This is a genomic window from Thermococcus alcaliphilus, assembly GCF_024054535.1.
Taxonomy (GTDB): domain Archaea; phylum Methanobacteriota_B; class Thermococci; order Thermococcales; family Thermococcaceae; genus Thermococcus_A; species Thermococcus_A alcaliphilus.
This window is the reverse complement of sequence record NZ_JAMXLV010000020.1, coordinates 276113-322366: the sequence shown is the minus strand read 5'-3', so window position 1 is coordinate 322366 and position 46254 is coordinate 276113. Positions and strand designations below refer to the sequence as shown.

Genomic DNA, 46254 nt, shown 5'->3' with positions numbered 1-46254 from the left:
CTGGAAAAGAGTTCATAGGTTTGTTTTTCTGTTTGCTTTTTGGTATAATTTTGTCAGAATTCATTCTAGGTTTGGTGGACCTCCGGGTGATGTTACTGAATGGCTTCAGGAGGTGATACCCCAGTTATCCTAACAGTATCGAACATCTTTTGGCAAAGGTTAAAAGATGCTTAAAAGATAAAGGCTGTTAAGGGTGGTGGTATGATACTCATAATAGGGTTTGAGCAGGATGAAGTTTCCAGGGTGAGAGAGATCTTAAGTGAGTTCGACATTTATGAGGTCCCGGAATACTGCAGGGACTGGGTTGTGGAGGAAGTTGTAGCAAAGGCCCCTACTTTCCAAGGAAGCGGCAACTGGCACTGGAAAAAGTTCATCATAATGCACAACCTCTCAAATGAAGAGGTAAAGAAGGTTATTAAGGGGGTTCGCTCTCAAGGAATTAACCCAATCTTTGCAACCACAACGCCCACGTCCCTAACGTGGAAGCTTGAAGACCTTCTTGATGAGCTCATTCGAGAGGATGAATACTTTAGAAAGCTAAGAGAGGAAAAGCAAAAGATGAAATCCTTTTATCTCGACATAGGGAAAAGTTAAATACTTTAACCTTTTTATTTAAGTGGGGAGTAAAATGATAAGGGTCGTGTTTTTTGATCTCGATGATACCCTTGTGGACACCTCTCGCTTAGCTGAGCTTGCCAGAAAAAACGCCATAGAAAACATGATCCAGCACGGAATGCCTGTTGATTTTGACACTGCCTATAACGAACTTTTAGAGCTCATAAACGAATACGGGAGCAATTTTCCTCATCACTTTGATTACCTTCTCAGGAGGCTTGATCTAAAATACAACCCCAAGTGGGTTGCCGCCGGGGTTATAGCCTATCACAACACCAAATTTGCCCACATAAGGGAAGTTAAGCACGCAAGAAAAACCCTCATCAAACTCAGAGAGATGGGCTACCGATTGGGCATCATAACCGATGGCAATCCAATAAAGCAGTGGGAGAAGGTTCTAAGGCTTGATTTAGATGATTTCTTTGAGCATATGGTGGTCTCAGACTTTGAAGGGGTGAAAAAGCCACATCCGAAAATATACCAAAAAGCCCTTAAGATATTTGAAGTGTCTCCGGAAGAGGCATTGATGGTGGGGGACAGGCTTTATTCAGACATCTATGGGGCAAAAAGGGTGGGAATGCACACTGTATGGTTCCGCTATGGCAAATACGCAGACAGAGAGCTTGAATATGAGGAGTACGCTGATTTCAAAATTAACGACCTCTTAGAGCTTCCGGAGATTTTAGAGGTGCTCAAGGATGGTTCAAATAAGGAAGTTCCTGCTGATAGATAATTCATACAAATCCAAAATACTAAGCGGGAAAAAAACCACCACGATTAGATTTGGGGAGTATGAGGCAAAACCCGGAAGCGAGGTTTATCTGGTAATAACACCAAGCGACACCGCCGTTGCAAAGGTAAAAATCACAAAAGTGGAGAAGAAAAAGGTTAAGGAGCTTACAAATCAGGATGCAAAAAAAGACGGGTTTAAGGATGTCAAAGAGCTAGTAGATGCATTGAACAAGATATACGGGGAACTCCATGGAGATGACGAAGTGACGATAATTGAGTTTGAGGTAATAAAGAAGTTCGAAAGCGGAATCCCCTTAAAATGGCTTAAGGGACTGAACTACAGAGATCCAGAGGAGATAGCAAAGCTCTATGTAGAAAACAGCCTAAAAGATTCTCCCGATGTTGATTTAATAGTTAAAAGGGTTTATTCCGAAGGATTAAAAAGCGCGGTGAGAAGATACGGGCCAAAGAGGGTAAGGGATGCCCTTTTGAAAGCCTATCATAAACTTTATGCAGAGGGGAAAATTTAAAGTGGAAGCTCGGTTGTCTCTTTGTGTATCTTCAGCACGACCATTGTATGGGTCGCAACAACGCCTTCTATCTCCCCTATCTTATCAAGAAAGTCGTTGAGCTCTTCGCTGCTCCTCGTTCTTATCTTGAGTATCATGTCGTAATCGCCCGTGGTTTCATAAATTTCCACTATCTCTGGATAGGCGATGAGCTTCTCGGCAACTTCAGCATACTTTCCAGCTTTTGCCTTTATCAATATGAAAGCCAGCAGATGAAAGCCAAGGGACTCTGGATCAAGGATAATCGTGAATTTCTTTATTATTCCTCTCTCCTTCAGCTTCTTAATCCTTTCATAGACTGTTGATTCTGCAAGTCCAACTCGCTTGGATATTTCTCTCAGGGGAGTACGGCTATTTTTTTGAAGCACCCTCAAGATTTCCTTATCAATTTCATCTAAAAGTCCCTTCATATTCTCACCACCCTAAAATTTTTCGAGAAAGTATATAAAGTTGATGATAGTTTCACACCATAGATTTATAAAAACCCTCCATCATACCTCTAATGGGCTAGAGAAGGAGGGGTGAGTAGAAATGCCAACAAACGTAACAGCAGAATATCTAGCGGCGGAAGAGGAATACAGACAAGCTAAAACAATACCTGAAAAAATAAGGGCATTAGAGAAAATGTATGCCACTGTGCCAAAGCACAAGGGAACAGAGAAGCTCAGACTCCAAATAAAGAGAAAGCTAGCAGAGCTCAGGAAAGAACTGGAAAAGCAGCAAAGCCAACGAAAAGGGGGAGGTTATTCATTTAGCGTTAAAAAGGAAGGTGCCGCCCAGATAGTTCTCGCGGGTTTGCCAAACGTCGGAAAATCTTCACTTCTTAAGGTTCTTGCGGGCGTTGATGCGGATGTTGCCGATTACCCTTTCACGACAGTTGAGCCAATTCCGGGCATGATGAAGCACAAAGACGTTCAGATCCAACTCGTGGAAGTGCCGGGTTTGATAGAAGGAGCTGCCCTGGGTAAAGGCATGGGGACGCAGCTTTTGAGCGTCATAAGAAATGCCGATGCAATAGCTATCGTCGTTGATCTTTCTCAAGACCCAATAAAGCAGATGGAGATAATATTGAAAGAATTTGAACGTGCTGGAATAAAAATCAACAAAAGAAAGCCAAAAGTGGAGATAAAGAGAATGCCAATGGGTGGAATTGTAATCAACGGGCAGGATTTGATCCAGGGAGATATAAGCGAAGTCATGAAAATGCTTAGGGAAGAAGGCATTCACAGTGCTGAGATCACTGTAAAGGAACCTGTTACCCTTGAAGAGTTTTCAGATGCTCTTGATGAGAGCCTCGTATGGAGGAAGGCAATAATCATTGCCAACAAAGGCGATGCACCGGGGAGCAAAGAGAACTACGAAAAGCTCGTTAAAGCTTATGGGGATAGGTTTAAAATAGTGCCCGTTTCTGCGAAAAAGATGGCAAATATTGAAACTCTCAAAGAAGAGCTCTATGAACTTGCAGGTATAATAAGGGTTTTCACCAAATCACCTGGTGAAGAGCCGGCTTATCCTCCTATCGCCCTTAAAAAAGGCTCAACCGTTCTTGATGTGGCGGAGAGAATCCATAAAGACTTCGCAAAGAACTTTAAGTATGCAAGGGTGTGGGGAAAGAGCGCAAAGTTCCCAGGACAGAGAGTTGGGCCAGATCATGTTCTTGAAGATGGAGATATAGTTGAGATTCATGCTAGGTAATTACGTAAGATCCTTTAATTTGAACTTTTCCCCGGTAAGACTGTCCATGACGTATTCCTCCCCGTTCTCTTCAAATATCCAGAAAACCTTATATGCCTTTGCTTCCCTGACGACTTCTATCCTCGGAGTCCACCATGAGATTACCATCATGTTGCCCCACATGAATGCACTTTCGATAGCTTTCTCTTTGGCTTCATCATAATGACAGTTTTCTTCCATGATCACGTTATCTTTCACAACCCATTCTTCAAGTTCTATGAAGTCATCTCCTCTCTCCACCCCAAATCGATAAAGATCAACATAGGCAAAGTAATCTAGCTCCCTATCTTTTCTCCCTAGGCGCTTATAGAAGAGCTTTATATGGAATATCGAATAGGGATACAGCACAAACTTAGCGGGAACTTCTGGCCTGAATATCGGTTTCATGACTTTAACCTTTAGCATCTTTTAGACACCCCTTTCAATCTTTAACTTTAACGATTTAAAATGTTATACTTGAATTTGTGTTCATTGAATAATGTCCAAAGTAAACATCGATACATTTAAAACTATTTTACGTCGATATATTTATAAATGTAAAGTACCTAAATGCAATGTTGGGCATTGCCCAACACCCTAATTACTTTTGAGGTGGTGCAATATGGGCCTCAGTGGTGCAGCTTGGGCAACTTTAATTATTCCCACAATTTTGGGAATTATAGTGATGGTGCTCTATGGCTACTGGGACAGAATTACAGGAAAGGAATACTACGTAGATGAAGAGATTCTAGCTTACGACGAGGATCTTCTAAAAGAGCTAGAGGGGGGTAAAGCATGAACCCCGGAGTTCTACTTGGATTTTTAGTATATTTGGTGATTTTGGCTTACATCGGTTGGTGGGCTAACAAGTTCACAAAGACAGAAGACCAGTACTTTGTGGGTGGAAGGAAAGTCCACATTTTGGCTGCTTCATTGAGTGATAAAGCAAGTGATTTCAGTGGATGGTTAATGCTTGGATATCCTGGAGCCGCCTTTAAAGCCGGTTTGGGAGCGTTTTGGGCAGGAATTGGGTGTCTCTTTGGAACACTGGCAGACTATGTGTTAATTGGCCCAAGACTTAGAATCTATGCAGGTAAATTCAGAGCAATAACAGTGCCAGATTACCTTGAGGCAAGATTGAAGGACAATACAAAGTTAATTAGAATAATTGGTGCGGCCATTATCCTAGTATTTATGACGGCCTATGTGGCAGCTCAGTTCGCAGCTGGAGGTAAGGCATTAAGTGAAGCATTTAACATAAGCATAAACAGCGGTATACTCCTTACTGTGGCCATATTAACAGCTTATGTTATTACGGGAGGTTTCTTTGCAGTAGTTTGGACAGATGTTGTTCAGGCACTCTTCATGGTGTCCACACTTATCATTGTACCACTCCTAGCACTAGGAAAGGTAGGAGGGCTTGAAAGGGCGACCTCCTTGATAGCCCAGGCAGACCCTGCTAAGCTACATCCCTTTGGAGGAGCAGTTGGGATAGCGGCAATAATCTTTGCCATAGGATATGCTTCATGGATAGTAGGATACTTGGGCCAGCCCCATATAGTCACGAGGTACATGAGTGTTGAAGATCCCAGAAAGCTTAGAAGACCTGGAATATTTATAAGTGGTATCTGGACAATTCTTGTGCTGTGGGGAGCTTTCTTTGCGGGATTCCTTGGATTCGCACTTTATCAAGGCGGCATGTTGAAAGTCTCTGATCCAGAAAAAGTTATTCCTGCAATGGCACTTGAGCTAATGCCCTCATGGCTTGCAGGGTTTGTTATAGCCGGTATAATCTCAGCTATAATGAGTACAGCAGATTCACAGCTTTTGGTGGCGTCTTCAGCAGTCTCGAGAGACTTATACCACAAAGTACTTGGTAAAGAGCTTGGAAAGAAGCAGATGGTTAACATAGGTAGGGTAGTTGTTCTGGCGATTGCAATTATAGCCATGTACTACGCAATGAGCGGGAGCAAATTTGTCTATGCGATGGTTGCCACTGCGTGGGGAGGTTTAGCAGTAGGATTTGGACCAATACTTACCCTCAGCCTATGGTGGAAGCGCGTTACAAAAGAAGCTGGAATCATAGGAATGGCGTACGGACTGCTCAGCGAAGTCCTTTTAGAGGCAAAAATCTATGGATGGGCATTCCACCCCGATGCTCCAGGAATATTTGGGGTAATAGGCGGTTGGTTCAAAGACGTTCCAGTGTTCTTCGTTAACTTCTTTGTAACTCTGGTGATAATAATCATAGTCAGCCTCTTAACTAAGCCACCAGAAGATGTTGTAAAACTCCACGAAGACCTCTTTAGGAAGGTGCCAATAGAAGAGGGCAAGAGCAAAGTCATGGAAGCAAGAGCAAAGAGCCAAGTTGAAAACGTTGCAGCCTTTGTAAAGGCTAAGGGCATTGCTTGACTTCTCTTTTAATTTTAACCTTTTGTTTAAAACCTTTGGTTTTTTCATTAAAGTTTATAAGATTCTCTGTGTTTTATAGGTATGAAACTAACTGGGAAGGTGATCCTATGCGCCCGCTGGATCTGTATGAGAAAGACGCTTCTAAGAAAGTCACTATATATTTTGAGGGCAAAGCTCTGGAAGCATATGAAGGAGAAAAACTTCCAGTTGCACTGCTTGCAAACGGCATTTACTGGATAACGACCAGTCTTCAGGGAAGGAAAAGGGGTGCATTCACTTTTGGCCCGTTGCCGGTCATTGTAAATGGCATCAAAAACATGGATGGAAGAAAAACCCTCGTTAAGGATGGAATGAGAATAGAGAGGCAGAACTACGGGGAATTTCAAGAAACTGTGGAAATAGACGAAAGTAAGGGAGTTCTCAGGGAGGTTGTTGACGTCGCTATAATAGGCGGAGGAATTGCTGGAATAGGTGCAGCTTTGGAGCTTCAGGATTATCTAACAGTTGCCCTAATCGAAGAGAGGGGATGGCTTGGGGGCTTAATGTCCCTAAAGAGCACCCAGCAGGAAGGATTTGGGGGAGAACCCAAGAAGGTCATCAAGGAACTGACCTCTCAATTCAACGAGAACGTTAAGGTCTTCAAGGGTACAATAGCTCTTGGGGTTTTTGATGAAGGGGAATACTTCTTGGTTCCCGTAGTCAAAAAAGATCAGCTGATAGAAATAATGGCGAAGAGGGTTGTATTAGCTACTGGGGCTGTGGAAAATATTCTTCTCTTTGAGAACAACGAGTTTCCGGGTATCTTTAGGCTCGACTTTGCTCTTGAGGTTATAAACAAGTGGGGAGTTGCTCCTGGTAAGAGAGTTGCCGTCGTTGGAAGAAAGCCCGAGAGAATAATACCAGAGCTTGAGAAATGGAACATTGAGTACATTGTAGTGCCAAATCCAAAGCGCGTTGAAGGGGAAGAGAAAGTTGAGAGGCTTATAGATACCAACGGCAATGTGTATGAAGTTGATGCAGTCATTGTGAGCGATTACCGCTTGCCCGATATAAACCCAATCACTCAAGCAGGAGGAAAGCTCAAATTCAAATGGGGCTACTATGTCCCGGTTCTTGATGAACAAAACCGCATAAGAGATGGGATATATGTTGCGGGAAGTGCAAATGGAATAAAGCCCCACTATGCCAATTATCTGGAGGGTAAACTTGTAGGGGCTTACATCCTAAGGGAATTTGGCTACGAGGCCACTCCAGCAGTTTACAGAGAAAAGCTTGAGGAATATGAGCCCGAGCCAATGCCCATGCAGAGGATAGAGTTCAAGGACATGAACCTAGAGGATGTCCAAATATGCGGCTGTGATGTCAACCTAAAGAAAGTTGACGATGTAGTAAAGAAGGGAATAACTGATTTGCAGATCGTGAAGCGCCTTACCCACTTGGCAATGGGATTCTGCCAAGGAAGATTCTGCTTATTCAATGGTGCACTGCTTGTTAGCCAGAGAACCGGAATAGATATGGCTAAAATAGACCTTCCCGTTGCAAGACCCCCGCTTAAGAATGTTAGAATGAAAGTTACCGCTGTAAGGGAGTGATGAAAATGCCGCATAAAGAGCTTCCAAATAAGAGTGAAATTGTCATTATTGGTGGCGGGATTGTAGGGGTTACTTTGGCTCATGAACTCGCAAAAAGAGGAGAGGAAGTTATAGTTCTTGAGAAGCGCTTTATAGGTTCTGGTTCGACTTTCCGCTGCGGTACTGGAATAAGACAGCAGTTTAACGATGAAGCTAACGTGCAAGTAATGAAGCGTTCGGTTGAACTTTGGGAAAAATACAGCAAGGAATATGGCTTTTCATTTGAGCAAACGGGATACCTTTTCTTGCTATATGATGACGAGGAGGTAGAGGAATTCAAAAAGAACATATCAATTCAGAATCGTTTCGGTGTTCCTACGAGGCTCATAACTCCAGAAGAGGCGAAAGAGATAGTGCCCCTTTTAGATATAAGTGAAGTAGTTGCCGCATCTTGGAACCCCACGGATGGAAAAGCTGATCCGTTCCATTCGACCACTGCATTTGCACTTCATGCCGAGGAGATGGGGGCAAAGTTATACGAGTACACGGAAGTCAAGGAGATCATAGTTGAAAATGGGGAAATTAAGGGCGTGAAAACAAATCGTGGCGTTGTTAATACAGGAATCGTCGTAAATGCCACAAACGCATGGGCTAAGCTAATAAACGCAATGGCTAAAGTACCGGTGCATATCCCTATTGAGCCATACAAACACCAGGCGGTTATAACTCAGCCAATAAAAGAGGGAGCAGTGAAACCCATGGTAATATCCTTTAAATACGGTCACGCGTATTTAACCCAAACGAATCACGGAGGAATCGTCGGTGGCGTCGGATACGAAGTTGGTCCCACATATGACCTTAATCCAAGCTATCAGTTCATGAAGGAAGTGAGCTATTACTTTACTAAGATAATCCCAGCCTTGAGAGAGCTCCTTATATTGAGGACGTGGGCAGGCTACTACGCAAAGACCCCAGATAGCAACCCTGCAATTGGAAGGATAAATGAAATAGATGAATACTACATTGCGGCTGGTTTTAGTGGCCACGGCTTCATGATGGCTCCAGCAGTTGCGGAAATGCTCTCGGATTTAATAACAAAAGGAAAAAGCAAACTCCCAATTGAGTGGTATGACCCCTATCGCTTTGAAAGAGGTGAACTAAGGGGTAAAGCTCTGCAAATGGGTTAATCTGTCTTATGCTTCTTTTGTTTTTTCCCTACAACCAAAGGTGGAAAACGTTTTTATGAAAAAATACTCATAAATATTTCTTCTCAATTTTACATTGGTGAAATATTATGCGACTCACTGAACATCCTATTTTAAATTTTGAAAGAGTACGCGGAAAAGAGATTACAATTTATTTTGAAGGAAAGCCGATAAAAGCCTACGAAGGCGAAACAATTGCAATGGCTCTCCATGCTGCGGGTATAAGGACTTTCCAGCACTCCACGAAGAAGCACAGGCCAAGGGGGCTTTTCTGTGCAATTGGGAAGTGTTCCTCATGCCTAATGAAGGTAAACGGTATCCCAAACGTAAGGACTTGTATAACACTTGTTGAAGAAGGCATGCAAATAGAGAGGCAAGAAGAAAAGCCTGCCTTGCCTAAAACCACAAAGCCCCCCAAGTGGAAAGAACCGCCGAGAATAGAGGCAGACGTGATTGTGATTGGCGGTGGTCCAGCCGGAATGATGGCCGCTATACATGCGAGAGATGCTGGGGCAAAGGTTGTTCTCTTAGATGAAAACCCGATGCTCGGAGGACAATTGGTTAAGCAGACCCACAAGTTCTTTGGTAAGAGAGAACAGTTTGCTGGAGTTAGGGGAATAAAAATTGCCGAAATATTAAGCGAAGAGCTCAAGAGAAGAAACATTGAAATTTTCTTGGAAACCTCCGCAATAATGCTTTTACAAAATGGAGAGGAGAAGCTCGTTGTTGGAGTTAAAAAGAACAAGGAGCTGATAGAATTCAAAGGGAAGACTGTTGTTGTCGCAACGGGAGCAATGGAAAGGATGATTCCCTTTGAGAACAACGATTTGCCAGGAGTTTATGGAGCTGGTGCGATTCAAACCCTAATGAACACTTATGGAGTAAAGCCGGGAGATAGAGTTTTGATAGTAGGAGCTGGCAACGTGGGACTAATTCTAGCATACCAGCTCTACCAAGCGGGAGTGAAAGTTGAGGCGATAGTTGAAGCAATGCCAAAGATAGGAGGCTATTTCGTTCATGCAGCCAAAGTTAGGAGACTAGGCATTCCAATACTCACAAGGCATACAATCCTAAGAGCAGAGGGCAAAGAAAAAGTTGAAAGAGCGGTTGTTGCTCAGCTCGATGAGAATTGGAACGTTATTCCGGGAACTGAGAAAGTCTTTGAAGTTGATGTAATAGCCTTAGCCGTTGGATTGAGGCCGAGTATAGAGCTTCTTCACCAAGTTGGATGTCAGATAAAGTACGTTCCAGAGCTTGGTGGTCACGTTGTGATTAGGGACTCGAGGATGGAGACAACGGTGAAGGGTATTTTTGTTGCTGGTGATTCGGCAGGTATTGAAGAGGCCACAACCGCAATGCTTGAAGGAAAGATAGCCGGAATTGGAGCTGCTTTAGCTGCGGGAGTTGCATCTCCAGAATGGCTTAAGGAGATAGAGAAAGCCCAGAAAGAGCTTGAAGAGTTCAGGAGCGGGCCATTTGGAAGAAAGGTTCTTGAAGGCCTTAAGAAGGTGGTGGTAGAATGAGCGAACTCCCCAAATACCTAAGGGAAGGCTATCTAAGCGTTGAAGAGCTGAAAAAGTACGTTGGTTTGCCAAGCGAAGAGAGATTGAGACAAAGACCTGTAGCCGTTCCCGAGTGCCCTCAAGAAATTCCGTGTACACCGTGTAAAGAGATATGCCCGACCAATGCGGTTCTCATGGAACATCCAAATGCCGTTCCAATCGTTGATTATGAAAAGTGCATCGGCTGTTCTCTGTGCGTGCAGATTTGCCCGGGACTGGCGTTTTTCATGGTGCACTACATTGGAGACAAAGCAAGGGTAACAATGCCTCACGAGATTCTCCCAGTTCCAAAGGTGGGCGAAAAAGTGGTTCTTCTCAACAGAGTCGGAGAGGAAGTAGGAGAAGGCAAAGTGGTCACAGTAATTCCGAGGGAGAAAAGCAAGGGGGATACACCAATTATAACCGTTGAGATGCCCATAGAGCTGGCTTGGGATGTTAGGGCTGTTAAGGTGGTGAGAGAATGAGTGAAAAGGGTGAGAGGATAATATGCAGATGTAATGAAGTAACCGTTGAAGAAATTGAGGCGCTAATTGAGCAGGGGGTTACAGACATAGAGATGATAAAACGTCTTTTGAGAATTGGTATGGGGCCTTGTCAGGGAAGAACGTGTCTTCCAATGGTGATCAGCATAATAGCAAGAAAAACCGGAAAGAGTCCGGATGAGATAAAGCTCCCCGCAACTAGGATTCCAATTAGACCAGTTCCGGCGGGAGTTCTGGTGGGTGATATGAATGAAGAGTAAAGCGGAGGTAGTTGTCATAGGCGGAGGAAGCACAGGGACTTCTATAGCCTACCACCTAGCAAAGCTTGGTGTTGATGTTGTTCTCCTTGAGAAGGGCTACCTCGGAAATGGCTCAACGTTTAGGTGCGCAACTGGAATCAGGCAGCAGTTTACCGATGAGGCAAACATAAAGCTCATGAGATACAGCGTTGAAAAGTGGAAAAAGCTCAGCGAAGAGCTTGAATATGACGTAAACTTCAAGCAGACTGGATATCTCTTCCTCGCAACAACTGAAGAGGAAGTTGAAGCGTTTAAACAAAACATAAAGCTTCACAACAAGTTTGGCGTTCCAACAAGGCTTATAACCCCAGAAGAAGCGAAAGAAATAGTCCCTCTTTTAAATGCAGATGAATTCTTGGCTGGGCAGTGGAATCCAACCGATGGGAAGGCGAATCCCTTCAAAACGGTCTTTGCCTTTGCAAGGAAAGCCAAAGAGCTCGGGGCTGAGATTTATGAATATACCGAGGTAACTGACATTATCGTGGAAAACAACGAGATCAAAGGAGTGAAAACAAACATGGGGACTATAAAAGCTGACATTGTTGTTAACGCTGCAAACGCTTGGGCGCCGATAATAAACGAGATGGCTGGACTGGATAGGGAGTTCATCCCGATAAAGCCCTATAAGCACCAGCTTGTCAAAACGGAACCACTTAAAGAAGGGCAGATTGAACCGCTTGTATGTCCACCAGCATGGAACGACTCCTACGTAATTCAAGATGGGGAAGATGGTGGAGTAATTTGTGGAACTGGACTAGAGCATGGCCCAACATACGATGTAACTCCAACGTATGACTTCTTGAGGGAAGTGCTCAAATGGGCAACGAGAATAATCCCAGCGTTAAAATACGTTCACGTGTTGAGGCAGTGGGCAGGACACTATGCAAAAACTCCGGACAGTAATCCAGCTATAGGAAAGGTTAACTCCATAGATGGATTCTACATTGCAGCTGGTTTCAGCGGACACGGCTTCATGATGGCTCCAGGAGTGGGAGAAGCAATGGCAGAGCTGATTGTTAAAGGAAAAACTCACGTGCCACTTGACTGGGAGTGGTATGACCCACACCGCTTTGAGAGGGGAGAGCTTAGGAGTACAGCCTTCCAGATAGGGTGACCTTTTCTTCTTTTTCTTGCCTATTCGAATGAAAAGCTTTTTAACCCCTAATCTTTGAATGTGAGTGAAAGCAAAAATTTAAATAAGGCTTTACTAATCGGGCATTAGTTGGGCTTTTCACGTTCACAACTTAAGGAGGGGTTAAGAATGGCAAGAAACAAACCGTTGGCAAAGAAGCTCCGCTTGGCAAAGGCAGCTAAGCAAAATAGGAGAGTACCTGTTTGGGTTATTGTGAAAACCAACAGGAAGGTTTTGACTCACCCCAAGAGGAGATACTGGAGGAGAACCAAGCTTAAGGAGTGATGTGAGATGGCGGAAGAGAGAATTTACGTTGTTCCTATTAGAAAGGTCAAGAAAATCGTCCCAAGATGGAAAAGAGCACCAAGAGCCGCTCGCTTTGTTAGAGAGTTCATAGCCAGACACACAAAGGCAGATGAGGTCATAATAGGCACAGATGTTAACGAAAAGATCTGGGAGAGAGGCATCGAGAAGCCACCAAGCAAGCTCCGTGTCAAGGTAACCATCGAAGAGAAGGAAGGCGTTAAGGTGGCTGAAGTCCACCTTGCTTGATTCCTAATTTTTTCCAATGAGGGGAAAACCGAGGTGTGGAAATGCACATTGAAAGACTGGACTTTGAAAACTCGCCATATCTTGGGGTGTTTGGCTTAGCCACTGATAAGTTTGCCCTAGTTAGAGAAGGGCTTCAGGAGAAGAAGCTTAACGTCCTCAGGGAAGTTCTAAAGGTTCCTGTTATTGAAACGAGCATAATGAAGTCAAGAATAGTTGGAATATTCGCCGCTGCAAATTCAAGTGCTGTAGTGGTTCCCTACTACATCTGGGACTCCGAGCTTGAGAAAATTAAAACTTCCCTAGAAGAGAACGGTCTGGATGTTAGGGTCGAACCCGTTTTAAGCAAGCTCACCGCCTTTGGAAACCTTATACTTGTGAACGATAAAGCTGCTTTGATAAGCTCAAAGTTTACAAGGGAAGAAGCGAAGCAGTTTGAGGATATCTTTGGTGTCGAAGTTGAGAGGGGGATAATAGCCAACTACCATGCAGTTGGAAGTGTCGGGGTTGTTACGAATAAAGGCGGTCTTGTTCACCCCGAAGCAACTGATGAAGAACTTGAGTGGCTTGAAGACCTCTTCAAAGTTGATTTTTATGTGGGAACTGCCAATATGGGTGTTCCCTTTGTGGGTTCATGCATGATTGCAAATTCCTTTGGTGTTGTAGTTGGGCACCTCACAACTGGTCCTGAGATAGTTAAGATTGAAGAAGCATTAGGCTTTTTGGGGTGATGGGTAATGGAGGTTAAGGTGTTCAGAGTTAGGGGAGTCTTTGAAAAGAACGGAAGGAAGTTCAAGTTCACCAAGGAGTACAGGGCTTTAAAGCCAGAAGACATTAAGGAACTTGTCCTTTCAGAGATTGGAAGCAAGCACCGTGTTAAGAGATCAAAGATATACATAGAGAGCGTTGAAGAGATAAAGCCAGAAGAGGCCGAAAACCCAATAGTTAGAAGACTCAGCTTAGAGCTTGCTTGACACTTTATTTTTTAACCAACATTCTTAAAAACTTCTCCAGTTACTCTTTTTTGGTGATGGAAATGGAAAACAGAGAACAGCTTGAGAGATTGGCTTATGAGTATCAGCTTTTACAAGCCCAGGCACAGCTTTTGGCCCAAAACCTTGAGCTCTTAACCCTTGGTAAGAATGAGTTCCAGGCCGTAAAAGAGACCCTTGAAGGGCTAAAAAATGTTGAAGAAGAGAAGCCTGAGATTCTCGTTCCAATAGGGGCTGGTTCGTTCTTAAAGGGAAGGATAGAAGACAAAAACAATGCTATAGTTAGCGTTGGTTCCGGATATGCAATCGAGAAGAGCATTGATGATGCAATAGTATATCTTGAAGAGAGGATCAAGGAGTACGAAAGTGCCATTGCAAAGACCCAAGAAGCATTACACCAGCTGGAACACAAGCTTCAAGAATTAGCTCAAAAAGCCCAGCAGCTACAGCAAAAGCAGGCGATGAGCTTCAAAGTCCCCAAGAAGTAGTCTCTTCCTTTGGGATAACCTCAAACTCAATTTCTTCTTTTATATCTGGCCTAAAGGGAACATCCAGCGCTAACCTGAGGATGAACTTTCCATGTCCAGATATTATTCTCCCAAATTTCCCAGCCTTTAAGATTTCCAAAGGGCTTATCTGGTCATAGTGCCCCACTATCATCAAAGGCTCGTTTAGAAATTCTTTTTCAAAAACTCCAATGTTTTCTGTATCGCCGATGAGCTCTTTAACGGTTCTTTTTCCTCTTGAAATTAGCTCCACTTTAGCTCTTTTTGCCTTTGAGAGGTTTGCGCTTACCGAAACCCTAAATCCGTTTTCTGTCTCTTCTATTCTGACCTCGGCAAAGTCTTCTTCATGGGAAACACTGAAGCTTTCAGCTGGGAAGCTGAATTTGTAGGAAGGCTTTGCATACAGTATGAGGGCTCCCTGGAGTGTCTCATTCAAAATCCTAACCCCTGGAAGACGAACTTCGCCTTCCCCATCCTGGGCAATTGCAAGAAGGAAAGGCTTGTTTTCAAGCTTTAAGGAACTTAAAGTGGTTTTCGATTCCTTCACGAAGCTTCTAAAAACGTGGTAGCTTCTGCTTTTTCCACTTGAGCTCCAATAGCCGCTCGCATAGAAGTATCCAACCTCAGCTTGTACGGGAGTGGAAAACCCAATCTCATCTCCAATAACGGAAATAAGCCTTTCTAACTCTTCAACTTTTTTGAGGCTTCTCTTTGTTCGGTAGAATGCAAAAAGAGTAAGCCCAAACCACAGGCCAATGAAAGCACTTACCCCAACTTTTACTCTGAGAGGGGGATTAATGATAAGAATTGCAACAAGTGTTGGGATACTAATTGTCAATCCGATTATTAGCATAAGCCAAAAAATTCTGGTGTTCCCTTTAAGGATGAGCAACCGCACACCATTCACCTGTGCTTATACCACTCGATTGTCCTCAATAGTCCCTCTTCAAGTGAATACTCCGGCTCAAAGCCGAGCTTCTTTATTTCAGTTATATCTGCCTGGCTGTGCCTTATATCCCCGGGTCTTGGTTTGTCAAAGATGATTGAGCTCGGAGAATTTGTGGTGTCGATGATCTTGAGCGCAAGTTCAAGGATTGTTGTTCTCTCTCCCCTCGCAACGTTGAAGACCTTTCCGTTTGCTTTACTGCTCTTAGCTACAAGGATATTTGCCTTTACAACATCTTTAACGTAAATGAAGTCCCTCGTTTGCTTTCCGTCACCGTATATTATTAGGGGTTCCCCTTTAAGAGCTCTGTTTATGAAGATGCTTATTACACCCGCATATTGATTGTAACCTTGCCTTTCTCCAAAAACGTTGAAGTACCTCAAACTTACAGTTGGAACCCCATAAAGCTCGTAAAAGACCCTGCAGTAGTATTCCCCAGCTACCTTTGTCACACCGTAGGGAGATTGAGGCTTGGGAGTTTCGCTCTCTTTGAGGGGAAGGTTCTGGTTGTCTCCATAAACAGCCGCGGAGGAAGCAAAGATCAATTTTCCATGCCCCTCACTCAGGGCTTTTAGGATGTTTAAAGTGCCGAGAACGTTTATCTCCTCCGTGAGAATTGGCTTCTCTACACTCTCAACAACGCTAACCAAAGCAGCTTCATGAAAAACGTAATCCGCTTGAGAAATTAGCTCGGCTATGCTTTGGTAGTCCCTTATATCAGCCTGAATGAACTTTGCATTTGAAGGGACGTTCTCGGCTTTGCCTGAATAGAGGTTGTCTATCACTATCACCTCGTTCTCTTTGCTGAGCTCTTCAGCTATGTGGGAGCCTATGAACCCTGCCCCTCCAGTGACCACAATTAGCTTGTTCTTTATCATTGCCCTCCCTCATTTTGAGTTCTTCTTGGGGAATTTATAATTTTTGGAGAAGCATTTTCCTTGGATTGATGAGCTCCTATAAGGCTGTTCTTTTGTCGAAAGCTTTGAAGATTATGCCTGCACTCTCTGAGAGGGAGAGTTTTCCTAATAGGGAGGAGTACCTTGAAAGTATGGGGATTCTCTTACAAAGGAAGGAGAACCGGGTTTTATTCCCAAGAGTGTCCAGCAAATTTAAAATAGTCTTAGACAAATAAGACACCTTCGTGGTTGCAATGAAAAGGATAGCACTGATCATAATGGGCTTGGTGTTTTTTGCGGGGTGTATAGAAAAAGGACGAGAAGTTCCTAGTGCAGAGACTCCATTCTATACTGAAACCTCAACAAGCACTGCTATCACCCAAACTTCTCCTACCTCTGAGAATTCCGAAATTTCGGTAACTTTTGTGGTGGAAGTTCCAGAATATACTCCAGAGGGTGACACTATTTACATAGCCGGGGATTTCAACGGTTGGAATCCGGGAGATGAAGATTATAGGCTCAAGAAAAGGGTAGATGGTAAGTGGGAGATTACCTTAAGCTTTCAGAGGGGAAGGAAAATTGAGTTCAAGTTCACAAGGGGCTCTTGGGAAACAGTAGAAAAGGGCAAAAATGGAGAAGAAATCCCCAATAGAGTTCTCGTGATTGAAAAAGAAGGTACGTACGAATTTAAAGTCTACCACTGGCGGGACTATGTGGAAGAGACTGGTGTGGGAACCCATACAATAGTGGGGAACGTCATAACCTTCAAAATGAAAATTCCCCAGCTTGGCAACAGAGAAAGGAGGATATGGGTTTACCTCCCACCGGACTACAATCAGAGCAATAGAAGATATCCGGTTCTATATATGCATGATGGACAAAACCTCTTTGACCAAGCAACTTCATTTGCGGGAGAATGGCAAGTAGATGAGACTCTGGAGAGGCTCTTTAAAGAGAAGGGGTTTGCAATAATTGTTGTTGGAATAGACAATGGTGGAGACAAAAGAATTGATGAATACTCTCCTTGGGTGAACTCTGGGTATGGCAGAGGCGGAGAAGGTGATGCCTATGTACGCTTTATTGTCGAAACATTGAAGCCTTACATAGACTCTAAATACAGAACTTTGCCAAACGAAACCGGAATAATGGGGTCTTCCTTAGGAGGACTCATCTCAATATATGCCGGCTTCAAGTATCCAGAGGTTTTTAAGTACGTTGGCGCTATGAGCTCTGCCTTTTGGTTTAACCCCGAGATCTATGAGTTTGTTAAAAACTCCACAGCCGGGCCAGAGAAGATCTACATCGACTGGGGTACATTGGAAGGAAAAGACCCCGAAGCCTACATAGAGACAAACAAAAAGCTCGTCGAAATTCTCAAGGAAAAAGGATACAGGGAAGGAGTTAACTTAATGGTAATTGAAGAAAAAGGTGCCATACACAACGAATACTACTGGGCAAGGAGATTCCCCAATGCTGTATTGTGGCTCTTTGAAGATCCTTAGATTTCAATTCCCACCTTAACGCCCTTCTCTTTTTCTAAGCCTTTAAGGAGAAACATTATTTTCTCCCTATCCAAAGGAACTCCCCTCAAGTGCCTATACGCTTCGAGCAATTCGGTTTTTTCTTTTTTCTCTGCTTTCTCCGCTAAATATAGCAACAGGGAAAGCAGAACCCCTTTCATGCTCTTCTCGATTAGGGGAACAACTTTCCATCCATTGTCGTATACGTAGAGGGCTTGGGGAGTTTCATCACCGTTCAGATGCTCCAGAAGGAAAAAGCTTGGCCTTATCGTGCTCTGCAGGTATGAAATGAGGGAATCTTTTGAGTATCCTTTCGCCCTGAGCATCTCAAAACCCCAGTAAAAAGCCTTTAGGTAGTTGGCATGTTCTTCCAGCGAGGATATCCTTTCTTTTGAGAGGAAGCTGAGTTTCAAGGAGCTTTTCTCAAGAGGCTCGTTAAAGAGGTCTATCTTCATAAGAACCCTATCCCCAAGAGTGGAGTTTTCTTCGAAGGACTTCACCACTTTCCACTGTATGCCGTTTGTCAAGATACCGTATTTAACTCCATGAGAAAAGCAGTATTTGGCGAGCTGTCTTAGGGGTTTTTCACTTCTCAAAACGTTCACGCTTAAATTTTTGGCCTCCAAATATGCTATCACTCTGTCATTGATGACGAGAGCATAGTCAGCCCTTCCCTCTTCCGTTCTCTCTTCGGGTCTTACCTCTTTTGGGTTCTCCCAGTTCCATCCTAAGGCTTTGAATATCTCCCCTATAAGATGCTGCTTTACCGCCTCTTCGTTCCTTTCATAGAGCAACCTGTGTTCTCGAACCTTTTTGAGAACGCTTATTACAGCCCTCTGGATTTCAAGCATCTCTCACACCTGTCAGACTTCAATAACGTATTTCTTGCTCTGCTTTCCAAATCCCCTAAAACTTCCGAGCTTTAGGTTTATAAGGGCTTTCTCAACATCAATGACCTTTGCAGAGGCAAGATGAGTAACTCCGGTCCCCTTGAAGAACTCCGGCAATGCTTGGGCTGTTGCCCCGGTGAGTATGATTTTCTTTGCCCTTTTACTCCTCTCAAGTATCATATCAAGGGTGCAGTTTAACAAGGCGGAGCCACTCACAATTACAGCTTCCATTTCTGGGAGAAGAACGTACTCAAGGGCATCGCTTAGGGTCTCTCTGTCCCAGAGTTTGGGGTTTCTCTCGAACACGAACACCTTTTTGTTCTTATCTTTTAACGCCTTTACGATTGGAGGCATATTTCCTATAACGGCAACTTTTTCCTCTTCTATTAGCTCTATAGCATCTTTTTCTTCATCCACCACCTCTAAGTAGTACTGAGAAACAGCGTTGATCGCCGCAAGTCCAAGGGTTCTTTCTATTATGTTAAGGCTGTCTGCCTTTTCTATAAACTCCTCCAAGCTTGGCTCTGTGAAGGTATTTTTATATTCACCAATCTCCTCTGGGAGAGTCATAGCCAACCCTATAGATTTTCCCTTTTCCCCTTCAATAACAACGTAAGTGTATGGTAAAGCAAAAGAAAAGTCCACCAGCTTGAATTCCTCTTCAATCGCTTCCATTGCCCTCTCTTTTAACAGCTTCAGCATCATTTCTACTCCTCCAATCTTTTTAAACAGTATTGCCTAAAAAAGTTTGGTGGATAAAATGTGCAGGGTGCTGTTTGCAGTTGGAAATGGAGAAGCGATGAAAGACCTTGTAGATGCGCTGGTAAAATCCTCTGAAAATGACCTTTATAAAGTAGCATTAGGTAAGAGTCCCTCCCATAAAGATGGATGGGGATTCTTCTGGATGTCCAAAGACAAAGCCGAACATTACAAAACGATCAAACCCATTTTTGAGGATAAAGAAGGAGTTGAAAAGCTTTTAGACTCCTTAAAAGGTTTTGGAGTTTTATTGGCCCACACGAGAGCTGCAAGCCAAGGAAGTGTCAACCTATTCAATGCTCAACCGTTTTCTTATTCGTCTCCAAAGGGCTTTGCATTTTGGTTTTATCACAACGGCGACCTAAAAAAGGATGAACTTATAAAAATGGCGGGGCTTAGGGAAGAAGAACTTAAAGACGCTTCCGACAGCTATGTATTTGGCCTATATCTTTTGAGCAAATTGTCCTCATTTGAGGAAAGTGAGGTTCTTAGCGCATTTAAAGCTGCCCTTCCCGTAGTTAAGACCACGCTCAACACGGGCACCCTTTTAATAACTCCGGATGAGGTTAGGGGGTTTGTAACTGCCTACATGGTGGAGAAGAGAGAGAAAGACCCGCTGTACAGGAGATATTCACGCCTTTTAAAAGTTGAAGAAAAAGGTCTCTTTGCCATTGTATCTTCAACCTTTGAGCTCTATTCGTCCCTTCCCTTTGAAGAAATTCCAAACGGAAGGGCATTTTACACAACCATAGACTTAAAGGAGGAAAAGTTCGAGGTGAGGGAGCTCACTCTCTAAACTTTTTTATGAAGTTCGCCATCTTTACGGCATCGAGGGTCTCTTTAACGTCGTGGGTTCTTACAATGTTAACACCATTCCATACTGCTATCGCTGTTGCACTTAAACTTCCGGCTAATCTTTCCAGCGGGTCTTTTCTTCCGGTTATGGCTCCTATAAACGACTTCCTCGATACTCCAACCAGGATGGGAAGCCCAAAGACTTTTAGCAGGTTCAGGTTTGCGATAATCTTAGCATCCCACTCATACCATGGAGGATATTTAGGCCTTAGAAATCCAATTGCCGGGTCAATTGCTATTCTCTCTTTTTCAATGCCGTTTTTATATGCAATCTGGAGGCTCTCTTCGAGGGCATCAATGACTTCATGAACTGGATCTGTGAAGTTCTTTACTTCTTTATGGGCACAAACTATCACCGGAACATCGTACTCCTTGGCAACTTCTGCCATCCTTGAGTCTCCTTTAAGACCGGTAACGTCGTTTATGATGTCCGCTCCCACCTTGATAGCTTCCTCGGCAACCTTTGCATTAGTTGTATCTATGCTTATTGGAACTTTAACATGCTCCCTGATGGTGCTTATCGCCCAGACTGCCCTTCTAATCTCTTCTTCTACGGGTATCTGGGTTTCTAAGTACGGTGCTGTGGACTTCGCCCCGATGTCTATAAAAGAGGCCCCTTCCTTCACCATTTGAACTGCAGTTTCTATCAGCTCCTCCTCATTTTGCCTAACGCTTCCCTTATAGAAGCTTTCTGGGGAAACGTTAATAACTCCCATAATTTTTGGCTCATCTAAACTTACCCCTGCAAACTTCATGCTCTCACCGAAAAGTGTTTTAATGCCCACACTATAAAAATTTGGGGTGAGAAAATGTTAATCGAGACACCGAAGAGGCTACACTTGGGTTTGATAGATCCTTCCGGATCATTGGGGAGGAGATTTGGATCACTTGGAGTTGCCCTTGAGGGAGGGTACAGAATAAGGGTAATGCCCCATGATAAGCTTGAAATAAGGGCAAGTGAAGAGGACACTAAAACAATACGCCATGCTGTTGATAGAATGAATCAGAAATTTACAACGGGATTTAACTACCTCATTGAGGTTGAGAAAGCCATCCCAAGGCACGTCGGCTTAGGCTCCACTACTCAGCTAACGCTTGCTGTAGGATTGGGAATAGCAAGGCTTAACTCCCTTAGGATTGAAATCGAGGATCTGGCTCATCTTCTTGGCAGGGGAAAAAACTCTGGTGCTGGAATTTACGCTTTTAAGTACGGTGGGTTTGTGATAGACGGTGGTGTTAAAGGCAAAATTTCACCTTTAATTATCAGGGAGGAGTTTCCAGAGGAGTGGGGATTTCTCTTAATAATCCCGGAAGCAAAGAGGGGCTTTGACGAGGAGGAGGAAAAACCAATAATGCAGAGCGTGAAAGGAGAAAGCAGCATAGCGGAGAAAATCTCCCACAGAGTTCTTTTGGGACTGTTGCCGGCGTTAAAGGAGAGAAACATCGAAGAGTTTGGAAAGTATCTGAGTGAAATTCAAAAACTGGTTGGGAAGCATTTTGAAGAGTATCAAGGTGGAGAGTTCAGGGAGGACGTTAAGCTCATCATGGAGTTCCTGAATGAGAACACATACGGCTATGGACAAAGCTCCTGGGGACCAACGGTCTATGGACTGATAAAAAGGAGTGAATATGGGAATATAAAAGCAAAGGCTCATGATTTTCTCAAGGAGCATGGGATTAGAGCTACTATCGACTTAGGCATCCCAAGAAACAGGGGAGCAACAACCGTTGAAGAGAACACTTACATCTTGAGGCTCATTAACAAAGTTGCCCAGAAGTAGTGCAATTTTGTTTTTGAGGTGGGTCTTTCAAGCCCTACTTTGCTTCATCAAAAGTAACCCCATGGACGCGGTTATTGTTTTTGCCATTGACAGGCTCGGGAGGAATATGGAGGACAGGGAGGCTAGGAAGCAGAAAGAGAGAGCTCCAAAGCTGAGTGATGCGACACTCAAGCGCTACTTCAAAAAGTGCCCAGACTTGCCTATCAAAAGCCTATGGAAGATCATGAAGGCGGATGGGGTTGATATAAGCTACGATTGGCTTAGGAAGAGGATTAAGAGACTGAAAAAGAAAGAAGTTAACAAGCGCTAACTCATGCGAACTTATAATTTCTGTCCTTTTCACAAGAAGCACAATAAAAAGAAAAACTCAATTGAGAAAGTCAGACCAAGTTACAAAATTGCTTTTCCGGTTTTCTTGTTGAAGACGTGCGCCTTCCGCATGTCGAAGACCACGTCAACCTCCTGACCCTCCTTAACTCTCGACTCCGACCTGAAAGAGCCAACAAAAGTCACATCACCAACACGCAAATGCACAATCCTCTCACTACCCAAATTCTCCACAATCTCAACCACAGCCCTAACCAAATTCTCCCCAGGAACCTTCACCTGAGCAAACACTGCATCGTAGAGATCCTCCGGGCGAATGCCGAAGATAACTTCCTTACCGATGAGGTTGGCCTCCCTGAGAACCTCCACCTGCTCTGGGAGGAGCTTGAGTTTGAATTCTTCAAAGTCGGCGAAACCGTCTTCGGTAATGCTCGCGTCCATGAAGTTCATCGGAGGCGAGCCGATGAAGCCTGCCACGAAAGTGTTTGCGGGCTTATCATAAACCTCATCCGGCGAACCGACTTGCTGTAACTCGCCAGCGTTGATGACGGCAATCCTGTCGCCCATGGTCATTGCTTCAACTTGATCGTGGGTTACGTAAATTGTCGTGACGCCTAATTGCCTCTGGAGTTTTTTCAATTCGGCGCGCATTTTCACCCTAAGTTTAGCGTCCAGGTTGCTTAACGGCTCGTCCATGAGAAAGACCTGGGGTTTCCTCACGATGGCCCTCCCGAGGGCTACTCTCTGCCTCTGTCCTCCGCTTAATTCCCTGGGTTTTCTTTTGAGTAGTTCTGTTAAGCCGAGCATTTCCGCGACTTCTCTAACTCTTTGATCGATTTCTTGCTTTGGGACTTTTCTTAGCTTGAGTGGAAAAGCAATGTTGTCGTAAACCGTCATGTGGGGGTAAAGCGCGTAGCTCTGGAAGACCATGGCGATGTCCCTATCCTTGGGTGCGATGAAGACTCCTTTTTCCGGATCTGCGACGAGTTTGTCTCCAATGTAGATTTGGCCTTTTGTTGGCTCTTCTAAGCCTGAGATCATTCTCAGGGTGGTTGTTTTACCGCAACCGCTTGGGCCGAGGAGTATCATGAATTCGCCATCCTTAATGTCTAAATTCATGTTCTTGACTGCGGTGACTTCCCCAAACTGCTTCCAGACGTTAACAAGCCTCACACCAGCCATAAAATCACCTCCTCTCTTTACTCGTTTGAACGTTCTTTGGGTAAAGGATAATTCCTACCTCTTCATAGTCCTCAAGTATCGAAAATGGCCCTCCGACAAGAACTTTTCTTTTTCCTGTGTCTAAGAGTAAATTGTTTATTATTTTGGTGCTAGTAAAATCAAGCACCTTTCCTTTGAGTGTCTCCCCTGAGGTAGTGTAAACTTCAGCATCAAATTCAACTCCCTCAGTGAACAATTGCTCAATAGTCTGGAGGGCATGAAAATATATCGCAAATTTTATCTCTTTGTTTCTTTTCAAAACGGAGGAAATAAGAGTGGATTCTTCAAAAATGTCCCTGAGGTAGATATAATACGAGAAAATTATCTCAGGAAAGTTTGATTTGAATCCCGAGGGGAGTTCCTCACCAACGTTAAAAACGAGGCTGGGGGAAACTAAAACCTCCCTGATATCATTCATAGCAATAATATGTCCAGTTTTGTTAGTTCTCCTAACAAATAAGTTTCCATTGGTAGGTATGCTAACTTCTTCGTTAGTGTATATTGAGACAGTAATTCCTCTGTTTAAAAGTACCTCCAATTCGTCTTTAATTCCTGAAATGAAATCAGAAGGTGCTAATAATGTGAATTCAAACTTTGTGTCTTGCATCATGTTTTTTAGGCTTAATATGGCCTCTTCTGGAGAAGAAAATCTCCATATTGCATACTTTTTCCTCTCTACCTTCATATCTTCGGCAAACTTTTTAATTTCGTCAATCAGCTCCCTTAGCGACTTACTGTAGCGGTGAAAAGCTATTTCGGGCTCAACTGCAACAAATGTTCTTGTCTTACCTTCCAGTTCCTCAACAAATCCCCTTTCCTTAAGAGATGTCAAAACATCGTAGGTTCTATTGTAGGGTATTTGAGCCAACTGAGATATTCCTCTAGCAGTAAGAGGGCCATTAGCCAAGAGAGTAATATATGTTAAAGCTTCGTACTTTGTGAATCCAAACCTCTTTAACTTTTCTAACAGACTTTCCACATTACCTCACCTTTACCAATGTTCCTTCTCTACTAACTACCTCCGAAGCAACTTCTACTCCAAACCATATAGCTTCTTCCATGTCATATCCTTGTGAAAGCTTTGCCAACACTGTTCCCAGGAGAGAATCACCCGCACCAGTAGGATCGACTAACTTAACTTTCTTGGCGGGTATTTGAATAAATTTTCCATCCTCCGTTAGAGCCAAGACTCCCTTAGAGCCCATACTGAGGATAACATTATTTGCTCCGAGCTTCTTAAAATTTTGTAAGACATCTATTGGATCCTTGGTTCCAAAGAGCTCCTTTGCATCATCAAGAGAAGGCTTAACAAAGTCCGCAAGCGAAATTGCTTCAAGCAGAGCTTTTTCATCAGCTCCCCATCTTTTCCAGATCTCCCTTCTATAGTTGGGATCAATGGAGATTAGGGCCCCATTTTCCTTGGCTTCTTTTAAGACTTCTAAAATCACTTCTTTAGAAGGAAAAAGGGAGAGGGCAAAAGCAGAAGTATGCACAATCTTCGCGTCTTTCCAGTTCTTTTCTACCTGTTCTTTTGTTATAAACCTATCAGCATCTCTGTAGATTACTGGGATAGGACTTTCTTTCTCGGTCTTTATTAGTACCAAAGTTGTATTGCTGTCGACGACTGAAAGCATGGGCTTAAACTCAAGCTCGTTGAGTTCCCTTATTATATAATCTCCCAAGAAGTCGTTGCCTATGGTACCTATAAAGGAAGAACGAGCCCCTGCCTGACTAGCATAAAAAGCAACATTGAGGCAAGAACCACCAGTGTGCATGCTAAGCTTACTGTCTATAATTTTCAGGTCAACCAATACTTCTCCAATTGAAAGTACATCGAGCATCTCTTTCACCTCACAGCTTTTGATAGAGACTGCGCATTTCTTTAGCAACAACCTTCCACGAGTACTTTTCTCTGACTTTTTGGTAAGCCCTTTCTGCGAAGATTTTCCGTAATTCATTATCCTCAAGAAGTAGTGCTATTTTCTTCCCCATCTCCCTTGAGTCCTTCGGGTCAACGAGAAAGCCGTCGTATCCGTCCTGGAGAACCTCCGCCGGGCCGCCGAACTTGGTGGCGACTATGGGGGCCTTGCATGCCATTGCCTCGAGCATGACTATCCCGAAGGGCTCGTAGGGGGAGGGCAATACGAAGACGTCCGCCGCGGAGTAGTACCTAGGAACCATGGTAATGGGCTCTATGGCGGGGATTATCTTGACGTGCTCCTTCACCCCGAGGCTCTCGATGAGGTTCAAGAGCTTGTTCATCTCCTTCTCCTCTTCCTTCGCCCCGGTGCCTGTGCTTATGAGCACGAGGAAGTCCCCCGAGTAGTATTCCCTTATGTACGGGACGCTCTTTATGAGGAGGTCGAGCCCCTTCCTCGGGTCGAGCCTCGCTAGTGCAAACACCAGAGGGACGTCCGGGAGGCCGAGTTCCCTCTTCAGCTCTCCCTTCTCTCCCATCGGCCTGTAAAATGCTGTGTCCACGCCTATGGGAATCACGTGGATTTTTTCTCTTGGTATCTCGTAGAGGGTTGCTATGTCGTTCTTTTCAATCTCGGTCGTTGCTACTATAGCGTCGCTCGTCTCGTAGATCTTCTTTTCGAGCTCTATCCTCTCCTTATAGGGCTCGAAGTCTCCTAAGGCCTTCGCCTTTAGTATCCCGAGCGAGTGGGAGGTGTGCACCATTTTGGCCCCGTGGCGCTTCTTGAGCTCCATCCCAACGAAGCCGCCGTCCCAGTAGTGGGTGTGAATGACGTCATAGGCTTCCCTCTCGAAGTACTCCGAGACCCTGTCCGTGAACTCCGGGAGGTACGGCATGAGCTTTTCCTTGGGGATGAATCCCTCGGGCCCGCACTCTATCCTGATGACCCTAACGTTCTCGTTTATGTGCTCTATCCCCTTTCTTCCGCCCCTCTGCCTCGTGAATATGTCCACTTTAACTCCGAGCTTTCCGAGGTGTTTGCTGAGCTCCTTGACGTAAACACATTGCCCGCCCGTGTCGGGTTCGCCGAGCTTTCCGAGCGGGTCACCATGGGGAGTTATCATGGCAACCTTCATCATTAATCACCCCTTAACTCCTGTTGTAGCAATACCCTTGATGTAGTACCTCTGGCCGATGAGGAACAGTAGTATCGAGGGAAGTGATACAAGTATTGTTGCGGCAGTTAAGAGATGATACTGGGCTATAAATTGCTCTTGGAAGATAATAAGGCCTAGCTGTACGTTTCTTATCTCCGGAGATTTTGTTAAGATTAGCCATTTGAAAAGAGAATTCCATTCTGCTATAAACGTGAACATTGAAAGCGTTAACACTGCAGGAGTTGCTAGCGGAAGCATTATCTGCCAAAGTATCCTAAATCTCGAAGCTCCATCTACTATAGCAGCTTCTTCTATGTCCCTTGGAATTGTTAAAAAGAACTGCCTGAATAAGAACACACCAAATCCATTAAAAAACCATGGAATTGCAAGTCCCCTGTAACTGTCGATCCATCCTAATTTTGCCAATATTAGGTACAAGGGTACAATAATTATCTGCTCTGAAAGAAGCATTGTTGCTATTGCAATACTGAATATCAGGTCTTTGCCTTTGAATTCCATTCTGGCAAGGGCATATCCGGCCATTGCCGATGTTATAACCTGACCCAGCGTTACTGTGAAAGCTACTATTAAACTGTTTAGGAACTTTCTTGGAAACTCACCTTGGGCCCATGCCAGCTTATAATTTTCCCAGTGCCATACTTTGGGCAATAGCCCCCCTTGAGCGATCTCTATCGGGTCTTTGAGTGATGTGAAAAATGTCCATATGATTGGGATTAAGACTATTATAACCACGACCAAAATAATCCCGTGAATTACAATATTTTTCCACTTCATATCCCCCACCTCAATATATTGCCTCCTCCCCAAACGCCTTTCTCTGGAGATACTGAACAAAGAGGACAAGAATTAGGAGTATCACTGCCACAGTCGCTCCTTGGGAAAATCTAAAGCGCTCAAAGCTTAGCACGTATATGTAATACGCAAGCGTTGTAGTTGACATCATGGGGCCTCCTCCAGTCATAGCATATATCTGGTCGAAATCTCTGAAAGAGAAAATCGTTAGCATAACAAGAACGAGCACATGAGTTGGCTTTAGCAGAGGCAGTGTTATTTTAATGAACCTCTGAAGTGAGTTTGCACCATCTATGCTGGCAGCTTCATAGTAATCTTCGGGAATTGTTTGAAGCCCTGCCAAATAAATGACCATGAAATATCCAACCCTTGCCCATACCGTCGCTATTATGACGGCAACCATAGCCCACCGTGTACTTCTAAGCCAGTCTATACTTGAAATTCCAAAATACTCCAGAACTCTATTAACGAGACCATAATCTGTATTAAACATCCAAACCCAAATTATCCCTGTAGCAACAAAAGATATTGCAGTTGGAGAGAATATTGATGTTCTGTATATGCTCCTCATTCTTATTTTTGAGTTTAAGAAAACAGCAAGAAAGAGGGATATTACCATTGTGGTTGGGACAACTCCCGCCAAATAAACCAGAGTATTCTTAAATACATTCCAAAATTCAGGATTTGTCAAGATATTTTTATAATTCTCCAGAAAAACGAATTCCTTACCTCCTAGCCCTCTCCAGTCAAAAAAACTGATATACACTAAATAGACTACAGGATAAGCAAGAAACGATAACATGATTATAAGTGCCGGGCTTAAAAACATGTAGGCTTCAAGTTGTTGTTTGAATTCCCGGATTGCCATTTTTCTCCCTCCAAAAAAATTAGAAGAGAAGTATCAAGAACTAAATAACGACATTATTTTTTCCTGTGCTTCTTTTAATGCTTGGGCGGGATCTTTTTTCTGAAGTAGCGCTGCTTCAATTGCTTCACCGATTGCGGCAGACATATCTGGGTACTGTGGAACTGGTGGTCTAGCTTTTCCGTACTGTAAGTTTTCTACATAAATCTTAATGAAGGGATTCTCCTCAAGGAATTTCTTGTATTCTGGATCCTCTGCAGCGCTCTTACAAACTGGAAGGTACCCAGTTTTTAAAGCCCATGTGACCTGGAATTCAGGACTCATAATGTATTTTGCAAATTCCCAAGCGGCTTTTTCTCTCTCAGGTGTAGTTTTAAAGATGAAAAGGTTCTCACCACCAATGTTTGTTGCAATTCTTTTGTCGTAGGGCATTAGCATAACTCCTACCTTGTCGAGCCAATTTTGCTCTTTAAGGACTGGGAAATTCCAAGGTCCGTTTATTGTCATTGCAACCCTTCCGGCAAAGAAGTCATCTAGCTTGTAACCTGCATTGGGTTCGCTAAGCTTAGCAACTTTGTCTTTGTAAACAAGATCGACCCAGTATTGAAGTGCCTTAACTCCAGCATCACTTGCAAATGCAGGTTTTCCATTTTCATCAAGTAATTCTCCACCTGCTGACCATAAGAAAACCTCCCAAGTCCAGACTGTCCACTCATATCTACCAAAAGGAACCATAAAGCCGTACTGATCTATTTCACCGTCTCCATCTTTGTCCTTTGTGAGTTTTCTTGCAAGTTCTCTAAATTCCTCCCAAGTTAAGGCTTTACCCATGTAAGCCTCGGGGTCGAGACCTGCTTCTCTGAAGAGCTCTTTGTTATAATAAATCGCCAAGTTGTTTGTATCAAAGGGGGCCGTATATATCTTTCCTTTGTATGTTCCAAGCTCCCAGAGCCCCTCGTATATGTCATCCTTGTTAAATGACGGGTCGTTCTTTATGAAATCCTCAACAGGAGCTAAAACTCCTGCTTCTGCAAAAAAGCCAGTCTGGGCTGGGTTCAACCATACAAGATCTGGAGGAGTGCCTGCTTGTACAGCAGCCATAATCTTTGGAACAGCCTTATCTTGGGCTCCATAGTTGACAATCTTTATCCTAATGTTTGGGTGTTTCTCCATAAATTTGTTGACTAGTTCTTCGAGAACCTTTTGATTTTCTGGGGCTTCAATCCCATGCCAGAATTCGAGTTCAATAATCTTCTGTTCTTCTTGGCTTGAAGACTGTGTTTGTGTTGCTGTGCTAGTTGTTTTGCCACCCCCAATGCACCCACTTGCTATTACACTAAAACCCAAAATTCCAAGGAGCAACACGGCAAACACTAATTTTCTCATGTTTAGCACCTCATGTACTTGTAGTAGTATATAGTACTTTCAGTAAATTAACAACCAACTTCATATATAAGCTTTTCTGAACATATGTGTACATATAATGCTAGGGTATACATTAATGTTAGCTCTTCGATTTTTCCAATTCCTGATTCTCTTTGTGATGTTTTTGCAAATGAGCTCTCAAGTTAACAGACAATTTAACATAACCATTATGGAGAAGAAGCCATGTCTTCTACAATAAGAGTAGAAACAGGGGAGAAAGGCTCACGCTCAATTCTTTTAAAGTCTTATTGGAACTCGACTAAGCCGTATTCTTCCGCTCCAAAACTCACCGACTTTCAATTCTTTTAAAGTCTTATTGGAACCATTGTTGAAACCTTCGATATATACCCTATAAGGAGCGCTTTCAATTCTTCTAAAGTCTTATTGGAATGTTTTTAACTGTGATCGAGAGCATTGAGAATATTTTCCTTTCAATTCTTCTAAAGTCTTATTGGAACATGGAAACGGGAACATTAATAGCAAACTTAACTGTCGACTTTCAATTCTTCTAAAGTCTTATTGGAACAGAGATCAAAAGGCCGTCTCATTCGTCAAGGAGATCGCTTTCAATTCTTCTAAAGTCTTATTGGAACAAGACATTCTCACGGGTGCGCTGGTCGGTTTGATTGGTACTTTCAATTCTTCTAAAGTCTTATTGGAACGGAACTTGTCAACGTTCTCACTACCGAACTTGTCGAATTCTTTCAATTCTTCTAAAGTCTTATTGGAACCGTGACTGTCGAGGGCGTGCAGGGATTCAAGCCAGTACTTTCAATTCTTCTAAAGTCTTATTGGAACCTGCTCTCACTTCTGCAAGAAGTGATAATGAAAATATGCTTTCAATTCTTCTAAAGTCTTATTGGAACCTAAATAATGTTTAACATGAGTTAAAAATCCATAGCGCTCTTTCAATTCTTCTAAAGTCTTATTGGAACACGCCGGGCGACAGAAAGGGCAGGTGCGTGGTCTGCGGCCTTTCAATTCTTCTAAAGTCTTATTGGAACGAAGGCACTTCTTGGGAAAGGTGGTTCCAGAGCTGATCACTTTCAATTCTTCTAAAGTCTTATTGGAACTTATGGGTGGAGTACAACCGGGCTAAAGAGGAGTTCCTTTCAATTCTTCTAAAGTCTTATTGGAACAGGGAAGTCGTATTCAGCGTGTTCATGTCCGCATCGCTTTCAATTCTTCTAAAGTCTTATTGGAACTCTCGATAAGACTGTTAGGACACTCCTTCAGACCATACTTTCAATTCTTCTAAAGTCTTATTGGAACGGCCCAATCATCGAGCCCGTAGCGCTCCTTTAGTTTCTCGACTTTCAATTCTTCTAAAGTCTTATTGGAACTTGAGACACGCTTTGAGAGTTGCAGAATACGAGCACAATCGCTTTCAATTCTTCTAAAGTCTTATTGGAACGAGCACAAGGCGCGGGTGCTGGAAGCGAAAGAAGTCATCCTTTCAATTCTTCTAAAGTCTTATTGGAACTGGAACTGGCTAAAAAAGTAAGAGAATTGTTTGAACACTTTCAATTCTTCTAAAGTCTTATTGGAACCTGACATATCATTAGAGTGAAGGAGGTGAGCATGTGGCGTTCTTTCAATTCTTCTAAAGTCTTATTGGAACCTGAGGGCTCAGGAGTCCGTAAAACGCAGGCTGAGAACCGACTTTCAATTCTTCTAAAGTCTTATTGGAACGCGCAGGCGGCATCAGCTCGATGATCTTCCTCTTCAGCCTTTCAATTCTTCTAAAGTCTTATTGGAACCGGGATGAGCGTGCTTGAGTTTGCATCGTAAACGTTGATGACTTTCAATTCTTCTAAAGTCTTATTGGAACAGAGGTGCCCGATTCACCGAGCTTGAACAATCATGCGCTTTCAATTCTTCTAAAGTCTTATTGGAACAATTGGTATTTCATTGTGAGAACACAAAAAGCTTACGGCTTTCAATTCTTCTAAAGTCTTATTGGAACAGGGAAATAAACAGCGCAAGGTGGGCCCAAAGGAAGCACTTTCAATTCTTCTAAAGTCTTATTGGAACCGAACAATGCAGCAACTCTCATTGATGAGTTCAGGCTTCTTTCAATTCTTCTAAAGTCTTATTGGAACTGTATTGAGCCCAAAGTACACTGCCACCGCCCGTTCACTTTCAATTCTTCTAAAGTCTTATTGGAACTGTGGCCGGTGCGGCGTTAGTACCCTTCTTCCTATCAAACTTTCAATTCTTCTAAAGTCTTATTGGAACAGGAAAACGCTAATCGTATCTGCGAGTGATGAGAGCGTGCTTTCAATTCTTCTAAAGTCTTATTGGAACTCTTTTCAACCTTCATTCTCATCATCAAAGCCAAATCGAGCTTTCAATTCTTCTAAAGTCTTATTGGAACACAGTAAACTTTATATATGATGAGCACCAAAGTGAAAACTTTCAATTCTTCTAAAGTCTTATTGGAACTCAAACGCAACGATAAAAATGCTCACGACAGCGCTAACTTTCAATTCTTCTAAAGTCTTATTGGAACGGGGCCTACCACACAAGCCCGCATTTCGCCAAGGTGTTAGCTTTCAATTCTTCTAAAGTCTTATTGGAACTTCAAACCCTGCTCCTGAGTATCCTACCATAGCGAACCTTGACTTTCAATTCTTCTAAAGTCTTATTGGAACTCGAGATAGTGCACCGGGCGCTCGACCCGCTGTTAACTTTCAATTCTTCTAAAGTCTTATTGGAACTTGATGCGTTCTACTCATACTTAATAAATGATAATGTCTTTCAATTCTTCTAAAGTCTTATTGGAACGCCGGCAGAACAAGGGGATGTGACGTTGAAAAACATTACTTTCAATTCTTCTAAAGTCTTATTGGAACATACATTGACAGGAAGGTTATTTATTATGAGTTTGACTTTCAATTCTTCTAAAGTCTTATTGGAACATTTATAATATATATAGATACTTTAAATGTATTTCTCATGCCTGCATACTTTCAATTCTTCTAAAGTCTTATTGGAACGCGGTTTAACGCTTACCCCACGCACCTCCTCTTTGCCGCTTTCAATTCTTCTAAAGTCTTATTGGAACCTACCTGTTGAACAACTACCTGTTGAATCAACATACAATCCTTTCAATTCTTCTAAAGTCTTATTGGAACTCGTAGTGGACGATTTGACTTCAAAAGTGACTTTGAGCAGTTCTTTCAATTCTTCTAAAGTCTTATTGGAACAGGGGCGAATTTTCCTTTAAATCCCTTACAAAGTAATTAGAGAGCTTGAAATTTATAAGCTTTTCCTCAAAGGGTCAATAAAACTCCCCTCAAAAAGCTCGGATTCGAGCCTTCAGGAAAGATTTCGAAGCACTCACTCGTCTGAACTTACTTCTTTTCCCGCATGCACGAAAATGTTCATGAGACTTCCAGAGACAAAACAAAAGCCTAAACCAAAAACAAGTCCATAAAAAAGCATTAAATCCAAGAAGGTTAAATTTCCACGAGGAGAGAATATCAAAGAAGTCCTGATAAGCCTCCGCTCAAAATTCCGAAAAAATTTCGTTACAAAAACCTCAAAATACCATAACTCTTTGTTTGATAGTAACTTATGGTTACTAAAGACTTCCAGAGCAACCTTAGAGCCTTAACATCAAAACTGACCCACCAGAAGAAAGAAAATCCAAAAAAGGAAAAGCTAAACGTGATACAAAGAATCTTCGGCTATTCACTCACGTAGTAGTACTCCCCTATCTCCTTCTGTTCTCTGTCCTTGACGCTTCCCTCTTTATTTGCCCTCGGCCTTCCAGTGTCTGGGTCTCTCCTGAAGGTTATGCCCACGTTTGCTAAAAACCTGTTCATTCCTTCTCTCATACCCATTGGAGGTAGAGCCCTACCGTGTTTGCCTGGCTCGCCTTCAAATACCATTATGCGGTCGCTTATGTAATCTATCATCAGCACATCGTGCTCAACTACAAGTGCGGTTTTCTCGTTCTTTTCCATTAAATGCCTTATAGCCCTTGAAACCGCCAACCTCTGCTCGACGTCGAGATAAGCGGAGGGCTCGTCGAGAAGGTATAAATCGGCATCCCTTAACAGGCAGGCAGCTATTGCTACCCTTTGCAATTCACCACCACTTAGGTCGTTTACGGTTCTATCGTAGAGCTCTGGAATTCCCAGAGGATTGAGAAGCTCGGTTTTGTAGAAGTTGCTCATGAGCTTTGTAGCATCGATTTTACTTAAGAGCTCATAAACTGTCCCTTCGTAGTCGGCTTTTATATACTGGGGCTTGTAACTCACTTTGAGCTCCCATTCTACTTTCCCTTCCGTTGGTTCTTCAACTCCAGCCAGCATTTTTACGAAAGTTGTCTTACCTATACCGTTAGGCCCCACTATGCTCACAACTTCTCCCTTGTACAGCTCTCCCCCCTCTGCTTCGAGCCTAAAGCTTCCATAGTCTTTAACTAGTCTTGGATACTCTACAAGAATATCTCCAGCTTGACTGTGCCTCTCGCTGAGCTTTGTGAACCTTATTTGGTAAGGCCTGAACCTTACGTTTTCCTCGGGGAGATAGCCCTCCAAGAAGGCGTTTATACCGACTCTGGTTCCTTTGGGCATTGAAAAGATACCATATGCTCCGGGCTTACCATAGACTATGTGAATGATGTCGCTCAAATAGTCAAGAACCGCTAAATCGTGCTCAACGACCATAACGGATTTCCCTTCTTCTGCAAGTTTTCTAATTGCTCTTGCAACTTTAAGCCTCTGCCTTATGTCAAGATATGAAGACGGCTCGTCAAAGAAGTAGAAATCTGCATCCCTTGCCATGGCTGCCGCTATCGCAACCCTTTGCAATTCACCACCGCTCAAATGTTGAATTTCCCTGTCTAGGATATTTGAAAGCTCAAGCTCCTCGACGAGCTTCTCCAGAATACCCTTTTCATCTGCTTTCTGAAGGAGGTCTCTTACCTTCCCTTTAACGACCTTGGGGATTAAGTCAACGTACTGGGGTTTAACTACCTTCTTTATGTTGCCCTCTTTGAGCTTTTCAAAGTAGTTCTGGAGCTCATTTCCCCTGAACATCCTTATGACATTGTCCCAGCTGTCGTTGGAACCGCAGAGGTTAGGGATAATTTCTCCAGAGAGTATTCTAACAGCAGTGGTCTTACCGGTACCGTTTGGGCCCAAGATACCAACTACCATGCCTTCCTTGAGCACTGGTAATCTGTAGAGGGCAAAGCCGTTAACTCCGTATCTGTGTACACACCCTTCTTCCAGCTCCTCTGGGAGGTTAACTATCGTTATAGCATTGAAGGGACATTTGTGGACGCATATCCCACACCCAGTACAGCTTGCCTCTTGAATAATGGGCTTATAGTTGTCTTCGTCGATGATTATAGCTTCTCCACCCATTCTATTTACTGGACATACCCTCTCACACAGGAAATGACCGCACTTGTCGGGATTACACTTGTCGTAATCGATGACCGCGATCCTCATAAGCCTCACCGGTTACCATTTCTGGAATGCCTTTAAAAAGTTGTTGAAGAATTGGCCTCTATTTGCTGGAGTTGGCCATTTTTGACCAGTATTTCCCTGTAGTGTGATGTAGTGATGTTTGGCTTTGAGGGTTTGAGAAGGTTTTGGAAAAATGAGAGGAAACCTGAAGTTCAGAGAGAATACGTGAAATACCTGGCAGTGAACTTCCAAAGAAGGCTATTGTGATATAGCTATTAAGGAAGGATTTAAGGATTTTTAGTATTTAAATTATGTTGACCTATCAACCACCATTATTTTTAATATTAATCATCTGAGATCGTTAGTATGGTTTAACTATGTCAAAATGTTTTTATACTACTTTTAGATATAATATTATCGCAATATCTCATCTGGAGGAGGAGTAGATGGAAAGGAAGAGCAAGGTTGTAGTAACTGCATTAGTTATTGTTTTGGTGGTGTTTGTAGGGATTCCTATAGCTCAGGGAGTCTCTCCAGAGAACTCTGATGTTCTTTACAGCGTATACTTAGACTGGCTTCAAGGAAAGCCTGTAGGGCTTGCAAGCATTGAGATAAAAGTTAATAAAAGTCTCCATAATCCGGTTGTAATAGTTCAGGACTATAGCAAAGAGCATCCAAGGACTTTGTACTCAGGTCCTCTTCTCTCACCAACTGTAAAAATAGAGAGAATACCCATTGATACATATGTGGAGAATGTGCAAGAGAATGGAAAAAGTGAGAGCGTCCTTAAGACGAGGTTCAGACCAGTTTCTCTCTTAGTAATAGTTGCAGATGAAAATTATTGGGGTGCACGAGTGATAAGTTTCGAGCCTAAAAAACCCTTGGCAAGAATCTCTGCAGAGATTCCCCTTCATTATGAACCTGCCAAAAAAGGAAATTACGTTCAGACTGCTTCGGTCACAGACCATGGCACGGTCAGGATGAATGGAATAAAAACAGCCATAATAAGAAGTATTCCAGGAGTAGATGTTAAGTGGGTCATTGAAAGAAACGATGCAGTAACCTACGAGAGCTTTTCTCAGGAAACATGGGGTGGAACGCCGGATCCAAACGGTTGGTTGAGTAATGGCCCCACCTTGGTTCAAGACAAAGACGTGTGGATAACTTACACTGCTTCCAATGGTGATGTTAGGCTGGTGACTTCTGATGTTCTTTACCAGATAACTGAAAACGAAATATGCACCTCCCTGTGGTGCAGGGACATTTGGTCCTTAATCCCTGTGAGAATAAAAAACTTTCACTCTACAGTTACGGGCTCTTACAGCGGAGGAATACCCTCAAACCTTGAGAGAGAGACAAGATATAAATGGGAGGGTGCAAATGAGTTCGCTATAAGCTTTGACGCACCAACAGACAATGGAGGGGTTTACTTCAGTACTTCTCTTTCAGTATGCGGTGGTGAAGGAGTACAAGTGTGCTTTACAGGGAACGTTGAAACATACAGAGAGAGTAAATCCAACTACAGGCCACATTATGAAGTCAAAATTAATAATTGGGGAAGCCATGATGTTCTTTACTATGCATATCTAGACAAGAGTAGCAGAAACTATTACGAAATATTCTTGGAGTGGGGTTAACAACAGCAGATCCTTTTTTGTTTTTAAATTTTAAATATCACTTAGTGGTGACAGTTTTGATTCTAGATATCTCAAGTTTTTCAATCTCGGCAAAAAGTACTTTAACCAAAAAGCAAAATTATTCTTGTCATGCTGAGCATCTTTGAGGGATTAAAAAGTGAGATTGTAGCCCTTAAAGAGTTTAAGCCTAAGTGGGGTAAATACGGCTCTTTTGAGTTTAAAAACCCTGAAGTGAACAAGCTAGTTGAAGAAATGGGCTTTAAGCTCTATAAGCATCAGGTTGATGCCTTGAAAGCCCTCTATTCTGGAGAGAACATAGTGGTGACAACCCCAACCGCCTCCGGCAAAAGCGAAATTTTCAGACTGGCTATATTTGACAATTATCTTTCAAATCCTCAAGACACGTATCTGCTCGTTTATCCAACGAGGGCATTAATAAACAACCAATACGAAAAGTTCAGCATTGAGAACTTCCACTTTTTCCAGCTTACAGGAAAGATGGTTAGTGCAAGAATTCTAACGGGCGATGTTGAGTGGAGCGAGAGGAGAAAACTCATTAAAGAAAAGCCGAGGGTTGTTTTCACGACTCCGGATATGCTGCACTATAACATTCTAAGGAACAGAAAAGATTACGAGTGGCTTTTAAGGAATGTGAGGTACCTCGTAGTTGATGAACTTCATATTTACAGAGGTGTTTTTGGAACTAACGCTGCTTACGTTTTTAAAAGGCTTCTCAAGGCGCTGGAGAGATACGGGAGGAGACCACAAATAATAGCCCTCTCAGCAACACTTAGGAATCCAAAAGAGTTTGCGGAAACCTTTTTTGGAAAGCCCTTTGAAGCTATCACAAAGCCTGCAAACCCCTTTCCAAAACGATACCTCGTGATGTTCGAACCAAGAAGGCTTAATGAGATGCAGCTTTTAAGGGCAATCGTCGAAAAGCTGGCTGAGGAAGGCATTAAAACCCTTGTTTTCTTTGATTCAAGAAAAGGGACTGAAAAGCTCATGAGGTTTCTTTTGACGTCTCCAGCGGTTTACAAAACCACTACTTACAAGGGCACCCTTCCAAAGAATATCCGCTGGGAAATCGAGAGGGACTTTAAGGAGGGAAAACTTCTCGTGCTTTTGACGACAAACGCTCTGGAGCTTGGAATTGATATAGGCGACCTAGATGCCGTTGTAAACTATGGAATACCACCTGATGGGCTGTTCTCCCTTATCCAGCGCTTCGGAAGAGCAGGAAGAAAACGGGAAAGGGAAGCCATAAATGCAATCATCTTAAGAAAAAACGGCCTAGACTATTACTATAAGGAGCACGTTGAGGAGCTGGTAGAAAAACTTGAGAAAGGGATAATCGAGTACATGCCCATAAACCTCAAAAACCGACTCGTTGTGAAAAAGCATCTCCACTACCTCTTGAGTGAGCTCAAGATTCTTGATTGGGACGAACTGAACGAGTTCGAGAAGGAGCTTGCCATGGAGCTCGTGGATGAGAAAAAAGCAAAGCTCTACGATAATCCGATTACGGGTAAAAGGGAAATCCGCATCCTGAGGCCAGCTTTTAACTACTCCTCTATAAGAACGGCAAGTGATGAGAGCTATTTCCTCCTGCTCGATGAACCATGGATAAGGTACAAACTTTTGGAAAAGTCCAGTGCAAGGGACTTAATCCGATTTATAAACTGGCTCAAGCTTAAGGGGTATGTAATAGAGGAAGTAGATAAGCCTGAATACTACAGGTCGCTCTTGCCGGGAATGGCGTATTTCTCGAGGGGAGAGCTGTACATCACAAGGGACAAGCTCAGTCTTGGAAAGTTTCACTTTATCTTCGCCTATCCACTCAACAAGTTCTGGGAAGTTGATACGTTCCCGTCAAAGAGAGAAGAAGTAGAGGTTCTTAAAATCTATGACAAAAAGGAGTACAAAGGAGTAGAGATTTATATCGGCCGGCTGAGGGTTAGGCACCACTATTGGGGATTTGCAGTCAAAGGAAAAGATACGCCTCAGTATCTTCAAGAACTGTTGAAGCTCAAGGAAGAGGGAATTTTGAAAGGGGAGCTTTACTCTCCAATGCTGGAGCTCAAAGAGAGTGCTGAGGTTGATGAGGAGTGGAGCATTCTTAACTGGGAGAAGTTTGCGAAGGTTGAGTTTGATGAGCCTTTAATGTGGGAGTTTGAAACGGATGGAATATGGCTTGTATTTCCCGAGAGCATTAGGGAGATTGCAAACGAGGAGTTTAGAGAGTTCTTTAGGATTGCTGTGGAAAAGGGCTATGAAGATATTGCCTTTAGTCTTTACGAGCGCTTGGATAGGAAGTCTCTTTTCCCCGAACTTTTGGGCGCAACGAGTCACTACCTAAGAAACTACATCAAAGAGAGCCTAAAGAATTCGAAGATTGAAGATGAAGAGCTTGCTTTTGCAGTAAAGAAAATGGTGGACAGTAAAGATGGAATCGGAAGCGGACTTCATGCAATAGAGCACAACATGATTAAAATCGCCCCAATTTTCACATATGTGGACAGCAGGGAGCTCGGTGGATACAGTTATGAAAGTTTTCCAAATCCTCCCTTTGTGGGCAAGCCTATAGTGTTCATATACGATGGAAACGAAGGTGGCTTTGGATTGGCAGAGATCCTCTATAAAAACGCCGAAAAGCTCATGGAGAAGAGTCTTGAACAAATGAAGAAGTGTGAGTGCAAAGACGGCTGTCCGTTGTGTGTTTATTCGCCAAAGTGCGGCACTTTTAACGAGTTCCTTGACAAATGGCAGGCCATAAGGGTTTGGGAAAAACTCCTCAGCGGAGGTAGTACTGAATGAGCTTTCTCAGCTCTAGGTTTCTTTCTACCTTCTTTCTTAAAAAGCGCTTTAACTGGGAGTTTTCTGCGAGAAGGGCGTTAAGCTCAATAGCCAAAATCTTGTTGTCTTCACTGACTCCATAAGCTTTGTACCTTAACGGTGCCCACTCCTTCTCAAGTCCACCCACTTTTTTCTCAAGCTCCCTGACTTCATTTTCTAGTTTTTTGACATCTCCTTTTGGCTCTTTAAAGCTTCCAGAGAGTATTATCTCGAGGACTTTTTTCTCACTCACAGCATAGCGCTTGCTGAGCGTTTTTATCTTCTCTGCGAGTTCATCGGGGAGATCAACTTCAATTCTTCCAAACCCCCGTTTAGGTCTTATTATTAATTTCACGCCTCCTCTCCTCCAGCTCTTTTTTGAGCTCTTCATTTTCCTTTCTCAGCTTTTCTCTAACGCTTGTCATCAGCTCTTTATCTTTCAAAGCCTTTTCATAGAAAGCCTTAAGGTCTTCCAATTCATCCTCGATTTCCCTCAGCTTTTCTTCAAGCTTTGCTTTTTTCTCAAGGAGAAATGCCTCTCTCTCAGCCTGCAGAGTTTTCTCAGCTTTGGTGAGGCTCTTTTCTATCAGTTCCAGGATGTCCAGTTCTTTTAGTTTTCTAAATCTTTTTCCTTCTACCTTTATTTCTATTGGCATTTTTCATCATCTCGGTCTTCCTGTCATAGCAGAGAATATAAAAGGCAAGCAGGGACTTCCATTTTCCATACGGCTCGATGATTTCTCTAACATCTCTCTCTTTTACCTCCCTGGGGTTCAGATTAAATATCTTTGCTATTCCTCTTCTCAGCCCCAAATCTCCCGCTGGATATGTGTTCTTCCCAAGACCATAGGCCAAGAAAAGCTCGGCACTCCATTTTCCAATGCCCCTGAATTTTGTGAGGTATTTTATCGCCTCTTCCTCGCTGAGCTTCTCAAGACCCAAGCTTAAGTTTCCCTTAACGTACTCTTCTGTAAGGGATTTTATGTAAGCTGCCCTATATCCAAGCTTAGTCTCTTTGAGCTCTTTGCCACTTAGGTTTAAGATGTCCTCTGGCTTTGGGAAGAGGTAGAGACCCCCGATTTTTCTCCCCACGAGCTTCACAAGGTTGTTAATTGTTCTCATGGCAAATTCAAAGCTCACCTGCTGCTGGGCTATTACCTCCACGAGGGCTTGATATTTGCTCGGTGCCCTTGGTATGGTTAATCCATAAAACTCCTCAATTAAGAACGAAAACTTTGAATCTTCTATCTCTGAATAAAAGTTCTCAAGATCAATATCCAAGCCAAGAATGAATTCAAGCTTCTTTTTGGCATCTTTTCGCTCTTTTTGTGAAAAATATTCTGGAAAATAGAAGTTTTCTCCGTCAAAACCCACTATACCATTCTCTAGCGCTTGTTTGAAGACTCCATTCTCAAACTTCCAGGTGCCGTTTTTTATCATCTCATGGGCTACCTTCTTGAGGTCGATCACTTTAACCATCTGTCCAGCTTAACAGGGTTTTCCTTTATATCCTTTAGCGTTGATACGTAGAGCCTCTTTCCATCCACTGAACGGTGAATTTCAAGTTCTCCTACTTCTTCCAGAAAACGCATGATTTCCTTAACGTCTTTCTCCCTTATTCCAAAGTTTTCTCTTAAGAAATCCCAGTAAGGTTCTGTGTGGGAGTATTTGGCTACCTTTCTAATTAAACTCCAAGCAGCCTTGATTTTCTCCTCTCCTTTGGATAGTTTGAACTTTCTTATCTCCTCTTTCATGCCCCCTCATATGATTTTGGGTTCCATTCTTATTAACTTTTCTTGAGAAAACTTAATTAAGTTGAAGAACTATATTTACACAAGGTGGTGGTTATGAGAAAAATCATTCTTATCTCTCTGTTTCTGCTCATATTCTTGGGCCCAGCGCTAGCTGAAGCAAAAACCGTTTATGTTGCTCAAATAAAAGGTGAGATAACTCCCTACACATACGATCAGTTCGACAGGTACATAAGCGAGGCAGAGAAGGCAAATGCAAATGCAATAATAATCCTTCTTGACACTCCCGGCGGTAGAGCGGATGCGATGCAAAACATAATCGAGAGAATAAAATCCGCCGATGTTCCCGTTATAACCTACGTTTATCCACCTGGAGCTATGGCGGCCTCCGCTGGAACATATATTGCCTTGGGTTCACATTTAATAGCCATGGCACCCGGAACAAGTATCGGTGCATGCAGGCCTATTTTAGGTTATTCTCAAAATGGAAGCATTATAGAGGCTCCCCCAAAGGTCGTTAACTTCTACATCTCCTACATAAAAAGCTTGGCAAAGGCCAGTGGAAGAAATGAAACAATGGCAGAAAAGTTCATAACGGAGGATTTGGCCATAGATCCCGAAGAAGCCCTAAAGTACGGAGTTATTGAGGTTATTGCAAACGATGTAAATGACCTCTTGGAAAAAGCAGATGGCATGAAAACTAAAGTTCCCGTAAGGGGAGAATACGTAACTTTAGATCTTAAAGGAGCTGAAGTTAGATATCTAGAACCGAGTTTAAAGGATAGAGTAATAACATACATCACCGATCCAGCAGTTGCTTACGTTCTCTTAACACTCGGCATATGGGCTCTTGTTTTAGGCTTCCTGAGTCCAGGGTGGCACGTTCCAGAAACGGCTGGAGCAATAATGATTGTCCTAGCCATAATAGGGCTTGGATACTTCGGCTACAGGAGTGCAGGATTGCTGTTGATAATCCTTGCAGTGATATTCTTCATAGCAGAAGCCCTAACACCTACTTTTGGCCTCTTTACCGTTGCTGGCTTTATAACGTTTGTTTTGGGTAGCATAATGCTCTTCAGCGGGGGTGGGGGAGTGGACTATCTGGTTTCAAGAGAAGTTTATTCCCAGATTAGATTGATAATAATAACAATCGGTGCACTGCTTGCTTTGTTCTTTGCCTTTGGAATGGCTGCAGTGATAAGGGCTCATAGAAGAAAAGCACAAACAGGGAAGGAAGAGATGATAGGCCTTTCAGGAGAGGTAGTGGAACCTTTAGCTCCAGAAGGGATGATAAGAGTCAGAGGAGAGCTTTGGAGGGCAAGAAGCAGGGATGGTGAAACAATAAATGTTGGAGAAAAAGTTAAGGTTGTTGGGATGGATGGGCTCAAACTTATCGTGGTTAGGGAAAAAGAAAAAAAGCATGAAAAAGAAAATACTAATGAGGTGAAGTAGAATGGCCTTTGAGTGGGTTGTGTATGTTATTATTTTAGTTTTTATTTTGGTGTTTTTAGCCTCGGCTATAAAGATAGTGAAAGAATACGAGAGGGCAGTGATCTTCAGGCTTGGTAGGGTTGTTGGAGCCAGAGGACCAGGATTGTTCTTCATAATCCCAATATTCGAAAAGGCTGTTATAGTTGATTTGAGAACCCAGGTTTTAGACGTTCCAGTTCAAGAAACAATAACAAAGGACAACGTGCCTGTTAGGGTTAATGCCGTTGTTTACTTTAGAGTCGTCGACCCGGTAAAAGCCGTTACCCAGGTTAAGAACTTTATCATGGCAACATCCCAAATTTCTCAAACAACTCTGAGAAGTGTAATTGGTCAAGCGCACTTGGATGAACTTCTTAGCGAAAGGGAAAAGCTCAACAGAGAACTGCAAAGGATAATTGATGAAGCCACTGACCCATGGGGAATAAAAGTTACGGCCGTAGAGATAAAAGACGTTGAACTTCCGGCTGGAATGCAAAGGGCAATGGCAAGACAAGCAGAGGCAGAAAGAGAAAGGAGAGCAAGAATTACACTTGCTGAGGCAGAAAGACAGGCTGCCGAGAAGCTCAGAGAAGCTGCAGAAATTATCTCTGAGCACCCAATGGCACTCCAGCTTAGAACCTTGCAAACAATAAGTGACGTAGCAGGAGACAAGAGCAATGTTATAGTTCTAACACTCCCGATGGAGATGTTGAAGCTATTCAGGAGCCTTTCTGATACAGCTGAAGTCGCAAAGAAAAAGTTAGAGGAAGAAAAGGAGTAGCCTTTTCTTTACGTTTTTTACTGCCCTTTAATTCTTTTTTAAGGATTAATTGAGTTAACTATAAAAAGTTAGACATCAACATATAAGTTAGATGCATTGATTACAAATTTCGTACATTGGATTTAAAGAGATGGAGGGATTAAATTGGGAAGGTCTATTGTTTTTGCCTCTGGAAAAGGTGGCACAGGTAAAACCACAACACTAGCAAATGTTGGTGTCGCTTTGGCACAGTTTGGAAAGGAGGTTATAGTAATTGATGCAGATATTACAATGGCAAATCTGAGCTTAATCCTCGGTATGGAGGATATTCCAATAACCCTCCACGATGTTCTCTCGGGAGAAGCAGAGCTCAGGGATGCCATCTACGAAGGCCCAGCAGGTGTTAAGGTAATCCCAGGCGGACTAAGCCTTGAAAAAATAAAGAAGGTAAAGAATCCAGAGAGATTGAAAGAGCTCATAAGGGAGATCTCATCAATGGCGGATTTTGTTTTAATCGATGCCCCTGCTGGTCTGGAGATGACCTCAATCACTGCTCTGCTCATAGGAAAGGAACTTATTTTGGTAACAAACCCAGAGATTTCTGCGATCACAGACTCCCTTAAAACGAAACTTGTGGCAGAAAAGCTTGGAACCCTTCCGTTGGGGACTGTATTGAACAGAGTAACAAATGAAAAAACAGAACTAAGTAGAGAGGACATTGAAGCCATCTTAGAAGTCCCAGTACTTGCAGTAATACCTGAAGACCCAGAAGTGAAGAGGGCAAGTGCTTATGGAATTCCCCTAGTTATCAAAAATCCAATGTCGCCGGCGGCAATAGCCTATAAGCAGCTCGCCGCAAAGCTCGCGGGAGTTAAATACAAGCCCCCGGAACCAGAAAGCCCAATAAAGAGGGTTTTCAAAGCCCTGTTTGGAGGGGGGAGAAGATGAGCCCACTTACTTTTCTGGTCATTATCCTCCTGGATACAAATATAATACTGGCGATACTATACATAGCGGAGAGAAGATCCCCATACTATGTTGGGTATGATACGGAAACAAGGAATACCTTGAAGAGAAGGGTTACCCATCTAAAAGAAGAGCTGGAGTCAGAATTAGTTGAGTTTGATGTTGAGGAATGGGAGAGGGCCCTTGAGGAATCCTTGGAAGAAGAAATACGGAACTTATGAGTTCTCTGTCCCTTAAATTCTTTTTGTCCTTAAGAAAAGCTTAAGTATTCTCGGATAATATTGTTACATCCCCACTCATTTAGGAGGGTGAAAACATGAGGGCGAAAGTGAAGATTTTGGATGTAGAGACCGGGAGATTTATGGTAGTAATCAACGAGGAAGACGCTAAGAAAGCAAAGCTTCATCCAGAGGACCTAATTAAAATAGAAACCGCAAAAAGAACAATATACGGAGATGTGGTTATAAGCAACATGGTTCAGCCGGGGGAGATAGGGGTTACAAAGGACATAATGCGTGCTTATTCCTTTTCTGAAGGAGAAATGGTAAACGTAGTTCCTGCAGGAACTCCAGAAAGCGTGAGATATGTTAAGAAAAAGATGAATGGTCAAAAGCTTAAGAAGGTTGAAATAGAGGCAATTGTTAAAGACATCGTCGATAGAAAACTTCGGGACATAGAAATAAGTTCTTTTGTAACTTCTCTTGAGATAAACGGGCTTGATATGGATGAGATTGCGTGGCTTACAATGGCAATGGCAGAGACTGGAGATATGTTGGATATAGATAGAAAGCCGATTATGGATGTCCACAGCATAGGTGGAGTTCCCGGAAACAAGACAAACGTGCTTGTAGTGCCGATAGTTGCCGCAGCCGGCTTAACAATTCCAAAAACCTCTTCAAGGGCAATAACAAGTGCCGCTGGAACTGCTGATGTGGTAGAAGTTCTTGCTCCAGTGACTTTCTCATTGGACGAAATAAAGAGGATCGTGGAAAAAATTGGTGCCTGTTTGGTGTGGGGTGGAGCCCTTAACTTGGCCCCCGCTGATGACCTGACAATTAAAGCCGAAAGGGCATTAAGCATTGATCCTAGGGGGCTTATGCTTGCGAGCATAATGTCGAAGAAGTACGCCATGGGTTCTCAATACGTTCTCATAGACATACCAACGGGAGAGGGAGTGAAGGTTGAGACCATAGAGGAGGCAAGGTCTTTGGCAAAAGACTTCATAGAGCTAGGAAAGAGACTCGGTCAATATGTGGAAACAGCGATTACTTATGGGGGCCAGCCAATAGGACACACAGTTGGCCCTGCGCTTGAGGCTAAAGAGGCTTTAGAGACCATAATGACAGGCAAAGGCCCGGGGAGTCTGGTGGAGAAGGCCACGGGCTTAGCGGGGATTCTGCTTGAGATGGGTGGAGTAGCACCGGCAGGAATGGGCAAGAAGATGGCGAAAGAAATCCTCGAAAGTGGAAAAGCTTACGAAAAGCTAAAGGAGATAATAGCCGAGCAGGGGGGAGATCCAAATATAAAGCCAGAGGATATCCCAATAGGCGACAAAACTTACACCTTCGTAGCTCAAACCTCTGGATATGTAACAAAGATCGACAACAAAGCAATAACGACAATAGCAAGAGCCGCTGGAGCTCCGGAAGACAAAGGTGCCGGAATTCTGCTCCATGTCAAAGTTGGAGAAAAAGTTA

47 protein-coding genes, 1 pseudogene and 1 CRISPR repeat array (1 of these 49 running past the window's edge) are annotated in these 46254 nt (G+C 43.1%); of the genes and pseudogenes, 29 read left to right on the top strand and 19 right to left on the bottom strand.

All coding sequences use genetic code 11. The annotated features are described in order from the left end of the window. From NF859_RS06440 to NF859_RS06425, 4 genes and pseudogenes are all read left to right on the top strand, one after another. Positions 1-133, top strand: a pseudogene (locus NF859_RS06440) (IS6 family transposase); the annotation flags it as partial. 68 nt (positions 134-201) lie between these two features. Then, on the top strand, positions 202-594 hold the full coding sequence (locus tag NF859_RS06435; protein ID WP_252743510.1) for a DUF3783 domain-containing protein: 393 nt from the start codon (positions 202-204) through the stop codon (positions 592-594). Positions 595-628: 34 nt separating this feature from the next. After that, the gene (locus NF859_RS06430; protein WP_252743509.1) at positions 629-1348 is read left to right on the top strand and encodes a TIGR02253 family HAD-type hydrolase; all 720 of its coding nucleotides are present in this window, start codon (positions 629-631) and stop codon (positions 1346-1348) included. Continuing rightward, a complete protein-coding gene (locus tag NF859_RS06425; RefSeq protein ID WP_252743508.1) occupies positions 1314-1877 on the top strand; it encodes an ASCH domain-containing protein in 564 nt (187 codons plus the stop codon). The genes NF859_RS06430 and NF859_RS06425 overlap by 35 nt, the downstream gene beginning before the upstream one ends. On the opposite strand, the gene NF859_RS06420 is transcribed toward NF859_RS06425, so the two are convergent. Next, on the bottom strand, positions 1874-2326 hold the full coding sequence (locus NF859_RS06420; protein WP_020953588.1) for an Lrp/AsnC family transcriptional regulator: 453 nt from the start codon (positions 2324-2326) through the stop codon (positions 1874-1876). The two genes, NF859_RS06425 and NF859_RS06420, sit on opposite strands and share 4 nt — an antisense overlap. Positions 2327-2447: 121 nt before the next feature. Between NF859_RS06420 and NF859_RS06415 the strand changes: the two genes are divergently transcribed. Further along, complete coding sequence (locus NF859_RS06415) at positions 2448-3611, top strand: OBG GTPase family GTP-binding protein (RefSeq protein ID WP_252743507.1); 1164 nt, start codon at positions 2448-2450, stop codon at positions 3609-3611. Here the strand turns inward: NF859_RS06415 and NF859_RS06410 are convergent, their stop codons facing one another. Beyond that, positions 3612-4055, bottom strand: a complete 444-nt coding sequence (locus NF859_RS06410) for a hypothetical protein (RefSeq protein ID WP_252743506.1) — start codon at positions 4053-4055, stop codon at positions 3612-3614. Between the two features lie 196 nt (positions 4056-4251). Here NF859_RS06410 and NF859_RS06405 point away from each other — a divergent pair, with 196 nt between their 5' ends. The 13 genes from NF859_RS06405 to pfdA all read left to right on the top strand — a co-directional run bounded on the left by NF859_RS06405 (position 4252) and on the right by pfdA (position 14321). Further along, positions 4252-4428 (top strand): hypothetical protein, encoded by a 177-nt coding sequence (locus NF859_RS06405; RefSeq protein ID WP_252743505.1) that lies wholly within the window; start codon positions 4252-4254, stop codon positions 4426-4428. Continuing rightward, positions 4425-6041, top strand: a complete 1617-nt coding sequence (locus NF859_RS06400; RefSeq protein ID WP_252743504.1) for a sodium/proline symporter — start codon at positions 4425-4427, stop codon at positions 6039-6041. The genes NF859_RS06405 and NF859_RS06400 overlap by 4 nt, the downstream gene beginning before the upstream one ends. A gap of 107 nt (positions 6042-6148) precedes the next feature. Further along, positions 6149-7633, top strand: coding sequence for an FAD-dependent oxidoreductase (locus NF859_RS06395; RefSeq protein ID WP_252743503.1), 1485 nt, complete (start codon positions 6149-6151; stop codon positions 7631-7633). Positions 7634-7638: 5 nt separating this feature from the next. Then, positions 7639-8799: an NAD(P)/FAD-dependent oxidoreductase gene (locus NF859_RS06390; RefSeq protein ID WP_252743502.1), complete on the top strand. Its 1161-nt coding sequence runs from the start codon at positions 7639-7641 to the stop codon at positions 8797-8799. Between the two features lie 107 nt (positions 8800-8906). Further along, on the top strand, positions 8907-10340 hold the full coding sequence (locus NF859_RS06385; protein WP_252743501.1) for an FAD-dependent oxidoreductase: 1434 nt from the start codon (positions 8907-8909) through the stop codon (positions 10338-10340). Further along, positions 10337-10843, top strand: coding sequence for a 4Fe-4S binding protein (locus NF859_RS06380; RefSeq protein ID WP_252743500.1), 507 nt, complete (start codon positions 10337-10339; stop codon positions 10841-10843). The genes NF859_RS06385 and NF859_RS06380 overlap by 4 nt, the downstream gene beginning before the upstream one ends. Further along, positions 10840-11121 carry a (2Fe-2S)-binding protein gene (locus tag NF859_RS06375; RefSeq protein WP_252743499.1) on the top strand — a complete coding sequence of 94 codons (282 nt, stop codon included), beginning with the start codon at positions 10840-10842 and terminating at the stop codon, positions 11119-11121. Before NF859_RS06380 ends, NF859_RS06375 begins: the two co-directional genes overlap by 4 nt. Further along, positions 11111-12274, top strand: a complete 1164-nt coding sequence (locus NF859_RS06370; protein WP_252743498.1) for an NAD(P)/FAD-dependent oxidoreductase — start codon at positions 11111-11113, stop codon at positions 12272-12274. Before NF859_RS06375 ends, NF859_RS06370 begins: the two co-directional genes overlap by 11 nt. Before the next feature lie 147 nt (positions 12275-12421). After that, complete coding sequence (locus NF859_RS06365; protein WP_042700928.1) at positions 12422-12577, top strand: 50S ribosomal protein L39e; 156 nt, start codon at positions 12422-12424, stop codon at positions 12575-12577. 6 nt (positions 12578-12583) lie between these two features. Continuing rightward, a complete protein-coding gene (locus NF859_RS06360; RefSeq protein WP_252743497.1) occupies positions 12584-12844 on the top strand; it encodes a 50S ribosomal protein L31e in 261 nt (86 codons plus the stop codon). 41 nt (positions 12845-12885) lie between these two features. Further along, a complete protein-coding gene (locus tag NF859_RS06355) occupies positions 12886-13572 on the top strand; it encodes a translation initiation factor IF-6 (RefSeq protein WP_004067920.1) in 687 nt (228 codons plus the stop codon). A gap of 6 nt (positions 13573-13578) precedes the next feature. Then, positions 13579-13815, top strand: coding sequence for a 50S ribosomal protein L18Ae (rpl18a, locus tag NF859_RS06350; RefSeq protein WP_004067919.1), 237 nt, complete (start codon positions 13579-13581; stop codon positions 13813-13815). Between the two features lie 62 nt (positions 13816-13877). Further along, positions 13878-14321, top strand: a complete 444-nt coding sequence (gene pfdA, locus NF859_RS06345; protein ID WP_252743532.1) for a prefoldin subunit alpha — start codon at positions 13878-13880, stop codon at positions 14319-14321. On the opposite strand, the gene NF859_RS06340 is transcribed toward pfdA, so the two are convergent. Both NF859_RS06340 and NF859_RS06335 read right to left on the bottom strand, forming a co-directional pair. After that, a complete protein-coding gene (locus tag NF859_RS06340) occupies positions 14302-15237 on the bottom strand; it encodes a hypothetical protein (RefSeq protein ID WP_252743496.1) in 936 nt (311 codons plus the stop codon). The genes pfdA and NF859_RS06340 overlap by 20 nt on opposite strands. 5 nt (positions 15238-15242) lie before the next feature. Then, positions 15243-16163 (bottom strand): SDR family oxidoreductase, encoded by a 921-nt coding sequence (locus NF859_RS06335; RefSeq protein ID WP_252743495.1) that lies wholly within the window; start codon positions 16161-16163, stop codon positions 15243-15245. Between the two features lie 272 nt (positions 16164-16435). Here NF859_RS06335 and NF859_RS06330 point away from each other — a divergent pair, with 272 nt between their 5' ends. After that, complete coding sequence (locus tag NF859_RS06330; protein WP_252743531.1) at positions 16436-17683, top strand: alpha/beta hydrolase-fold protein; 1248 nt, start codon at positions 16436-16438, stop codon at positions 17681-17683. On the opposite strand, the gene NF859_RS06325 is transcribed toward NF859_RS06330, so the two are convergent. Both NF859_RS06325 and NF859_RS06320 read right to left on the bottom strand, forming a co-directional pair. Beyond that, positions 17680-18552: a type I restriction endonuclease gene (locus NF859_RS06325; protein ID WP_252743494.1), complete on the bottom strand. Its 873-nt coding sequence runs from the start codon at positions 18550-18552 to the stop codon at positions 17680-17682. The genes NF859_RS06330 and NF859_RS06325 overlap by 4 nt on opposite strands. A gap of 12 nt (positions 18553-18564) precedes the next feature. Beyond that, positions 18565-19296, bottom strand: a complete 732-nt coding sequence (locus NF859_RS06320; RefSeq protein WP_252743493.1) for a Rossmann-like domain-containing protein — start codon at positions 19294-19296, stop codon at positions 18565-18567. A gap of 55 nt (positions 19297-19351) precedes the next feature. On the opposite strand from NF859_RS06320, the gene NF859_RS06315 reads away from it, so the two are divergent. After that, positions 19352-20146, top strand: coding sequence for a class II glutamine amidotransferase (locus tag NF859_RS06315; protein ID WP_252743530.1), 795 nt, complete (start codon positions 19352-19354; stop codon positions 20144-20146). Here the strand turns inward: NF859_RS06315 and folP are convergent. Beyond that, positions 20136-20960, bottom strand: coding sequence for a dihydropteroate synthase (folP, locus tag NF859_RS06310; RefSeq protein ID WP_252743492.1), 825 nt, complete (start codon positions 20958-20960; stop codon positions 20136-20138). The two genes, NF859_RS06315 and folP, sit on opposite strands and share 11 nt — an antisense overlap. 54 nt (positions 20961-21014) lie before the next feature. Between folP and NF859_RS06305 the strand changes: the two genes are divergently transcribed. Together NF859_RS06305 and NF859_RS06300 are read left to right on the top strand one after the other, a co-directional pair. Then, positions 21015-21986 (top strand): beta-ribofuranosylaminobenzene 5'-phosphate synthase family protein, encoded by a 972-nt coding sequence (locus NF859_RS06305; RefSeq protein WP_252743491.1) that lies wholly within the window; start codon positions 21015-21017, stop codon positions 21984-21986. Between the two features lie 61 nt (positions 21987-22047). Then, positions 22048-22296 (top strand): hypothetical protein, encoded by a 249-nt coding sequence (locus NF859_RS06300; protein ID WP_252743490.1) that lies wholly within the window; start codon positions 22048-22050, stop codon positions 22294-22296. 80 nt (positions 22297-22376) lie between these two features. Here NF859_RS06300 and NF859_RS06295 read toward each other — a convergent pair whose 3' ends face one another. The 8 genes from NF859_RS06295 to NF859_RS06260 all read right to left on the bottom strand — a co-directional run bounded on the left by NF859_RS06295 (position 22377) and on the right by NF859_RS06260 (position 35180). Continuing rightward, a complete protein-coding gene (locus NF859_RS06295; protein WP_252743489.1) occupies positions 22377-23495 on the bottom strand; it encodes an ABC transporter ATP-binding protein in 1119 nt (372 codons plus the stop codon). Positions 23496-23499: 4 nt separating this feature from the next. Then, entirely contained in the window at positions 23500-24513 is a 1014-nt protein-coding gene (locus NF859_RS06290) for a TrmB family transcriptional regulator (protein ID WP_252743488.1), read from the bottom strand. Position 24514: 1 nt separating this feature from the next. Then, the gene (locus tag NF859_RS06285; protein WP_252743487.1) at positions 24515-25375 is read right to left on the bottom strand and encodes a carbohydrate kinase family protein; all 861 of its coding nucleotides are present in this window, start codon (positions 25373-25375) and stop codon (positions 24515-24517) included. Positions 25376-25385: 10 nt separating this feature from the next. Next, positions 25386-26588: a glycosyltransferase gene (locus NF859_RS06280; protein WP_252743486.1), complete on the bottom strand. Its 1203-nt coding sequence runs from the start codon at positions 26586-26588 to the stop codon at positions 25386-25388. 6 nt (positions 26589-26594) lie between these two features. Further along, positions 26595-27404, bottom strand: a complete 810-nt coding sequence (locus NF859_RS06275; protein ID WP_252743485.1) for a carbohydrate ABC transporter permease — start codon at positions 27402-27404, stop codon at positions 26595-26597. Between the two features lie 10 nt (positions 27405-27414). Next, entirely contained in the window at positions 27415-28290 is an 876-nt protein-coding gene (locus NF859_RS06270; protein ID WP_252743484.1) for a carbohydrate ABC transporter permease, read from the bottom strand. A gap of 33 nt (positions 28291-28323) precedes the next feature. Next, positions 28324-29673: an ABC transporter substrate-binding protein gene (locus NF859_RS06265; RefSeq protein ID WP_252743483.1), complete on the bottom strand. Its 1350-nt coding sequence runs from the start codon at positions 29671-29673 to the stop codon at positions 28324-28326. Between the two features lie 264 nt (positions 29674-29937). Next, positions 29938-32921: a CRISPR direct-repeat array (repeat unit 30 nt; unit sequence CTTTCAATTCTTCTAAAGTCTTATTGGAAC). 483 nt (positions 32922-33404) lie between these two features. Next, positions 33405-35180 (bottom strand): ribosome biogenesis/translation initiation ATPase RLI, encoded by a 1776-nt coding sequence (locus NF859_RS06260; protein ID WP_252743529.1) that lies wholly within the window; start codon positions 35178-35180, stop codon positions 33405-33407. Between the two features lie 404 nt (positions 35181-35584). Here NF859_RS06260 and NF859_RS06255 point away from each other — a divergent pair, with 404 nt between their 5' ends. Beyond that, positions 35585-36775: a hypothetical protein gene (locus tag NF859_RS06255; protein WP_252743482.1), complete on the top strand. Its 1191-nt coding sequence runs from the start codon at positions 35585-35587 to the stop codon at positions 36773-36775. Between the two features lie 129 nt (positions 36776-36904). After that, positions 36905-39592 (top strand): DEAD/DEAH box helicase, encoded by a 2688-nt coding sequence (locus tag NF859_RS06250; protein ID WP_252743481.1) that lies wholly within the window; start codon positions 36905-36907, stop codon positions 39590-39592. Here NF859_RS06250 and NF859_RS06245 read toward each other — a convergent pair. The 4 genes from NF859_RS06245 to NF859_RS06230 are packed head-to-tail and all read right to left on the bottom strand — an operon-like array spanning position 39570 to position 41364. Continuing rightward, positions 39570-39965, bottom strand: a complete 396-nt coding sequence (locus tag NF859_RS06245; protein ID WP_252743480.1) for a hypothetical protein — start codon at positions 39963-39965, stop codon at positions 39570-39572. The genes NF859_RS06250 and NF859_RS06245 overlap by 23 nt on opposite strands. Beyond that, complete coding sequence (locus NF859_RS06240) at positions 39943-40266, bottom strand: hypothetical protein (RefSeq protein WP_252743479.1); 324 nt, start codon at positions 40264-40266, stop codon at positions 39943-39945. The genes NF859_RS06245 and NF859_RS06240 overlap by 23 nt, the downstream gene beginning before the upstream one ends. Next, positions 40229-41089, bottom strand: coding sequence for a DNA-3-methyladenine glycosylase family protein (locus NF859_RS06235; protein WP_252743478.1), 861 nt, complete (start codon positions 41087-41089; stop codon positions 40229-40231). Before NF859_RS06235 ends, NF859_RS06240 begins: the two co-directional genes overlap by 38 nt. Continuing rightward, positions 41077-41364, bottom strand: coding sequence for a hypothetical protein (locus NF859_RS06230; protein WP_004069722.1), 288 nt, complete (start codon positions 41362-41364; stop codon positions 41077-41079). The genes NF859_RS06235 and NF859_RS06230 overlap by 13 nt, the downstream gene beginning before the upstream one ends. A 93-nt stretch (positions 41365-41457) precedes the next feature. Between NF859_RS06230 and NF859_RS06225 the strand changes: the two genes are divergently transcribed. The 5 genes from NF859_RS06225 to NF859_RS06205 all read left to right on the top strand — a co-directional run. Next, positions 41458-42813, top strand: a complete 1356-nt coding sequence (locus NF859_RS06225; protein ID WP_252743477.1) for an NfeD family protein — start codon at positions 41458-41460, stop codon at positions 42811-42813. A 1-nt stretch (position 42814) separates the two neighbouring features. Continuing rightward, positions 42815-43612 carry a slipin family protein gene (locus tag NF859_RS06220; RefSeq protein ID WP_252743476.1) on the top strand — a complete coding sequence of 266 codons (798 nt, stop codon included), beginning with the start codon at positions 42815-42817 and terminating at the stop codon, positions 43610-43612. Between the two features lie 144 nt (positions 43613-43756). After that, a complete protein-coding gene (gene minD, locus NF859_RS06215; RefSeq protein ID WP_087035467.1) occupies positions 43757-44539 on the top strand; it encodes a cell division ATPase MinD in 783 nt (260 codons plus the stop codon). Beyond that, complete coding sequence (locus NF859_RS06210; RefSeq protein WP_252743475.1) at positions 44536-44778, top strand: hypothetical protein; 243 nt, start codon at positions 44536-44538, stop codon at positions 44776-44778. The genes minD and NF859_RS06210 overlap by 4 nt, the downstream gene beginning before the upstream one ends. 95 nt (positions 44779-44873) lie before the next feature. Beyond that, positions 44874-46254 carry the 5' portion of an AMP phosphorylase gene (locus NF859_RS06205; protein WP_004069717.1) on the top strand. The gene runs 131 nt beyond the window's last position, so 1381 of the gene's 1512 nt are visible here — the first part of the coding sequence; its start codon is at positions 44874-44876; its stop codon lies beyond the right edge, outside the window.

What these genes read in the sequence shown, in the direction of transcription:
- NF859_RS06435 (WP_252743510.1), top strand. Translation starts at nt 202, where the DNA reads ATGATACTCATAATAGGGTTTGAGCAGGATGAAGTTTCCAGGGTGAGA.
- NF859_RS06430 (WP_252743509.1), top strand. Translation starts at nt 629, where the DNA reads ATGATAAGGGTCGTGTTTTTTGATCTCGATGATACCCTTGTGGACACC.
- NF859_RS06425 (WP_252743508.1), top strand. Translation starts at nt 1,314, where the DNA reads ATGGTTCAAATAAGGAAGTTCCTGCTGATAGATAATTCATACAAATCC.
- NF859_RS06420 (WP_020953588.1), bottom strand. Translation starts at nt 2,326, where the DNA reads ATGAAGGGACTTTTAGATGAAATTGATAAGGAAATCTTGAGGGTGCTT.
- NF859_RS06415 (WP_252743507.1), top strand. Translation starts at nt 2,448, where the DNA reads ATGCCAACAAACGTAACAGCAGAATATCTAGCGGCGGAAGAGGAATAC.
- NF859_RS06410 (WP_252743506.1), bottom strand. Translation starts at nt 4,055, where the DNA reads ATGCTAAAGGTTAAAGTCATGAAACCGATATTCAGGCCAGAAGTTCCC.
- NF859_RS06405 (WP_252743505.1), top strand. Translation starts at nt 4,252, where the DNA reads ATGGGCCTCAGTGGTGCAGCTTGGGCAACTTTAATTATTCCCACAATT.
- NF859_RS06400 (WP_252743504.1), top strand. Translation starts at nt 4,425, where the DNA reads ATGAACCCCGGAGTTCTACTTGGATTTTTAGTATATTTGGTGATTTTG.
- NF859_RS06395 (WP_252743503.1), top strand. Translation starts at nt 6,149, where the DNA reads ATGCGCCCGCTGGATCTGTATGAGAAAGACGCTTCTAAGAAAGTCACT.
- NF859_RS06390 (WP_252743502.1), top strand. Translation starts at nt 7,639, where the DNA reads ATGCCGCATAAAGAGCTTCCAAATAAGAGTGAAATTGTCATTATTGGT.
- NF859_RS06385 (WP_252743501.1), top strand. Translation starts at nt 8,907, where the DNA reads ATGCGACTCACTGAACATCCTATTTTAAATTTTGAAAGAGTACGCGGA.
- NF859_RS06380 (WP_252743500.1), top strand. Translation starts at nt 10,337, where the DNA reads ATGAGCGAACTCCCCAAATACCTAAGGGAAGGCTATCTAAGCGTTGAA.
- NF859_RS06375 (WP_252743499.1), top strand. Translation starts at nt 10,840, where the DNA reads ATGAGTGAAAAGGGTGAGAGGATAATATGCAGATGTAATGAAGTAACC.
- NF859_RS06370 (WP_252743498.1), top strand. Translation starts at nt 11,111, where the DNA reads ATGAAGAGTAAAGCGGAGGTAGTTGTCATAGGCGGAGGAAGCACAGGG.
- NF859_RS06365 (WP_042700928.1), top strand. Translation starts at nt 12,422, where the DNA reads ATGGCAAGAAACAAACCGTTGGCAAAGAAGCTCCGCTTGGCAAAGGCA.
- NF859_RS06360 (WP_252743497.1), top strand. Translation starts at nt 12,584, where the DNA reads ATGGCGGAAGAGAGAATTTACGTTGTTCCTATTAGAAAGGTCAAGAAA.
- NF859_RS06355 (WP_004067920.1), top strand. Translation starts at nt 12,886, where the DNA reads ATGCACATTGAAAGACTGGACTTTGAAAACTCGCCATATCTTGGGGTG.
- rpl18a (WP_004067919.1), top strand. Translation starts at nt 13,579, where the DNA reads ATGGAGGTTAAGGTGTTCAGAGTTAGGGGAGTCTTTGAAAAGAACGGA.
- pfdA (WP_252743532.1), top strand. Translation starts at nt 13,878, where the DNA reads ATGGAAAACAGAGAACAGCTTGAGAGATTGGCTTATGAGTATCAGCTT.
- NF859_RS06335 (WP_252743495.1), bottom strand. Translation starts at nt 16,163, where the DNA reads ATGATAAAGAACAAGCTAATTGTGGTCACTGGAGGGGCAGGGTTCATA.
- NF859_RS06330 (WP_252743531.1), top strand. Translation starts at nt 16,436, where the DNA reads ATGAAAAGGATAGCACTGATCATAATGGGCTTGGTGTTTTTTGCGGGG.
- NF859_RS06325 (WP_252743494.1), bottom strand. Translation starts at nt 18,552, where the DNA reads ATGCTTGAAATCCAGAGGGCTGTAATAAGCGTTCTCAAAAAGGTTCGA.
- NF859_RS06320 (WP_252743493.1), bottom strand. Translation starts at nt 19,296, where the DNA reads ATGATGCTGAAGCTGTTAAAAGAGAGGGCAATGGAAGCGATTGAAGAG.
- NF859_RS06315 (WP_252743530.1), top strand. Translation starts at nt 19,352, where the DNA reads ATGTGCAGGGTGCTGTTTGCAGTTGGAAATGGAGAAGCGATGAAAGAC.
- folP (WP_252743492.1), bottom strand. Translation starts at nt 20,960, where the DNA reads ATGAAGTTTGCAGGGGTAAGTTTAGATGAGCCAAAAATTATGGGAGTT.
- NF859_RS06305 (WP_252743491.1), top strand. Translation starts at nt 21,015, where the DNA reads ATGTTAATCGAGACACCGAAGAGGCTACACTTGGGTTTGATAGATCCT.
- NF859_RS06300 (WP_252743490.1), top strand. Translation starts at nt 22,048, where the DNA reads ATGGACGCGGTTATTGTTTTTGCCATTGACAGGCTCGGGAGGAATATG.
- NF859_RS06295 (WP_252743489.1), bottom strand. Translation starts at nt 23,495, where the DNA reads ATGGCTGGTGTGAGGCTTGTTAACGTCTGGAAGCAGTTTGGGGAAGTC.
- NF859_RS06285 (WP_252743487.1), bottom strand. Translation starts at nt 25,375, where the DNA reads ATGCTCGATGTACTTTCAATTGGAGAAGTATTGGTTGACCTGAAAATT.
- NF859_RS06280 (WP_252743486.1), bottom strand. Translation starts at nt 26,588, where the DNA reads ATGAAGGTTGCCATGATAACTCCCCATGGTGACCCGCTCGGAAAGCTC.
- NF859_RS06275 (WP_252743485.1), bottom strand. Translation starts at nt 27,404, where the DNA reads ATGAAGTGGAAAAATATTGTAATTCACGGGATTATTTTGGTCGTGGTT.
- NF859_RS06270 (WP_252743484.1), bottom strand. Translation starts at nt 28,290, where the DNA reads ATGGCAATCCGGGAATTCAAACAACAACTTGAAGCCTACATGTTTTTA.
- NF859_RS06265 (WP_252743483.1), bottom strand. Translation starts at nt 29,673, where the DNA reads ATGAGAAAATTAGTGTTTGCCGTGTTGCTCCTTGGAATTTTGGGTTTT.
- NF859_RS06260 (WP_252743529.1), bottom strand. Translation starts at nt 35,180, where the DNA reads ATGAGGATCGCGGTCATCGATTACGACAAGTGTAATCCCGACAAGTGC.
- NF859_RS06255 (WP_252743482.1), top strand. Translation starts at nt 35,585, where the DNA reads ATGGAAAGGAAGAGCAAGGTTGTAGTAACTGCATTAGTTATTGTTTTG.
- NF859_RS06250 (WP_252743481.1), top strand. Translation starts at nt 36,905, where the DNA reads ATGCTGAGCATCTTTGAGGGATTAAAAAGTGAGATTGTAGCCCTTAAA.
- NF859_RS06240 (WP_252743479.1), bottom strand. Translation starts at nt 40,266, where the DNA reads ATGCCAATAGAAATAAAGGTAGAAGGAAAAAGATTTAGAAAACTAAAA.
- NF859_RS06235 (WP_252743478.1), bottom strand. Translation starts at nt 41,089, where the DNA reads ATGGTTAAAGTGATCGACCTCAAGAAGGTAGCCCATGAGATGATAAAA.
- NF859_RS06230 (WP_004069722.1), bottom strand. Translation starts at nt 41,364, where the DNA reads ATGAAAGAGGAGATAAGAAAGTTCAAACTATCCAAAGGAGAGGAGAAA.
- NF859_RS06225 (WP_252743477.1), top strand. Translation starts at nt 41,458, where the DNA reads ATGAGAAAAATCATTCTTATCTCTCTGTTTCTGCTCATATTCTTGGGC.
- NF859_RS06220 (WP_252743476.1), top strand. Translation starts at nt 42,815, where the DNA reads ATGGCCTTTGAGTGGGTTGTGTATGTTATTATTTTAGTTTTTATTTTG.
- NF859_RS06210 (WP_252743475.1), top strand. Translation starts at nt 44,536, where the DNA reads ATGAGCCCACTTACTTTTCTGGTCATTATCCTCCTGGATACAAATATA.